The organism is Actinoplanes sp. TFC3, assembly GCF_001553785.1.
GTDB lineage: Bacteria > Actinomycetota > Actinomycetes > Mycobacteriales > Micromonosporaceae > Actinoplanes.
This window is the reverse complement of the sequence record NZ_LOJP01000001.1, coordinates 994,135-1,043,656: the sequence shown is the minus strand read 5'-3', so window position 1 is coordinate 1,043,656 and position 49,522 is coordinate 994,135. Positions and strand designations below refer to the sequence as shown.

At 70.1% G+C, this 49,522-nt stretch carries 47 protein-coding genes (1 of these 47 cut by a window edge); 17 read left to right on the top strand and 30 right to left on the bottom strand.

Translation table 11 applies throughout. The annotated features are described in order from the left end of the window. The first annotated feature begins 66 nt into the window (after positions 1-66). The 3 genes from TFC3_RS04695 to TFC3_RS04685 are packed head-to-tail and all read left to right on the top strand — an operon-like array spanning position 67 to position 3,046. Positions 67-1,404 (top strand): PspC domain-containing protein, encoded by a 1,338-nt coding sequence (locus TFC3_RS04695; protein WP_067496079.1) that lies wholly within the window; start codon positions 67-69, stop codon positions 1,402-1,404. Further along, a complete protein-coding gene (locus tag TFC3_RS04690) occupies positions 1,401-1,772 on the top strand; it encodes a hypothetical protein (protein WP_067496075.1) in 372 nt (123 codons plus the stop codon). The genes TFC3_RS04695 and TFC3_RS04690 overlap by 4 nt, the downstream gene beginning before the upstream one ends. A 29-nt stretch (positions 1,773-1,801) precedes the next feature. Beyond that, a complete protein-coding gene (locus tag TFC3_RS04685; protein ID WP_067496073.1) occupies positions 1,802-3,046 on the top strand; it encodes a phosphatidylserine decarboxylase in 1,245 nt (414 codons plus the stop codon). 63 nt (positions 3,047-3,109) lie between these two features. Here the strand turns inward: TFC3_RS04685 and TFC3_RS04680 are convergent, their stop codons facing one another. From TFC3_RS04680 to TFC3_RS04670, 3 genes are all read right to left on the bottom strand, one after another. Beyond that, positions 3,110-4,024: a phosphatidylcholine/phosphatidylserine synthase gene (locus TFC3_RS04680; protein WP_067505977.1), complete on the bottom strand. Its 915-nt coding sequence runs from the start codon at positions 4,022-4,024 to the stop codon at positions 3,110-3,112. Between the two features lie 325 nt (positions 4,025-4,349). Continuing rightward, a complete protein-coding gene (locus TFC3_RS04675; RefSeq protein WP_067496070.1) occupies positions 4,350-5,246 on the bottom strand; it encodes an NUDIX domain-containing protein in 897 nt (298 codons plus the stop codon). Continuing rightward, on the bottom strand, positions 5,243-6,193 hold the full coding sequence (locus tag TFC3_RS04670) for an NUDIX hydrolase (protein WP_067496067.1): 951 nt from the start codon (positions 6,191-6,193) through the stop codon (positions 5,243-5,245). Before TFC3_RS04670 ends, TFC3_RS04675 begins: the two co-directional genes overlap by 4 nt. Before the next feature lie 237 nt (positions 6,194-6,430). On the opposite strand from TFC3_RS04670, the gene TFC3_RS04665 reads away from it, so the two are divergent. Then, positions 6,431-6,697, top strand: a complete 267-nt coding sequence (locus TFC3_RS04665) for a PspC domain-containing protein (RefSeq protein ID WP_067496064.1) — start codon at positions 6,431-6,433, stop codon at positions 6,695-6,697. 172 nt (positions 6,698-6,869) lie between these two features. Here the strand turns inward: TFC3_RS04665 and guaA are convergent, their stop codons facing one another. The 3 genes from guaA to TFC3_RS04650 form a co-directional block, all read right to left on the bottom strand. After that, positions 6,870-8,423, bottom strand: coding sequence for a glutamine-hydrolyzing GMP synthase (gene guaA / locus TFC3_RS04660; protein WP_067496061.1), 1,554 nt, complete (start codon positions 8,421-8,423; stop codon positions 6,870-6,872). 20 nt (positions 8,424-8,443) lie between these two features. After that, positions 8,444-10,063, bottom strand: coding sequence for a S8 family serine peptidase (locus TFC3_RS04655; RefSeq protein ID WP_082771856.1), 1,620 nt, complete (start codon positions 10,061-10,063; stop codon positions 8,444-8,446). 64 nt (positions 10,064-10,127) lie between these two features. Then, a complete protein-coding gene (locus TFC3_RS04650; RefSeq protein WP_067496056.1) occupies positions 10,128-11,885 on the bottom strand; it encodes a S8 family serine peptidase in 1,758 nt (585 codons plus the stop codon). 142 nt (positions 11,886-12,027) lie between these two features. Between TFC3_RS04650 and TFC3_RS04645 the strand changes: the two genes are divergently transcribed. Then, complete coding sequence (locus tag TFC3_RS04645; protein ID WP_067496053.1) at positions 12,028-13,104, top strand: LCP family protein; 1,077 nt, start codon at positions 12,028-12,030, stop codon at positions 13,102-13,104. On the opposite strand, the gene TFC3_RS04640 is transcribed toward TFC3_RS04645, so the two are convergent. Beyond that, positions 13,094-14,458, bottom strand: coding sequence for a M1 family metallopeptidase (locus TFC3_RS04640; protein WP_236717982.1), 1,365 nt, complete (start codon positions 14,456-14,458; stop codon positions 13,094-13,096). The two genes, TFC3_RS04645 and TFC3_RS04640, sit on opposite strands and share 11 nt — an antisense overlap. Positions 14,459-14,483: 25 nt before the next feature. Next, a complete protein-coding gene (locus tag TFC3_RS04635; protein ID WP_067496050.1) occupies positions 14,484-15,899 on the bottom strand; it encodes a M1 family metallopeptidase in 1,416 nt (471 codons plus the stop codon). Positions 15,900-16,010: 111 nt separating this feature from the next. Here TFC3_RS04635 and TFC3_RS04630 point away from each other — a divergent pair, with 111 nt between their 5' ends. Together TFC3_RS04630 and TFC3_RS04625 are read left to right on the top strand one after the other, a co-directional pair. Further along, the gene (locus TFC3_RS04630; protein ID WP_067496048.1) at positions 16,011-16,844 is read left to right on the top strand and encodes a hypothetical protein; all 834 of its coding nucleotides are present in this window, start codon (positions 16,011-16,013) and stop codon (positions 16,842-16,844) included. Beyond that, positions 16,841-17,236 (top strand): GntR family transcriptional regulator, encoded by a 396-nt coding sequence (locus TFC3_RS04625; protein WP_067496045.1) that lies wholly within the window; start codon positions 16,841-16,843, stop codon positions 17,234-17,236. Before TFC3_RS04630 ends, TFC3_RS04625 begins: the two co-directional genes overlap by 4 nt. Before the next feature lie 71 nt (positions 17,237-17,307). Here the strand turns inward: TFC3_RS04625 and TFC3_RS04620 are convergent, their stop codons facing one another. After that, positions 17,308-18,426: a GuaB3 family IMP dehydrogenase-related protein gene (locus TFC3_RS04620; protein ID WP_067496042.1), complete on the bottom strand. Its 1,119-nt coding sequence runs from the start codon at positions 18,424-18,426 to the stop codon at positions 17,308-17,310. A gap of 27 nt (positions 18,427-18,453) precedes the next feature. After that, positions 18,454-19,941 carry an IMP dehydrogenase gene (guaB, locus tag TFC3_RS04615; protein WP_067496031.1) on the bottom strand — a complete coding sequence of 496 codons (1,488 nt, stop codon included), beginning with the start codon at positions 19,939-19,941 and terminating at the stop codon, positions 18,454-18,456. Between the two features lie 121 nt (positions 19,942-20,062). Here guaB and TFC3_RS04610 point away from each other — a divergent pair, with 121 nt between their 5' ends. Then, the gene (locus TFC3_RS04610) at positions 20,063-20,464 is read left to right on the top strand and encodes a DUF5319 domain-containing protein (RefSeq protein WP_067496029.1); all 402 of its coding nucleotides are present in this window, start codon (positions 20,063-20,065) and stop codon (positions 20,462-20,464) included. Positions 20,465-20,553: 89 nt separating this feature from the next. Here TFC3_RS04610 and TFC3_RS04605 read toward each other — a convergent pair whose 3' ends face one another. Then, positions 20,554-21,399: a helix-turn-helix transcriptional regulator gene (locus TFC3_RS04605; protein ID WP_067496026.1), complete on the bottom strand. Its 846-nt coding sequence runs from the start codon at positions 21,397-21,399 to the stop codon at positions 20,554-20,556. 243 nt (positions 21,400-21,642) lie between these two features. On the opposite strand from TFC3_RS04605, the gene TFC3_RS04600 reads away from it, so the two are divergent. Next, the gene (locus TFC3_RS04600) at positions 21,643-22,029 is read left to right on the top strand and encodes a WhiB family transcriptional regulator (protein WP_067496023.1); all 387 of its coding nucleotides are present in this window, start codon (positions 21,643-21,645) and stop codon (positions 22,027-22,029) included. Positions 22,030-22,250: 221 nt separating this feature from the next. On the opposite strand, the gene TFC3_RS04595 is transcribed toward TFC3_RS04600, so the two are convergent. The 4 genes from TFC3_RS04595 to groES all read right to left on the bottom strand — a co-directional run bounded on the left by TFC3_RS04595 (position 22,251) and on the right by groES (position 26,474). Next, positions 22,251-23,735, bottom strand: a complete 1,485-nt coding sequence (locus TFC3_RS04595) for a molybdopterin-dependent oxidoreductase (protein WP_067496020.1) — start codon at positions 23,733-23,735, stop codon at positions 22,251-22,253. A 3-nt stretch (positions 23,736-23,738) separates the two neighbouring features. Further along, entirely contained in the window at positions 23,739-24,353 is a 615-nt protein-coding gene (locus tag TFC3_RS04590; RefSeq protein WP_082772364.1) for a hypothetical protein, read from the bottom strand. Between the two features lie 89 nt (positions 24,354-24,442). Further along, positions 24,443-26,086: a chaperonin GroEL gene (groL, locus tag TFC3_RS04585; protein WP_067496014.1), complete on the bottom strand. Its 1,644-nt coding sequence runs from the start codon at positions 26,084-26,086 to the stop codon at positions 24,443-24,445. A 73-nt stretch (positions 26,087-26,159) separates the two neighbouring features. Beyond that, complete coding sequence (gene groES, locus TFC3_RS04580) at positions 26,160-26,474, bottom strand: co-chaperone GroES (RefSeq protein ID WP_082771855.1); 315 nt, start codon at positions 26,472-26,474, stop codon at positions 26,160-26,162. Positions 26,475-26,690: 216 nt separating this feature from the next. Between groES and TFC3_RS04575 the strand changes: the two genes are divergently transcribed. The 7 genes from TFC3_RS04575 (at position 26,691) to TFC3_RS04545 (ending at position 33,312) form a co-directional block, all read left to right on the top strand. Then, positions 26,691-27,860 carry a class I SAM-dependent methyltransferase gene (locus TFC3_RS04575; protein ID WP_067496010.1) on the top strand — a complete coding sequence of 390 codons (1,170 nt, stop codon included), beginning with the start codon at positions 26,691-26,693 and terminating at the stop codon, positions 27,858-27,860. After that, positions 27,853-28,335, top strand: a complete 483-nt coding sequence (ybaK, locus tag TFC3_RS04570) for a Cys-tRNA(Pro) deacylase (RefSeq protein WP_067496007.1) — start codon at positions 27,853-27,855, stop codon at positions 28,333-28,335. The genes TFC3_RS04575 and ybaK overlap by 8 nt, the downstream gene beginning before the upstream one ends. Before the next feature lie 266 nt (positions 28,336-28,601). Beyond that, entirely contained in the window at positions 28,602-29,705 is a 1,104-nt protein-coding gene (locus TFC3_RS04565) for a sugar ABC transporter substrate-binding protein (RefSeq protein ID WP_067496004.1), read from the top strand. Positions 29,706-29,784: 79 nt separating this feature from the next. Further along, on the top strand, positions 29,785-30,597 hold the full coding sequence (locus TFC3_RS04560; RefSeq protein ID WP_067496002.1) for an ATP-binding cassette domain-containing protein: 813 nt from the start codon (positions 29,785-29,787) through the stop codon (positions 30,595-30,597). Continuing rightward, positions 30,594-31,850, top strand: coding sequence for a sugar ABC transporter permease (locus TFC3_RS04555; RefSeq protein WP_067495999.1), 1,257 nt, complete (start codon positions 30,594-30,596; stop codon positions 31,848-31,850). Before TFC3_RS04560 ends, TFC3_RS04555 begins: the two co-directional genes overlap by 4 nt. 3 nt (positions 31,851-31,853) lie before the next feature. Then, positions 31,854-33,032 (top strand): ROK family transcriptional regulator, encoded by a 1,179-nt coding sequence (locus tag TFC3_RS04550; RefSeq protein WP_067495996.1) that lies wholly within the window; start codon positions 31,854-31,856, stop codon positions 33,030-33,032. 22 nt (positions 33,033-33,054) lie between these two features. Continuing rightward, entirely contained in the window at positions 33,055-33,312 is a 258-nt protein-coding gene (locus tag TFC3_RS04545) for a DUF1707 domain-containing protein (protein WP_236717981.1), read from the top strand. Here TFC3_RS04545 and TFC3_RS04540 read toward each other — a convergent pair. The 13 genes from TFC3_RS04540 to glmS form a co-directional block, all read right to left on the bottom strand. After that, the gene (locus TFC3_RS04540) at positions 33,272-35,047 is read right to left on the bottom strand and encodes an ABC transporter ATP-binding protein (RefSeq protein ID WP_067495991.1); all 1,776 of its coding nucleotides are present in this window, start codon (positions 35,045-35,047) and stop codon (positions 33,272-33,274) included. The genes TFC3_RS04545 and TFC3_RS04540 overlap by 41 nt on opposite strands. Next, entirely contained in the window at positions 35,044-36,735 is a 1,692-nt protein-coding gene (locus TFC3_RS04535; RefSeq protein WP_067495988.1) for an ABC transporter ATP-binding protein, read from the bottom strand. The genes TFC3_RS04540 and TFC3_RS04535 overlap by 4 nt, the downstream gene beginning before the upstream one ends. 43 nt (positions 36,736-36,778) lie before the next feature. Continuing rightward, positions 36,779-37,033 carry a hypothetical protein gene (locus tag TFC3_RS04530; protein ID WP_067495985.1) on the bottom strand — a complete coding sequence of 85 codons (255 nt, stop codon included), beginning with the start codon at positions 37,031-37,033 and terminating at the stop codon, positions 36,779-36,781. A 10-nt stretch (positions 37,034-37,043) separates the two neighbouring features. After that, positions 37,044-38,096, bottom strand: a complete 1,053-nt coding sequence (gene tsaD, locus TFC3_RS04525; protein ID WP_067495982.1) for a tRNA (adenosine(37)-N6)-threonylcarbamoyltransferase complex transferase subunit TsaD — start codon at positions 38,094-38,096, stop codon at positions 37,044-37,046. Further along, complete coding sequence (gene rimI, locus TFC3_RS04520; RefSeq protein ID WP_067505971.1) at positions 38,089-38,517, bottom strand: ribosomal protein S18-alanine N-acetyltransferase; 429 nt, start codon at positions 38,515-38,517, stop codon at positions 38,089-38,091. Before rimI ends, tsaD begins: the two co-directional genes overlap by 8 nt. Continuing rightward, the gene (gene tsaB / locus TFC3_RS04515) at positions 38,517-39,170 is read right to left on the bottom strand and encodes a tRNA (adenosine(37)-N6)-threonylcarbamoyltransferase complex dimerization subunit type 1 TsaB (protein WP_067495980.1); all 654 of its coding nucleotides are present in this window, start codon (positions 39,168-39,170) and stop codon (positions 38,517-38,519) included. The genes rimI and tsaB overlap by 1 nt, the downstream gene beginning before the upstream one ends. Before the next feature lie 191 nt (positions 39,171-39,361). After that, a complete protein-coding gene (locus TFC3_RS04510) occupies positions 39,362-40,042 on the bottom strand; it encodes a uracil-DNA glycosylase (protein ID WP_067495977.1) in 681 nt (226 codons plus the stop codon). Continuing rightward, on the bottom strand, positions 40,039-40,524 hold the full coding sequence (gene tsaE, locus TFC3_RS04505; protein WP_067505968.1) for a tRNA (adenosine(37)-N6)-threonylcarbamoyltransferase complex ATPase subunit type 1 TsaE: 486 nt from the start codon (positions 40,522-40,524) through the stop codon (positions 40,039-40,041). Before tsaE ends, TFC3_RS04510 begins: the two co-directional genes overlap by 4 nt. Further along, a complete protein-coding gene (locus TFC3_RS04500) occupies positions 40,524-41,588 on the bottom strand; it encodes an alpha/beta fold hydrolase (protein ID WP_067495975.1) in 1,065 nt (354 codons plus the stop codon). Before TFC3_RS04500 ends, tsaE begins: the two co-directional genes overlap by 1 nt. After that, positions 41,585-42,706, bottom strand: coding sequence for an alanine racemase (gene alr, locus TFC3_RS04495; RefSeq protein ID WP_067495972.1), 1,122 nt, complete (start codon positions 42,704-42,706; stop codon positions 41,585-41,587). Before alr ends, TFC3_RS04500 begins: the two co-directional genes overlap by 4 nt. Positions 42,707-42,742: 36 nt before the next feature. Beyond that, positions 42,743-44,173, bottom strand: a complete 1,431-nt coding sequence (locus tag TFC3_RS04490; RefSeq protein ID WP_067495969.1) for a bifunctional ADP-dependent NAD(P)H-hydrate dehydratase/NAD(P)H-hydrate epimerase — start codon at positions 44,171-44,173, stop codon at positions 42,743-42,745. 24 nt (positions 44,174-44,197) lie between these two features. Beyond that, positions 44,198-44,566: a holo-ACP synthase gene (locus tag TFC3_RS04485; protein WP_067495965.1), complete on the bottom strand. Its 369-nt coding sequence runs from the start codon at positions 44,564-44,566 to the stop codon at positions 44,198-44,200. A 29-nt stretch (positions 44,567-44,595) separates the two neighbouring features. Continuing rightward, positions 44,596-46,482, bottom strand: a complete 1,887-nt coding sequence (glmS, locus tag TFC3_RS04480) for a glutamine--fructose-6-phosphate transaminase (isomerizing) (protein WP_067505965.1) — start codon at positions 46,480-46,482, stop codon at positions 44,596-44,598. Between the two features lie 199 nt (positions 46,483-46,681). On the opposite strand from glmS, the gene TFC3_RS04475 reads away from it, so the two are divergent. Continuing rightward, positions 46,682-47,869, top strand: a complete 1,188-nt coding sequence (locus TFC3_RS04475; RefSeq protein ID WP_082771853.1) for a pyridoxal phosphate-dependent aminotransferase — start codon at positions 46,682-46,684, stop codon at positions 47,867-47,869. On the opposite strand, the gene glmM is transcribed toward TFC3_RS04475, so the two are convergent. After that, entirely contained in the window at positions 47,866-49,218 is a 1,353-nt protein-coding gene (glmM, locus tag TFC3_RS04470; protein ID WP_067495963.1) for a phosphoglucosamine mutase, read from the bottom strand. The genes TFC3_RS04475 and glmM overlap by 4 nt on opposite strands. A gap of 145 nt (positions 49,219-49,363) precedes the next feature. Then, a protein-coding gene (gene rpsI, locus TFC3_RS04465) for a 30S ribosomal protein S9 (RefSeq protein ID WP_067495960.1) crosses the window boundary here: on the bottom strand, positions 49,364-49,522 show its 3' end. 339 nt of this gene lie beyond the right edge of the window; 159 of the gene's 498 nt are visible here — the last part of the coding sequence; its start codon lies off the right edge, out of view — the gene reads right to left on this strand; it ends in the stop codon at positions 49,364-49,366.

The window sequence follows — 49,522 nt, the reverse complement described above, 5'->3', positions numbered from 1 at the left end:
TCCCGGGGTGGGCTCAGGGTCACCGCCTGGGGGGGGGGGGGCCCCCGTACCGCCAGTATCGAAGTCATGACCGACCAAGCTGTCCCGCCGCCTCCGCCGCAGGGAGCCCCGCCCCCGGCGCCGGACGGTCCCACGTGGTCCCGTGAGAACCTCATCCGGCCTCGCCAGGGCCGCTACCTGGCCGGGGTCAGCGGCGCGATCGCCCGCGCCACCAACACCGACCCGGTGCTCTGGCGCGTCGTGCTCGCCGTGCTGGCGGTGATCGGCGGCATCGGTGCCCTGGCCTACCTGCTCGGCTGGCTGCTGATCCCGGCCGAGAACGACACCGCCTCCCCGATCGAGTCGCTGCTGGGCCGGGGCCGCTCCGGCATGACGCCGCTGTCCGTGGTGCTGCTGGCCGCCGCGACGATCGTGGTGTTCGCGTTCGTGGTCAACGACGGGTTCCGGGCTGCGCTGCTGGCGATCGCCGTGCTGGTCGGTGGCGTGCTGGTGCTCAAGCGCAGTGGCCGTACCGCTGCTTCTCCGCCGGTCTTCGACTTCCCGCCCGCAACTGCGCCCCCTGCCCCGGCGGAAGAACCGACCGCGGCGTTTGCAGCCGCGACCGAGCCCGCGCCCACCGTGGTGCCGCCGGATGACCCGGTAACCCCGGCCGACCCGGTTGCTCCGCCGCTGCCGCCCCGCTGGTCACCGCCGGCCGGCGGTTATCGGGCGCCGTTCGCCCCGCACGGTCCGTTCGCGCAGACGAGCGACCAGCCCTCGTACGAGCCGCCGGCCGCATCCGAGCCCACGGCGCCGAAGCCACCGAAGGAACGCTCGAAGCTGGGTCGCATCACGTTCTTCGGCGTGGTGGTCGTCCTCGGTGTGCTGGCCGCCATCGACAACGGCGGGGCGAGCATCCCGATCTCCGGGTACTTCGCGGCGGCCCTGGCCACGATCGCGCTGGGGCTGATCGCCGGCGCCTGGTTCGGCCGGGCCCGGGGCCTGATCACGCTCGCGGTGCTGGTTGCGGCCGGCATGGGCATCTCGTCGGCGGTGGAGAATTTCGGCGGCCAGGTGACGAACAACTCGTACCGCCCGGCGACGGTGGCCGCGGTGGCCGACCGCTACGACTTCACGATCGGCAATGCCACCCTGGACCTGCGGGCGCTCGACTTCACCGGGCAGGATCAGAACGTCACCATCGCCATGCGCGTGGGCCAGGTCAAGGTGCTGCTGCCGGACACCGTCGACACCTCGGTGACCGTGGACGTGAGCGACGGCCGGGTCAACCTGTTCGGCCAGGACCATGACGGCCGCGACCTGGGCTCGCAGGAGATCAGCGATCTGGGCGCCGACGGCAAGGGCCGCGGCACGCTGCACCTGAGCATCCAGATGGACGCCGGCAACGTGGAGGTCAACCGATGAAGCCGCACCGCACCGACGGGATCTCGCTCAGCTTCGGCGTGATCTTCCTGCTCCTGGCCCTGTGGTGGGCGTTGCGCGAGGTTGCGAACGTTCGCCTGCCCGCCGCCGGCTGGCTCGTCGCCGGGGCGCTGATCTTCTTCGGCGTGATCGGGCTGATGGGCGCCATCCGATCGGGGCGGCGCGTCGAGCAGCCCGCTCCGGTGCCCGCCACCGCCGGGGCGCCCGCCCCAGCTCCGGTCGAGACCCCGGGTGATCTCCCGCCGGAGATGCATGCCGACATCGTGCGCGAGCTGCTGGAGAATCCGGCCGACCGCACGGACCTCAGGCCCCCTGCCCCGTCCCAGGACCGGCCGGACCGCGCCGAGTGAGCCGGCGCCGGGGGCAATATGCTCTTCGCATGACGCCGTTTCCCTCCGTGTCCACCGCGCCCGTGACCGGCGTCGGCCCCCGCGCCGCCCGCGTCCTCACCGCCGAGTTCGCCCGCCACAACGCGGCCACCTCGGCCCTGGTGATCGGCGCGGACCACGCGTCGGCCGTGGTCGAGGCGGCCGTCGAGGCGCTGCTGCCCGGCGACACCCTGACCCTGGTCGCGGGCGAGCGCAGCACCGCCGACCTGCTGCGCGACCACATCGCCGGGCTGGGTAGCTGGATCGCCGACCGGGTCCGGATCACCGACTCGGTGGCCGGCGCGGAGCCCGCCGACGTGGTCATCCTCGGTGAGCCGGTGACCGGCACCGCCGAGCAGACCCGGGCGCTGCTGGACAGCCTGGCCAAATACCAGAAGGACGGGGCGGTCGTGGCGCTCGCGACCCCGGCGGTGCCGGGGCGCACGGACGGCGCGGCCGCCGAACTGTTCCGGCAGAGCGCCCTGTTCGGCGTGGGCTCCGACCTGGTGGTGCGCAACCAGCCGCCGCTGCGCGTGCACAAGCTGCGCTTTACCCAGGCCGACACCGCCCGCGCCGCCACCCTGGCCCCGGCCTACCGCCCCGCCAGCGTCCCGCTCACCCGCACCATGCACCTGGACTCCAACGGCGTCGCGGCCGCCGGCATCGCGCTGGGGCTGGCCGCGGTGGCCCGGACAGCCCGGCCGAAGTCGAAGTTGTGGCTGATCCCGGCGCTGGCGGCGGCGCCGGTGGCGGCGTTCTTCCGCGATCCCGAGCGCGACGTGCCGACCGACCCGAACGCCGTGGTGGCGGCCAGCGACGGCCGGGTGCTGTCGGTGGAACGGCTCAGCGACCCCCGGCTCGGCGAGGGCGAGTTCCTGCGCATCGCGGTGTTCCTGTCGGTGCTGGATGTGCACGTCAACCGCATGCCGGTGGCCGGACGGGTCACGGACTACTTCATCGTCGACGGCGGCTACGCCAACGCGATGACCGCCGCGGCCGAGCACAACGTGGCGGCGTACACGGTGCTCGACACCGACCGCGGCACGGTGGCGGTGGTGCAGCGCACCGGCCTGATCGCCCGCCGCATCGTGCAGCGCACCCCGGTGGGCAGCCTGGTCGCCCGCGGTGAGCGCTACGGGCTGATCCGCTTCGGCTCGCGCACCGACGTCTACCTGCCGGCCGGCAAGGCCGACGCCACCGTCGCCGTGGGTGACAAGGTCATCGGCGCCGCCTCGGTCATCGCCCGCTGGAAGTAAGCCCCCGCGCATGAGCATGAAAAAGCCCGCCCGGCGAACCGGGCGGGCTTTTCCAGACCTGTGTCAGACGCGCTTGGCGAGCCACATGATCGGGCCGCTGACCAGGTAAGCGGCCACGACCAGCACGAACGTCAGCCGGGCGTCGATCAGCGCCCCGACGACCGGGAGCAGCCACATCCACGGCGGCAGCTTCACGAGGCGAGCCAGCTTCGCATACGGGAAGCTGGAGACCATCGCGAAGGCCAGCACCGCGACGCCGCCGACCACGGCGATGCCCGGCAGCGGGAGACCGATCAGCACGGTCAGCGCGAGCACCGCGGCCACCAGGGTGGTGGGCACGCCGGAGAAGAACTTGCCGTCCTTGGGTGAGACATTGAAGCGTGCCAGCCGGATGGCCGCGCAGCCGGCGACCAGCACGCAGGCCACCCCGGCGGCGGCCGTGGGCACCGAGCCGGCCAGCGAGGCGTAGACCACCACGGGGGCGGCCAGGCCGAACGAGCACATGTCGGCCAGCGAGTCCATCTGGGCACCGAACGGGCTGGACACCCCCAGACGCCGCGCGAGGGCCCCGTCAAGCCCGTCGAACGCCACGCAGGCCACCAGGCAGGCGGCGGCGATTCGCGGCTCGCCGTTCATGGCCAGGAAGATCGCCAGCAGGCCGAGCCCGAGGCTGGCCAGGGTGCACGCGTTGACCAGAGCGAAGCTGGCACGGCGGCGCATGGTGTGCTCGCCGGGCAGCAGCGAGGTCGCTTCGGGCTCGACGACAACCGGCTGGGCCATCGCGACCGGGCCGTGGCTGAGCGGGGTGCCGGACGTGGCGACCTTGCGGCCGCGCCCGGCGGCATACGGAGCGAGGTCCGTGCCGGTGTAGATCACCTCAGCCCGGGTGGCGGTGGCGGCGCGGCCGGTGGAATCACCGGATCGGCGGCCAACGCGCACCAGCAGGGCCTGCCGGGCGAGACTTCCGCCACGGCGCAGCCGGCCTGCCCAACGACGTCCGGCGGGACGGGGACTATCCGTCGTACGACGCCGGCGCCAAGGGGTTCTCGGCACGTGCTCCTCCATCTTGGGGTTGGGAAAACCCGCCGGCAGCGGCCGTCGCGGGCTGGTGCACACCGTCCGTACGTCTACGGACCGTCACTGAGGCGGGTTACACAATCGCACAGCCGGGCGCTCTTGGTAAGAGACCGATCGACCGTTGTGTGTTACGGCGTTCTCTGGAGCTTTCATCCTCCGTGCCGGGCCAGGAGGCACGCACACTGCCTGGCCCTGTGACGAGTTTAACCGAGGCGACGCAACCCGATCACCGATGAGCGCTTTCCTGCGCGAGCTGCCCGAGCGCCCGGGCTGCCACCTCCGTCAGCGGCAACTCACCCGCAGTGACCGGGTCGAACCAGCCCACCTCGCTGGTCGATCCGCCCATCTCCTCGGTCACCACCGGCTCGCTTGGTTGGTCAACTTGTACCCGGAAGAGGACACGAACAACATGCCAGTCGACCGGAATTCCCTCCGGGCCCATCGCGCGTGGGTCGTGCCGGTGTGAGGTGCCCAGCAGAGAGATCACCCGTCCGAGCTGCCCGCTCTCCTCGATCAGCTCCCGGGCGAGTGCGATCTCCGGGGTCTCGCCGTGGTCGGTGCCGCCACCGGGCAGGTGCCACAGCCCGGCCCCGGGATAGCCGGTGGCGATGCGGGTGAGCAGGATGCGGCCGTCCGGGTCGGTGACGAGGCCGTACGCCCCGAAGCGCTGATTTGTGCGTACGGGAGCCTCGTGCGGATCCGGTGGTACGTCGCTGGGCGCGACCGGCAGCCCGAGCACCCCCGCGGTGAACGGCATGAGCTCGAGGCCGCCCGGGTGCACCCACGCGACGCGGTCGGTTGTGCCGACCAGCTCGTCGCGCAGGTCCCCGCCGAGGACGTCGATGTTGTAGATGATCCGGTCGGTGTGCTCCCAGGTGTCGGTGCCCGGGAGCCGGAAGACGTCAGCGGTCACCGAGTGCAACGCTGTGATCCGTACGCGAAGCCCGGTTTCTTCTTGGGCTTCCCGCACTACCGCGTCGCCAGGATCCTCGCCCTGCTCGACGCCGCCTCCGGGCAAAGTCCACATCCCGGGGAACGCGGACAGCGCCGAGTTCCGGGCGAGCAGCACCCGCCCGTCACTGTCGCGGCACAGCCCGTAGGCCCCGATCCGTCTGACCTTCACCCGTCGAGATTAGCCGCCTTCAGCGCCTCAGCCGTCACCTCGGTCACTTCATCATCGGTGAGCGCGGCCACGTCGCTGAGGTGCATCCAGCACGCCAGGTCGGTGGAGCCGCCCACGTCTTTGACGATCACGTCGGTGGGCGCGTCGACGATCACCCGATAGAAGGCCCGCACGCCGTGCCAGTCGATCGGGTAGCCCTCGGGGCCCAGCGAGGCCGCATCGCGATGGCTCGCCACGCCCAGCAGCTCGATCAGCCGGCCTGCCTGGCCGGTCTCCTCGACCAGCTCACGGATCAGCGCGGTGCCGGGCTGCTCGCCGTAGTCGGTCCCGCCGCCGGGCAGGTGCCAGCGGCCCCCGCCGGGATAGCCCGGGGCGATGCGGGTGAGCAGCAGGCGATCGCGGGGGTCGGTGGCTATCGCGTACGCCGCGAAGCGCTGCGATCGGTGCAGCCCATCGGGCCCCGGGTAGGCGTAGAACGACGGGAACTCGGGGACTTCCTCGGGCCGCAGGTCGCCCGAGGCGGCGCTGAGCCCGAGGGCGGCCGCGGTGAACGGGCGCAGCCGCAGCTTCTCGGCTTCCTCGATGGTGTGCCAGCGGGCGAGGTCGGTGGGCTGACCGACCCGGTCGTACAGGTTGCCGCCCCGGATCGACACCTCGTAGATCAGGCGGTCGGTGTGGATCGTGACGCCACGATGCGGCAACGATCTCATGTCGGCCAGCACGTCGCGCAGCCCGGAAACGGCGACGGACAAACCGGTCTCGGCGGCCGTTTCGCGTACGACCGTGTGGTTCGGGTCCTCGCCGTGGTCGACGGCGCCGCCCGGCAAACTCCAGACGCCGGGGGTGCCGGACCGGGTCGAAGCCCGGACCAGAAGAACGCGACCGTCGGGGTCGGTCGCGACTGCATATGCCGCAATCCTGCGAAGCGGCTCCAGAGCGGGGGTCACGGGCGGCATCTTGCCCGGTTTATGTTAAGTACAAGAAACGTCTGTCGGATTCCTGACAGGGCGATAGCCGACAGTAATCGCAGATCAGGGCGGCTCTCCGCACGAAGCGCAGCAAGTGAGTAACGGTGTGCAATGGGAGTATCCGTCACAAGATTCACCCGACCTCGGGCCGGAATCAGGGGTGTTATCGGGGCGGTCACCGAGGGCAATCCGCTTCGCGACGGCGAGTCTGGATTCATGAGCACACCGGCTGTCGCCCCGTACAAACAACTCCGCCGCCCCCTCGACGACCGCATCGTCGCCGGCGTCTGCAGCGGCCTCGGCCGCTACTTCTCGGTCGACCCCGTTCTGATCCGCGTAGCTTTCGCGGTGCTCGTCGTCGGCACGTGGGGTGTGGCCGCGCTGGCCTACCCGATCATCTGGTTCCTCATCCCGGAGGAGTCGCCGCCGGCTCCCGCGTCCTATGTCGCGCCCGAGGATCCCTCGTGGGGAAACCTGTCGTGACATCGGCCTGATCAACGGGCCCCGAGTTGGCCCCGGTGCGGCCACAGTGCTCGCCAACGGCTACGGCAGCCACTATTGGGTAGCTACAGCCCCCACCCACCGCTCCCGCGGAGCTTCATCCCCGCCCGGAGTGAGGCACTCCCGGCCCCAAAAGCCCTCGGACACAGAGGGGCTATTCCCACTCGATAGTCCCCGGCGGCTTGGAGGTCACATCAAGAACAACCCGGTTGATCTCCCGTACCTCGTTGGTGATCCGGTTGGAGATGCGTGCGATCAGGTCGTACGGCAGGCGGGACCAGTCGGCGGTCATGGCGTCCTCGCTGGAGACCGGCCGTAGCACTACCGGGTGGCCGTACGTGCGCCCGTCGCCCTGCACCCCCACGCTGCGCACGTCGGCGAGTAGCACCACCGGGAACTGCCATACGTCGCGGTCGAGCCCCGCCGCCGTCAGTTCCTCACGGGCGATCAGGTCGGCTGCGCGCAGAATTTCGAGGCGTTCGTGGTCGACTGCGCCGATGATGCGGATGGCCAGGCCGGGGCCGGGGAACGGGTGGCGCTGGACCATTTCCTCGGGGAGGCCGAGTTCGGCTCCGAGCGCGCGGACCTCGTCCTTGAACAGGGTGCGCAGCGGCTCGATGAGGGCGAACTGCAGGTCGTCGGGCAGGCCGCCGACGTTGTGGTGGGACTTGATGTTCGCCGTTCCGGTGCCACCGCCGGACTCGACCACGTCGGGATACAGGGTGCCTTGCACGAGGAATTCGATGTGACGTTCGGCGTCGAGTTCGCGGGCGGCTGCTTCGAACGTACGGATGAATTCGCGTCCGATGATCTTGCGTTTCTGCTCGGGGTCCGTGACGCCGGCGAGATGGCCCAGGAAGGTCTCCGAAGCGTCCACGACCTTGAGGCGGATGCCGGTGGCGGCCACGTAGTCCTTCTCGACCTGCTCGGCCTCACCCGCACGCAGCAGCCCGTGGTCGACGAAGATGCAGGTCAGCTGGTCACCGATGGCCTTGTGCACGAGCGCCGCCGCGACCGCCGAGTCGACGCCGCCGGACAGCCCGCAGATCACCTGCTTGTCGCCGACCTGCTCGCGGATCGCCGCCACCTGGTCGTCGATGATGTTGGTCGACGTCCAGGTGGGTTCGAGGCCCGCAAGGTCGTAGAGGAAGCGTTCCAGCATCGTCTGACCCTGCGAGGTGTGCGCGACCTCGGGGTGGAACTGCACGCCGGCGCGACGGGTGGCGACGTCCTCGAAGGCGGCGACGGGAGCGCCCGGCGAGGACGCGGTAACCGTGAAGCCCGCGGGGGGTTCGGCCACCGAGTCGCCGTGCGACATCCAGACCGGCAGTCCTTCGGGAAGCTCGCGCAGCAGGGTGCCGGCCTCGGAGGCAGGCGACAACACGGTACGTCCGTACTCCCGCGAACCGGTGTGCGCGACGGTCCCGCCGAGGGCTTGGGCCATCGCCTGGAAGCCGTAGCAGATGCCGAAGACGGGCACGTCGTTGTCGAACAGCTTGGGGTCGAGCACCGGGGCGCCGGGTTCGTACACACTGGACGGACCGCCGGACAGGATGATCGCGGCCGGGTTCTTGGCGAGCATCTCGGCGACCGGCATGGAGTGCGGCACGATCTCGGAGTAGACCCGCGCCTCCCGGACCCGGCGGGCGATCAGCTGGGCGTACTGGGCGCCGAAATCGACGACCAAGACAGGGCGCGGTGTGCTCATGGGCTGGCAGTCTACCGACCTCAGCGGTACCACTTGCGAGCCGGAGTCAGCGATGCATTGCCGGCCCGGTCGTACGCCCGAACCCGGATTGTCAGGGTCTTTCCGAACTTCCACGTCGGCACCGCAAAACGCTTGGCGGCACCCGCGGAACGCTGCACGACCTTGCCGTTGACCAGCAGTTCCACGCTGCGGATGCCGTTGCGGTCGGTGGCGGTGGCGCTCACATACCTCGTCTTGCGCACCCGGTGGGTCCCGCTTTTCAGACCTTGCGTGATCCGTACGCCCGGAGCCCCGTTGTCGACGATCACGCGACGGGTGGCAGTCGCCACGTTGCCTCCACGGTCGGTCGCGCGCAGCACCAGCGTGGCTCCCGTGCCGGTCGACCGCCAGCTGAACCCGTACGGCGCGGTGCGGTCAACACCGGCAACCTTGCCGTTGACCAGCAGCTCCACCTTCGTGACGCCGGTGTTGTCGATGGCGCGAGCCGTTACCGGTACCGTGCCGCGGACCAGGGCCGACCCGGACGGCGAGAGGAACGACGTGACCGGCTTCACCATGTCGCTGGCCACCGGCATGGACAGCTGCAGCGTGAGCGCGCGGGCGGCGTTGATCCGGCCGGGCACCCAGCTCCCGGCGATGTCGTCGGCGGTCGAGGTGAGCGCGCTGCGAATGTCGGTGGCCTTGGGCGCGGGCGAGGTGGAGGCGAGCAGCGCGGCCACTCCGGACACGAACGGGGTCGCCGACGAGGTGCCGCAGAACTGGCCGATAAGGCCGGCCCTTGACTGCGCCGGGTTGCAGCCGGGCGCGGCGATGTCCACCCAGTCGGAGCCGTAGTTGGACCAGGGATAGCGCAGGTCACCCTCGGTCGAGCCGCCGACCGCGAGTACCGACGCGATGGCGGCCGGGTAGTGCGGTGTGGCGCTGCCGTCGTTGCCGGCGGCCGCGATGACCAGCGAGCCCCTGTCCGCCGCGTAGGTCACGGCGTCGCGCAGCACCTGGCTGTCGGCGCCGCCGCCGAGCGACAGGTTGATGATGTCGGAACCCTGGTCGGCGGCCCAGCGGATGCCCTTGGCGATCTCGCTGTAGCTGCCCGAGCCGTCCGCGCCGAGCACCTTGACCGGCAGGATCCGGCAAGTCCAGCAGATGCCGGCGATGCCTGTGCCGTTGTTGCCGGTGGCGGCGATCACGCCGGCGGTCATCGTGCCGTGGCCCTGATCGTCGGTGGCGTTGTCGTCGTTGTTGACGAAGTCGTGGCCGGGCAGCAGCCGCGGGGCGAGGTCGGGGATCGCGGTGACGCCGGTGTCCACCACGGCGACGATGACGGTGCTGCGGCCCCTCGTGGTTTCCCACGCGGTGTTCACGCCGGTCTTGGCGATGCCCCACTGATCCTTGTACGCCGGGTCATTGGGGGTGATCGCGGAGATGCGGGCGATGTGATCCGGCTCGACGTACGCGATATCCGGGTCTTTTTCCAGGGTGGTCGTGGTCTTGCTGACCTGATCGGCGGGGACGTCGATGGTGTACGCGCCCGACGTGTCCCCCACGACGAGGGAAACCATGGCCGGTGCGGCAACGGCCGGACTTGCGATGAGGGCGAGGCCACTGATCAGGAGTCCGGCCGTAGCTGCACGAAGGATCATGCCGCCACACTCGGCTCGGCCCGGTGGAATAGCCGGACCGAGCCGGGTGCAGGTTGGTAGCTGCCTACCGCTTGTAGTTGCGCACCGGCGTGGTCTTGACGTTGCCGGCCTTGTCGATCGCGCGGATCTGCACCTTCATCTTCTTCGGCTGGCTGGCCGCCTTGAAGCTGAGTGAGTACGCCGCCTTGGTGTCGGTCGCCTTGACCTTGCCGTTGATCAGCAGCTCGACGCGGCGGATGCCGTTGCGGTCCGCGGCGCTGGCCTTGATGGTCACTTTGCCCTTCACCTTGGCGTTGTTCTTCGGGCCGCTGGTGATCTTGACGCTCGGGGCGATGTTGTCGGCGGTCACCCACCGGGTCGACGAGCCGACGTTGCCGGCCTTGTCGGTCGCCTTGAGCAGGAACGTGACCTTGGCGTTGTTGACCCCGCTGTCATAGGTGAACTGGTATGGCGCCGAGCTGTCCCGCGCCTTCCACTTGCCGTTGACGTACAGGTCGACGAACTTCACGCCGGACCACTCGTCGCTGGCCTTGGGCTTGATCGTGACCTTGCCGTGCACCAATGCGGCATAGCCGGGCGTGGGCACGCTGATCTTGGGCGCAATCCGGTCGGTGCCGATCGTCACCGCCTTACCCGCGTCGAGCATGCCGTACTTGGTCCAGCCGTTCGAGGCGATCTTGCGGCCGGAGGCGATCAGGGCCCGCTGCAGCGACCAGTTGTTGTAGTCCGGGTGAGCCGACTTGATCAGGCCCGCCGCGCCCGCCACGATCGGCGAGGCGAACGAGGTGCCCAGCCAGCCCGACTCGTACGCGCCGCTGCGGGTCATCACCGTCACGTCGCCCGGCGCGGCCAGGTCGACCCAGCTGTCGCCGGACTTGTTGTAGTTGGAGAAGTAGGCCCGCGCGTCGGAGTTGCGAGCCGTAGCGCCCACACCGACCACGTCCGGGTACGCCGCCGGGTAGAACTTCTTGGTGCTGTTGTCGTTGCCGGCCGCCGCGACCACGAGCACACCCTTGGAGTTGGCGTAGGCCACCGCGTCGGACAGCACCTTGGCGGACGACTCGCCACCCAGCGACATGTTGATGATCTTCGCGCCGACGTTCGTCGCGTAGACGATGCCCTTGGCGATGTCGCTGTAGAGGCCGATCCCGTCGCCGTCGAGCACCTTGACCGGGATGATCGTGCACTTCCAGCAACCGCCGGCGATGCCCTTGCCGTCGTTGCCGCGCCCGGCGATGAGCGAAGCCACCGCGGTGCCGTGGCCGTCCTCGCTGTCGTCGGAGGTGTCGCCGTTCATGCCCCAGTAGTTGTAGCCACCGGCCACCGCACCGGTGAGGTCACCCACCCGGTCCACGCCGGTGTCGAGCACCGCGATCTTGACGCCGGCCGAGCCGGTCGTCTTCTGCCACGCGGCGGGCAGCCTGACCTTGTTCACCTCGGGCTGGTCACCGCTGGTGTAGGCCGGGTCGTTGGGCTTCAGGTCCTGCGCCTTGGCCGTCTGGTCCACCTCGACGTAGGCGATGTCCGGGTCGCGCCGCAGGGCCGAGATGATCAGCGACTGCCGGGACGCGGGGACCGAGAGGGTCCGGGCCCCGAGCGGCGCGAGCGCCTCCTGGGCTGCCGCGACCAGGTTGGTGGGCTTGGCGCCCAGCGCGGACGCCGCCTGCACCGAGGCGGTCGCGTCGGCCCCGGACTTGAGGCCGATGACCAGGCGCACCGGCGTCTCGTCAGCGTTGGCCCAGGTGGTGGTCCCGGCCGCCGCGGCGACGACGCCTACGGACAGCGCGCCGGCGATGAGCCGGCGTGCGACATGCTTCTTCAAGCCGTGCCTCCCCGTGAGATTCGCTCACCTGGCGAATCGCGGCGCACAGCTTAAGACAAATTTCATGTTTTGCCGTACCCCGTTCCACACACCGAGACAGTGATCGATTGAGCTGCTTGATCGGGTCGCCTAGGGTTCCGTCATGCGGACCAAGACGGTGCTCTGGGTGGCGGCGGCGGTAGTCGTGGTCCTGCTGGCCGGGCTGGGCGTGGCTTTCGCGGTGCGTTCCTCCGACCGCGCGGCTGGCGAAAAGCCTGCGCCGTCAGCGCTACCCAGCACGCCGGCGGCGAGCCCCAGCGCGGGTCCCAGCCCGAGCCCGGGTGCGGACCTCACCGGCCCGCTCGACCTGCTGATCATCGGCGTGGACACCCGGGTCAGCGTCCCGGACTGGCAGCCGCACGCCGACGCGATCATGCTGCTGCACGTCGACGCGGGGCTGACGAACGGCTATCTGACCTCGCTGCCCCGGGACCTGCGGGTGGACATCCCCGGGCATGGGCGGCACAAGCTCACCGAGGCGATGAGCTATGGCGCCGAGGTGCCCGGCACCGGCAAAGCCGACCCGCTGAAGGGGTACGCGCTGCTGGCGAAGACCATTTCGGCGTACACGGGGATCAAGAAGTTTCAGGCCGGGGCGATCCTGACCTTTGGCGGGTTGAGCAAGCTGACCGACGCCCTGGGCGGGGTGACGCTGACGATCGACCAGAAAGTGCTGTCCCATCACCGCAAACCCGATGGCTCCTTGCGGCCCCTCGCGCCCGGTGGCGGCGACTATCTGGGCCCGCAGGCGGTCTACCTGCCCGGCACCCGCAAGCTCACGGGCTGGCAGGCCATCGATTACGCGCGGCAGCGCTACGGCCTGCCGAACGGCGACTACGACCGCCAGCGACACCAGCGTCAGCTCGTCAAGGCGCTGCTCACCCAGGCCGGGAACGCCGGGCTGGCCACCGACGCGGCCAAGCTGACCGGCGTGATCAAGGCACTCGGGAATGCGCTTCTGGTGACCGGGGATCGCCCTGCCGCGGAATACGCGTACGCCCTGCGCGACCTGACCCCCGCCGGAGTGACCATGGTGAGCCTGCCCGGGGACTCGGTGATCAGCGGCGGCGGGTACCTCGGTGAGCAGCTCCTGGCCGACGGGCGCGCCTACCTGAAAGCGGTCGCCGCCAATAAGCCCGGACCGTTCCTGCGGGCCCACCCGAAGCTGATCAATAAGTAGGGCGGTAGGCGCCGGAGAGCCACACGTCGAAGAAATCGTTGAGCCGCTGACCGGAGGCCTTCTCGGCGGCGCGCACGAACTGGGCGGTAGTGGCGGTGCCGTGGGCATGCTCGGCCGCCCACGAGCGCAGTAGCTGGAAGAACACCTCGTCCCCGATGAGCCGGCGCAGCGCGTGCAGGGTCATCGCGCCCCGGTCGTAGGGGCCGGAGGAGAGCAGGTGACCGGCGCCCGGGTCGGTGGCCCGCAGGACCTGCCAGGGGTAGGTGGAGTAGCGCTGCTGCACGACGGATTCGACGCTGTCACCGCCGTCGTGCTCGGTCCACAGCCACTGCGCGTACGTGGCGAAGCCCTCGCTGAGCCAGATGTCCGGCCAGCGCTGCGGTGTCACGCTGGCCCCGAACCACTGGCTGGCCACGGCGCGGGCGACCACCGCTGTGGTGTTCGAGGGCTCGCCGGTCAGGGTCTGGGCGCCGTACAGGGGGCGGGTCTGGGTCGCCGCGGTGGTGGAGAACTGCGGGTCGTCCACCACGACGCCGCCGTAGGAGTCGAACGGGTAGGCGCCGAACAGCCCCTCGAACCAGTCGGCGATCTCGCCGGTGCGGGCGAGCACTTTGGCCGGCATCGACGGGGGAACCGCCGTGATCACCGGCTTTCCGCGGTGTGTGGTGGTGGCGAGGCGGTACTTCCCAATCGCCACGTAGGCCAGGTGCGGGGCCATCGGCGTGGGCTCGTGCCAGCGCCAGGTCGTCCGGCCGTGCTGGTCGGCGCGCCCGCGCAGCGAGCCGTTGCTGATCACCGTCAGCCCCTTGGGGACGGTCACTTCGACGGCGAACGACGCCTTGTCCGAGGGCTTGTCGTTGGCCGGGAACCAGGAAGCGGCGGAGGTGGGGGCGCTGAGGACGTACGAAAAATCCTTGCTCGTGCGCCACCCGCCCTCGTGCGTCGCGGCAGGCCGGCCGCTGTATCGCAGGCTCGCGGTGAACGAACGGCCGTGCCGGATGCCGGTCGGCAGCGTCATCGTCACCTTGCCCCCGGAGGTGGTGCTCGGGGCCGGCTGACCGTCGATGGTGATGCTGCTCACGGTGAGGCCGGTGAGGTCGAGGCTGAGGCGTGACAGGTCCTGCGTGGCGGTCGCGGTGATGGTGGCCGTGCCGTCGAGCCGGCCGGTTGCCGGGTTGAAAGCAAGCTTGAGCCGGTAATCGCGGACGTCGTAGCCGCCGTTGCCATGAGCCGGGAAGTAGGGGTCGTCTCCCCTGGTGGAGCCGGGTTTGAAGGCCGTAGCGGGGACAGCCGACGATACGCTGTCCCCGGCCGAACAACCGGCCAGCATCAGGACAACGGCACCTGCCAACACGCCTCGCACACTTAGTAGACGCCTGCTAGGGCCGTGTGGGTGCAGTCTTGTTTTCGAGCCACTGGCGAAAAAAGCCCTTCAGGTCGCGGCCGGCTGCCCGTTCGGCCGCCGCGATGAAGTCGGCGGTGGTCGCGTTGCCGTCGCGGTGCTCGGCCGGCCAGGACTTGAGCAGCGCGAAAAACGCCTGGTCACCGATGGTCTTGCGGAGGGCGTGCACGAGCATCGCGCCGCGCTGGTAGACGGCGTCGCCGAAGATCTGGTCCCGCCCCGGATCACCGGTCGGCGTCTTCCAGTCGAAACCGTCGAAGGCTGCGTCGAACGACTGCTGGGTGGTCCGCTCACCCTTGTGTTCGAGCCAGAGCCATTCCGCGTACGTGGCAAAGCCCTCGTTCAACCAGATGTCCTGCCAGCGTTCGAGGGCAACGCTGTCGCCGTACCACTGATGCGCCAACTCGTGCGCTACCACCGTGGGATTGGTGCTGCTGCGGAAGAAGACGTTGCCGTACACGGGCCGCGACTGGGTTTCCAGCGCATAGCCGACCCGGTCGTCATCGATGACCACCCCGCCGTACGAGTCGAACGGGTAGGGCCCGAACCGGGTGACCAGGAAGTCGGCGATCTCCCCGGTCAGCGTCATCGACCGGGCGGCCGGCCCGTTCGCCGGCAACGACTCCGGAACGGCGGTGATCAACGGCTTCCCGTCATGCGTCGACGTGGTCACCCGGTACTGTCCAATGACGACGGTAGCGAGGTAGCTGGCCATTGGCTTGGCCTCGCTCCACCGCCACGTCGTCCAGCCGCCAGCGGTGCTGCGCTCCCCCGGCACCCCGTTGCTGATCGCCTCGACCCCGTCCGGCACGGTCATCGCCAGGGCAAAGGTCGCCTTGTCGGACGGATGATCGTTCACCGGGAACCAGGTGCTCGCCGATTCGGGCTGCCCCAGGGCGAAGGCGCCATCGTTGGTACGAAGCCAGCCCCCATCCCCCAGCGCATCATTGCTCAACGGCTCAGGCCGCCCGCCGTAGTCGATCGTGACAGTGAAGCTGGTGCCCTTGACGATCCCGGCCGCCGGCGTGATCGTCAGCTCGTCCTGCACGGCCTTGCTGGTGGCCGGCTGACCGCCGATGCTGACCTTGCTGACCGCGAGCCCGGCCAGGTCGAGGTTGAAGCTCGACAGGTCCTGGGTGGCGGTGGCCGTAACGTTCGCGGTGCCGTTCAACAGCCCGGTCTTCGGGTCGTAGCGCAGGTCGAGGTCGTATCCGGCGACGTCATACCCACCGTTGCCGTACGTCGGGAAGTACGGATCACCGGCGCCGTCTGCTCCCGGCGCGAAGCTCGGCGGCGGCTGACTGCTCGGCGCGGTCCCGGGCGACCCGTCGTCCCCGGTGCACCCGCCCACGGCGAGCACAGCCACCATCACCGCCGCCATCCCAGCCCGCATGCCCCCAACGTACGTCTCCTCCGCCGGGAACACCGACTTGTATCGACCAGTTGACACAAGCTCCCGTCGCGGCCACTATTTGTGTCACCCGTCTGACACAAAGGAGCGACGATGACACTGCTCCCGGTAATACTGCTGGCCCTCGCCGGGGCCGGTGTCCTGCTGAGCCTTCTGGCTGTCTGGCTCTGGCGCCGACCAGCCGGGATGCCGACCGCGCTGCCCCGGTGGGCCGGAGTGGGGATCGGCCTGGTCATCGCCGTCATAACCGCACGATCCGGCGGCCTCGGCAGCGGCCTGCTGCTCGCCGCACCCCTGTTCGCCTGGTGCGCGCTCACCGGGGTTCTCGTCGGTGAGCTTCTGATGCGGCGTCCGGACGGGCCCACCCGTACCGCCACCCTTGAAGTCCGCCGCATCCGGAACTACCTGCCTCGCGCGCTGAGCACGGCCGTCGCAGCCAGTGGCGGGCTCCTTCTGCTGGTGCTGTGCGCCACGACGGCCGCCGGGCAGCCGGACGACAGGGGACGCGCCGGGCGTTCGCTCGGCCGCCAATGCACGCCCGACCTGGTCGAGGCTCACGGACCGTGGCCGGGCTCGTACTACACCGTTGCGGTAGCGGTTGTCGTGCTGATCGGGCTCGGCATGGCGTACGCCGCCCTGCACACCGTCGTGCGACGCCCACGGTTCGGCGAGGTTTCCGCCGATGACGCGCTGCGCCGGCGCTCGGCCGGTGCGGTCGTCGGCGCGGTGGGCCTGCTGATCGCGATCCCGTTGGCCGGAGTGAGCCTCACCGCGGCGGGCCGCCTGTTCGCCTTCTCGTGCGCACCGCAGTGGTGGACCGTGGTGGCGTGGGCCCTGCTGGCAGTGGTTCTCGCCGCGCTTGTCATGGTTGTCTGGTGCGCGACCACGGTGTTCACGACCAAGGACCGGGTGGGGCAGCTGCAGTGACGGACAGCCCGGCTTTGACGGTGGTCACGACCGATCCCACGCCACCGTACGAACAACTGCGCCGCCAACTGACCGAGCTCATCCGGTACGGCGTGCTGGCCCCCGGTGACCGCCTGCCACCGCTGCGCCAGCTCGCGGCCGACTTGGGCCTGGCGGTCGGCACGGTGGCCCGCACCTATCGCGAGCTGGAGCTGGCCGGGCTGGTGGTGTCCCGGCGCGGTGGTGGCACCCGGGTCGCGCCGGCTCCTCCCGCTGCGCAGGATCCGGCCGGGGTGCTACGCGACCGGGCCGGCGCGCTGCGGGAACGGGCCGCCGCCTTCGTCCGCGAGGCGCGCCTGCTGGGCGCCGACGACGACCAGATCAGATCAGCCGTCGCAGACGCGCTGACCTGATCCGCACTACCGACCTTGCCCAATGCCGACTTGTCCAGGACTCACTTGCCCAAGACTCACCTGTCGAGGTCTCATTTGTCCAGGACGAGGGCGACCTTCTGGAACTCCTTGACGTCGCTGTAGCCGCACTTGGCCATCGCGCGCTTGAGGCCGCCGAACAGGTTGAGCTGGCCGTCCGGGCGGTCGGCCGGGCCGTAGAGCAGCTCGTCCATGGTGCCGTCCGGCTCGCCGGCGATGCAGAAGCCACCGCGGGGCAGGCTCGGGTGGCTGGCTGCGGAGTGCCACCAGGCGCCGCCGGCCGGGGCGCCCTCGGCCAGCGAGAGCGGCTCGCCCAGCATGACGGCGTCGGCGCCGCAGCCGATGGCCTTGGCGATGTCGCCGGAGGTGGAGATGCCACCGTCGGCGATCAGGTGGACGTAGCGGCCACCGGTTTCGTCGAGGTAGTCGCGTCGGGCGGCCGCAGCGTCGGCGATGGCGGTGGCCATGGGGACGCGGATGCCGAGCACCGTGTCGGTGGTGGACCACTCGTCGGCGCCGATGCCCACGATGACGCCCGCGGCGCCGGTGCGCATGAGGTGCAGGGCGGTCTTGTAGTCGGTGCAGCCGCCGACGATGACCGGGAGGTCGAGGTCGGCGATGAATTCCTTGAGGTTGAGCGGCTCGTCGGTGGTCGAGACATGCTCGGCGCTGACCAGGGTGCCCTGGATGACCAGCAGGTCCACGCCGGCGTCGAGGATCACCGGGGCGAGCTGCAGGGTGTGCTGCGGGGAGACCCGGACCGCCACGGTGACGCCGCCCTCGCGGATGGCGCGCACCCGCTCGGCGATCAGCTCGGGGCGGATCGGCTCGGCGTACACCTCCTGCAGGCGCTTGGTGGCGTCCGCCTCCTCGTCGAGCGAGGCCAGCTCCTCGAGGATCTTGGTGGGGTCCTCGTAGCGGGTCCACAGGCCCTCGGCGTTGAGCACGCCCAGGCCGCCGAGACGGCCCAAGGCGACGGCGGAGGCCGGGCTCATGGTGGCGTCCGACGGGTGCGCGACGCAGGGGATCTTGAACGGGTAGGCGTCCAGCTTCCACTCGGTGGACACGTCGTCCACGTCGCGGGTGCGGCGGCTCGGAACGATCGCGATGTCGTCCAGGTGGTAGCCGCGCTGGGCGGTCTTGCCGAGACCGATTTCCACCACGTCGCGCATGTCAGATACCTCTTAAGGGGGTGGTGATCAACGGGAGTGGTAGTTGGGGGCCTCGACGGTCATCTGGATGTCGTGCGGGTGGCTTTCCTTCAGCCCCGCAGCGGTAATCCTGATGAGCTGGCCGCGCTGCTGCAAATCGGGGATCGTCTCGGCCCCGACGTAGCCCATCGCCGCGCGCAAGCCGCCGACGAGCTGGTGCGCCACCCGCGACAGCGGCCCGCGGTAGGGCACCTGGCCCTCGACGCCCTCGGGAACCAGCTTGTCCTCGGTGACATCCTGCTGGAAGTAACGGTCCTTGGAGTAGGACTTGGCCTGGCCCCGCGACTGCATCGCACCGAGCGAGCCCATGCCGCGGTAGGCCTTGAACTGCTTGCCGTTGACGAAGATCAGGTCACCGGGACTCTCCTCGGAGCCGGCCAGCAGCCCGCCCAGCATGACCGTGTCGGCGCCGGCCACGATCGCCTTGGCGATGTCGCCGGAGTGCTGGATGCCCCCGTCCGCGATGACCGGGACCCCGGCCGCGTGGCAGGCGCGGGCGGCTTCCATCACGGCGGTGATCTGCGGGACACCGACACCGGCGACGATGCGGGTCGTGCAGATGGCACCGGGTCCCACGCCCACCTTCACCGCGTCGGCACCGGCCTCGACCAGCGCCTTGGCCCCGGCGTAGGTGGCGATGTTGCCGCCCACGATGTCGGTGGTGGTGTCCTTCTTCAGCCGCGCGACCATCTCGAGCACGGCGCGCTGGTGACCGTGGGCGGTGTCGACGATGACCACGTCGACACCCGCGTCGATCAGGGCCCGGGCCCGCTTGTACGACTCGTCGCCCACCCCGACCGCCGCGGCGACCCGCAGCCGGCCCTGGGCGTCCTTGGTGGCGTTGGGGAACTGCTCGCTCTTGGTGAAGTCCTTGACAGTGATCAGCCCGCGCAGCCGGCCGGTGCCGTCGACCAGCGGCAGCTTCTCGACCTTGTGCCGCTGCAGCAGGACGAGCGCCTCCTCCTTGCTGACCCCCACCTCGGCGGTGATCAGCGGCGCCTTGGTCATCACCTCGCGCACCTTCACCGAGGCGTCGGTGACGAAGCGCATGTCGCGGTTGGTGACGATGCCGACCAGCACGCCCTCGGCGTCAACCACCGGGACGCCGGAGATGCGGTAGCGCCCGCAGAGCTGGTCGACCTCCTGCAAGGTGTCGTCAGGGCTGCAGGTGACCGGGTTGGTGATCATGCCGGACTCGGAGCGCTTGACCAGGTCGACCTGGGACGCCTGGTCCTCCAGCGACAGGTTACGGTGCAGCACGCCGATGCCGCCCTGGCGGGCCATCGCGATGGCCATCCGCGCCTCGGTGACGGTGTCCATCGCGCTGGACAGCAGCGGGATGGAGAGCTCGACGTTGCGGGTCATCCGGGTGATCGTGTTGACCCGGCTCGGCACCACGTCGGATTCGCCGGGCTGCAGCAGGACGTCGTCGAACGTCAGACCGAGAGGAACCGTGCGCGCGGACTCAGTTTCCACAGATCATCCCTAGAGAAGAGGCGGAGTGTCTCATCCTACTCATCGCTCAGGCGGGACCCGTGGGGGCGGACAGCGGGTGCGGGCCACCACACAATGCCATCCGGTGGGTACGGTAGACCCTGTGCAGGAAGAGCCGATCGACCCGTTCAGCGGCGACCCCGCAGACCCGGCCGCGGGCCTCGACGACCTCTCGGAGGACGCCGAGCAGGACCCGCTGACCGAGGCTGAGCGTCAGGACGTCCTCGAGGACCTCTCCGACCTGGAGATCTATCAGGCGCTGCTGAGCCCCACGGGGATCCGCGGGCTGGTCATAGAGTGCGAGGACTGTCACGAGCCGCACTACTTCGACTGGGATCTGCTGCGAGGAAATCTGCGGCATCTGCTGTCGTCCGGGCGCCCGCGCGTGCACGAGCCGGCCTATGACCCGGATCCGGACCGCTATGTCACGTGGGAATATGCGCGCGGCTACGCCGACGGCGTGCACGACACGTTGACCGAAGGCACGGACGACGAGCCCAAATAAGCTCGCCGCCCGCGCCTTTCGCGCCGTCGGCAGAGAAACGTCGCGCCTTCGGTAGTGAAAGGCTGCGCCTCACGCCGGCCGTGCAGACCTCAGGCGACCAGACCGGCGCGGAAGCCGGCGGCCACCGCGTGCGCCCGGTCGCGAGCGCCCAGCTTGCGGAAGAGCCGCCGCGCGTGGGTCTTCACCGTGTCCTCGGACACGAACAACTCGCGCCCGATCTCTGCGTTGCTCTTGCCGTCGGCCATGCCGCGCAGCACCTGCAGTTCGCGTTCGGTAAGGGTGAGGCGCCGCCCGGTCGGGGCGACCTCGCCGGGACGGGCCTCATTGCCCGGCCAGACCATCGGGCGCCCGGTGGCCGGGTCGATGTCGGATCCGTCGCCACGCTGCGCGGGGACCATGGGTGAGTTGGGCAGGATCGCGGGGATGCCCGCCGCGTTCGGGGTGCCGGCCATTGCCAGGCCGTCACGGTGCAGACCACGGGCGGTGGCCGAGTTGTTGTTGCGGCCCGCCTGACCGACCGCCGCCGGCTGGGCGTTTGCGCCGTTGATCGGCATGCCCTGGGGGCGCACCGGCAACAGCAACAGCAGCAGCGCCTTGGCGACGACGCTGACCAGGTCGTGCTCGACGCCGCGGATGACGCCGCGGGCGCCGGCGGCGACCGTGGCGGCGGCGACCCGGGGGTCTTCCGCGCCGAACAGAACGACCTGCGCCTGCGGGGCGCGGGCGAGGACGCGGCGGGTGAAGCCGACGCTGTCGGGACGGGTCACGGCGGTGTCGGCCAGAACTACCTCGGCCGGTCTCTCAGCCAGACGGATCATGGCCTCGGTCTCGCTCACCGCGGTCCGCACGACACCGGTCATGCCGAGCCGGGCCGCGGTGGACGCGACGGTCTGGGCCGCCAGTGGGGTACGGACGCACACGAGGACGGTACGCACAGTGATCCTCCTTCTCTCTCAGAGGAGATCACGCGAGGGCCGCAGCATTACGCGCTTTAGATGGAAAAAATGGGAAACATCGGTAGAGTTCGCGGCACCGATGGGATACGGCTGTGCAACAGCCGACGAAGACATCGACATGTCGTGTGTGATCCGGCATGCGCCTGGGTACACCGGCGGCAGGCCTGAGCCATGGCCCTCATCACAAACACTCCGCGGTGCCGCGCGGGAGGAGGGTGTTTGATGTCCAACGTTCGCAGACTGCCCGGGCCCATCGCCGACCTGTGGGACTGGCAGCGACTCGGCCTCTGCCGGGGCCGGGACAGTGCCCAGTTCTTCCACCCCGACGGCGAGCGCGGGTCGTCCCGCAACCGCCGCGAGTCCAAAGCCAAGTCGATGTGCGGTGCTTGCCCGGTGCGGGCCGAGTGCGCCGCCCACGCACTGGCCGTCCGGGAGCCCTACGGCGTCTGGGGAGGCCTCAGCGAAGCGGAGCGGCTGCGGCTGCTCGCGGTTGGCTGGGAGGACCTCGCCGATCATCACGGACGGGTGGACCTGGCGCGGCTGGAGGCACGCCTCGGGCGGCCCCACAAGTCGACCGTTCCGGCACAGCGGCAGGCACCGGCAGCCTGACGACGCACCAAGCGCGGCACTACGACACAACTGACGACGCGGTTCCCGGCGGAGAGCCGCGTCGAAGTATTCCGCGGCATGTCAGCCGCATCCGTGGACATGCAAGCCACCGTATGAGCGAACTTGGCAACACCGTCGGACGAAAAGTGCGGCTTTCGCGTGACACCTTGACACGCACGAGTCAAGAGAAGCTATCCACCAAGCGCGACGCGTTGGCAGGTTCAGCCGATCGAGACCCGCACCGAATGCCACCCGGTGGCCCCGTCCGGCGCGGGCGGTGCCGGGGTGCTTGTCTGCGTCTCGCCCGCGGCGTCAGTGGCCCGTACCCGGATCGTGTGGTCCCCCTTGGTGGCCGCCCACCGGTACGACCATTGCACCCACGTGTCCACCGAGACCGGCGCCGCCACCGAAGCCACCGTCCACGGCCCGTTGTCCACCTGCACCTCGACCTTGTTGATCCCCCGGTGCTGAGCCCAGGCCACCCCGGCCACCATCACGTCCCCAGCCGCCTTCTTGCTGCCGTCGCGCGGGCTGTCGATGCGTGACTCGGTCTTGATGGGACCGAGCGCCGACCAGCCGCGGGGCACCCAGTACGCGTCGAAGTCGACAAACCGGGTCAGCTCGAGTTCGGTGACCCACTTGCACGCCGACACGTAGCCGTACAGGCCGGGTACGACCAGGCGCGCCGGGAACCCGTGCGGCACCGGCAACGGCTCGCCGTTCATGCCGATCGCGAGCAGGGCATCCCGGCCGTCGCGCAGCACCGCGGTGGGGCTGCCGCAGGTCCAGCCGTCCACCGAGCGCGCTACCACCTGATCGGCTCCCGGCAACGGGTCTGCCTCGTCGAGCAGGTCCTTCAGCGAGGTGCCGAGCCACCGTGCGTTGCCGATCAGGTCGCCGCCGACCTCGTTGGACACGCACGCCAGCGTCACGTAGCGCTCGATCATCGGCCGCTGCAGCAGTTGCGCCCAGGTGATGGTGATCGGGTTGCGCACCATGCCGTGGATGCGCAGCTCCCAGGTCGACGGGTCGACCTGCGGCGGGTACAGCGAGGTGTCGATGCGGTAGAAATCCTCGTTCGAGGTCACCGCGGAAGCCGGAACGGTCGGTGCCTGGGTCGTGGGCTCGGGCAGCACCACCGCCTTGCGGGCCTCGGTGACTGCGCGACGGGAGGTGAGCAGCCGGCCACCGAACCCGCCGGCAATCGCCACCCCGGCCGCCGCACCTGCCCCGAGCAGGAAGCGCCGGCGGGAGCCCCCGAGATCCGGTTGCGGCTCGACATCGCGGGCCAGCGGGAGCAGCAGCCGCAGCGCGAGCACGGCAGTCCCGCCCGCCACCAGCGAGGGCAGGGCAGCGCCAGCTCCGGCGTCGTGCCGGGTCACTGCGGCGCCCACGCCGATCGCCACGAAAAGGGCGATCCCCAGGTACGACCAAAGCCATGATCGCAGCGCAACGATCCCGATCAACGCGGCGTAAGCAGCCAGCAGCACGGCGGTGCCGGTGAGCAGCGCGGTCTTGTCGTGCGTGCCGAACACCGCGATGCCGAAGTCCTTCACCGGCGCGGGCACCGTGTCGACCACCACGCCCCCGACCGCGAGCAGCGGTGAGGACAACGCCCCGGTGAACACAGCCACGACCTCGGCCGCACCGAGCCCCACCGCGGCGGAAGCTATCCCGGCCAGACCTGCCCGCAACGCAAGTTTCACCCGCTAATGGTGCACCGCTCGCAGGGGTGGCAGCGCGCCGGCCAAGGCATCGAGTAGGTCAAGGTCACATCGCTCGGCACGGGGCTCGGGCAGCTTGGGCACCCCGATGGCGGGCAGATCCCAGATGACCCGCCCCGGCGCCAGGCTTTCCAGCGCCGAGTACCACTGCTGCAGCGGCTCCCGCAACTGCACGTGGGCGGCGAAGTTGCGCCGGCGCCGGGTGTCGTCACCGTCGCGGCGGCGTTGCAGAGTTTCGGTGTCGGGCAACCCGACCAGTACGGCGTCAGCGAACCCGAGCCGCCCGGAGCGCACCGCCTCCCGGGTCACCGCGAGTTCCCGGTCGAAGCGGGCCCGCGGGGCCAGCCCGAGCGCGGCCATGCCCCACGCGTAGTGCAGCTTGACCGGGTCGGTGTCGCAGAACGCCACCCCGTCCTCGCGTTCCAGCTCGCCCGCCATCGCCCAGCGGGCCATCCCGGTACGCACCCAGTGCCGCGCCTGCGCCGCCTCGTCGGCCTGCACCGGGCCGGAGCCGCGCGACTCGGGTACGTACCGCCCGACGTACCGGCGGCACCAGGCGGTCTTCCCGGCCGCGCTGGGACCCTCCACGACGACAATCACCTGGCGCACCTTTCCCCGTGAGCGGGCCATGCATCAAAACACGACAAAGGCGCGCCGCGGAAAGCGACGCGCCCCTGACGTGAGCTGGATCAGAAACCGGGGCCGTGCTGGTGGCCGTGGCCACCGTGGCTGTGCCCACCGGCCGCGGCCGGCTCGGGCTCGGCCGGCTTCTCCACCACGAGGCTCTCCGTGGTGAGCAGCAGCGCGGCGATCGAGACGGCGTTGGAGACCGCGTTGCGGGTCACCTTGACCGGGTCGATGATGCCGGAGGCGGCCAGGTCGACGTACTCGTCGGTGGCCGCGTTGAGCCCGTGTCCCCAGTCGAGGCCGGAAACCTTGCCCACCACGACGTAGCCGTCGTGGCCGGCGTTCTGCGCGATCCAGCGCAGCGGCTCGACGAGGGCCTTGCGCACGATCGACACGCCGATCGCTTCTTCGCCGGTCAGGCCGAGGTCGCCTTCGAGCGCGGAGATGCTCTGCGCCAGGGCGGCGCCGCCGCCGGGCACGGTGCCCTCCTCGACCGCAGCCTTGGTCGCCGCGATGGCGTCCTCGATGCGGTGCTTGCGCTCCTTCATCTCGACCTCGGTCGCGGCGCCGGCCTGGATCACGGCGATGCCGCCGGAGAGCTTGGCCAGCCGCTCGGACAGCTTCTCGCGGTCCCAGTCGGAGTCCGAGGCCTCGATCTCCTTGCGGATCTGCGAGACCCGGTCCTCGATCTCGGCCTTCTTACCGCCACCGTCGACGATGGTGGTGTTCTCCTTGTCGACCACGACGCGCCGGGCGCTGCCCAGCATGTCGACGGTGACCTGGTCGAGCTTGTAGCCGAGCTCGGGGGCGATCAGCTCGCCGCCGGTGGCGATCGCGAGGTCCTGCAGCATCGCCTTGCGGCGGTCCCCGAAGCCCGGAGCCTTCACCGCGGCGACCTTGAAGGTCTTGCGCAGCGCGTTGACCACGAGCGTGGACAGCGCCTGACCCTCGACGTCCTCGGCGATGATGAGCAGCGGCTTGCCGGTCTGCAGGACCTTCTCCAGCAGCGGCAGCAGCTCCTCGACGCTGGAGATTTTCTGCGTGGTGATGAGCAGGTAGGCGTCCTCGAGGACGGCTTCCTGCGACTCGGCGTCGGTCACGAAGTTCGGGGAGATGAAGCCCTTGTCGAACTGCAGGCCCTCGGTGACGACGAGCTCGGTGCTGAGCGCGGAGCCCTCCTCGACGGTGATGACCCCGTCGCGGCCGACCTTGTCCATCGCCTCGGCGATCAGCTCGCCGATGGTGGCGTCCTGCGCCGAGATGGTGGCGACGTTGGCGATCGCCTTGTGATCGGCAACCTCGACGGCCTTGGCCAGCAGCGCCTTGGAGACGGCCTCGGCGGCCTGGTCCATGCCGCGCTTGAGCGCGATCGGGTTGGCGCCCGCGGTGACGTTGCGCAGGCCCTCACGCACCAGCGCCTGGGCGAGCACGGTCGCCGTGGTGGTCCCGTCGCCGGCGACGTCGTTGGTCTTGGTCGCCACCTCCTTGACCAGTTGCGCACCGAGGTTCTGGTACGGGTCGGAGAGCTCGATCTCCTTGGCGATGGTGACACCGTCATTGGTGATCGTCGGCGCGCCGAACTTCTTGTCGAGGACGACATTGCGCCCGCGCGGGCCGAGGGTGACCTTGACCGTGTCGGCGAGCGTGTTGACGCCGTGCTCCAGCAGGTGCCGGGCGTCGTCGGAGAAGCTGAGAATCTTCGCCATCTATGGTCCCTTCACGCACCGGCGCCCTGCCCCAGAGAACTCCGGAACAGGGCGCTGGCGCAGTCGGTAGGTCTTACTTCTCGATGACCGCGAGGACGTCGCGGGCGGAGAGCACCAGGTACTCCTCGCCGGCGTACTTGACCTCGGTGCCGCCGTACTTGGAGTAGAGCACCGTCTCGCCGACCTTGACGTCGACCGGGATGCGGTTGCCCTTGTCGTCGATGCGGCCAGGGCCCACAGCGAGGACGGTGCCCTCCTGCGGCTTCTCCTTGGCGGTGTCGGGGATCACGATGCCCGACGCGGTGGTCGTCTCGGCCTCGTTCGCCTGGACCACGATCCGGTCCTCGAGCGGCTTGATCGCAACCTTGGTCGCGGTAGTCACGGGCATACCCTCCTGGGTACAACTTGCCGGCCAGCGCTGGCCGATCTCATGCCTCATGCCACCGGGCGGGGCCGTCGTCGCGGGTGCCGGTCCGCCTGGCGCAAGCGCACATCCCCGGTTGGGGTGCGCGCTGGCACCCTCAGGTTGAGAGTGCTAAGTCGGAGATTATGCCGGAACTAGCACTCCGTCAAGGAGAGTGCCAACACGGCAGAATGACTCGGCGTGGACCTCGAACTGCTTGCCGCCCTGCGCACCACCGAGGGCGGGCATGCCCTCTCGGCCGCTGCCGAGGTGTCCGGCGGCGATCCGCTGGCCGCCGCGGCCAAGCTGCGGGCCCGGGGCATCGCGGCGCCCTTGGCCGCGGCCGCGCTGACCCAGGCTGAGCTGCGCAGACGCGCCGAGAACAAATTCGGGCCGGCGGCCGCGGAGATGTTCTTCACCCGGCCCGGCTTCGAGCAGGCCACCCGGGCGGTGGTGGCCGATCGCCGGGCCGCCCGGCTGCGCGCGGCCGGGGTGACCAGCCTGGCCGACCTCGGCTGCGGGCTCGGCTCCGACGCGCTGGCCGCGGCCCGGCAGGGCATCCGGGTGCACGCGGTGGACGCCGACCCGCTGACCGCCGCCATGGCCGCCGCGAACGCCGCCGCCGCCGGGCTCGCCGACCTGGTGAGCGTGGAGTGCGCGGATGCCACCACGGTGACGGTGGAGAAGTACGACGCAGTGTTCGCCGATCCGGCCCGGCGCCGGGCCGGCCGGGGGCGGCTGATGGACCCGAGATCCTGGTCACCGCCGTGGGACTTCATTGCCGGCTTACCCGAGCGCGTACCGATGACAGTTTTGAAATTGGCTCCTGGAATCGACCATGCCCTCTTGCCTGCGGGCGCTGAGGGGGAATGGGTCAGCGTCGACGGTGATCTGGTCGAGGCGGCGTTCTGGTGCGGGCCGCTGGCCGAATTTGCACGGCGGGCGAGTTTGTTGCCTGGCGGCGCGGAACTGCACGGGTCGGGAGTCGAGCGGGCTCCGGTGGGTGCGGTGGGACGCTACCTGTACGACCCGGACCCGGCGGTGGTGCGCTCGCATCTGGTGGCCGAGTTCGCGCAGACCATCGGCGGGCGGCTGGCCGATCCGGACATCGCTTACGTCTATAGCGACGAGCCGGTGGACACTCCGTTCGGACGGCGGCTGGAGATCACCGACGTGCTGCCGTTCTCGCTCAAGCGGCTGCGCGCGTTGCTGCGCGAACGCGGGGTGGGACGGGCCGAGATCCGCAAGCGTGGCTCCGCCCTGGAACCCGAGCAGTTGCGCAAGGATCTGCGGCTGAACGGCAAGGCGGGCGTTGCGCTGGTGCTGACCCGGGTCGCGGGCGCCCCCGTCGTTATGATCTGCCGTGGCTAATAAGGCGGCCGGGACCCCGGCGACCGTGGTGCTGACGTCGGCGAAGGTGGCGCACGGGCTGCATCCGTACGATGTCCCGCCGGATTCTCCGCATTATGGCGCCCTGGTCGCCGAAGCTCTGCAGGTCAGCCCGGCCGCGGTGTTCAAGACCTTGATCGCCGAGGTGGACGGCGCGCTGACCGTGGCCGTCGTGCCGGTCACCGGCGAACTGGATCTCAAGGCCCTGGCCGGCGTGGTCGGCGGCAAGCGGGCCACCCTGGCCGATCGGGCCGCGGCCGAACGCAGCAGCGGGTACGTCCGCGGCGGCATCAGCCCGCTCGGACAGCGCAAAAGCCTGCCCACCGTGGTCGACGACTCGGCCCAGGCCCTCGCCACCATGTACGTGTCGGCGGGCCGCCGCGGTCTGCAAGTGTCGCTGCCCCCGGCCGAGCTGATCCGGCTGACCGGCGCGACCGTCGCCCGAATTCGGACATAGAAGCAGTTAGTCCTCTTTCTCCGGAGAACCACCGGTTCCGCAGCGCAATGTGACCTAGCGTCACGTTGTGGAGCAACATCCGCTACCCGGCCCGGGCACTCGAACGACCACCGGGCCGTGCCGGTTGTGCTGCAGCGCGTGACGGGAATACGTTCCCCCACACAGTGAACGACCGAGATCCTCTACGGTCCGGGGGCGGCAGTCCCGGCTACGCGCGCCAAGGGAATCCAAGGCAAGATCCGGATTGATCCGAGAGGACGCGAGGAATGCGTAAGGGAATGTTCGCTCTTGCCGCGGTGGGTCTGCTGGCTGCCGGCAGCACGGCCGCGTGCGGCGGAGACAGTGGAAGCGACTCCGGAAGCGGCGGCACCAGCGGCTCGTCCGTTGGCAAGGTCGGCGTGATTCTGCCCGACACGGCAAGCTCCCAGCGATGGGGCTCCGACGACCCGAAGTTCCTGAAGGCGGCGTTCGACGCGGCCGGGGTTTCGGCCGACATCCAGAACGCCCAGGGCGACAAGAGCCAGTTCCAGACGATCGCGGACGGCATGATCTCCAGCGGCGTCAAGGTGCTCATGATCGTCAACCTGGACTCCGGTACCGGTAAGGCGGTCCTCGACAAGGCCAAGCAGGCCGGCATCGCGACCATCGACTACGACCGGCTCACGCTCAACGGTGGCGCCCAGTACTACGTCAGCTTCGACAACACCGCCGTCGGCAAGCTGCAGGGCGAGGGTCTGGCCAAGTGCCTGACCGACATGAAGGCCAGCAAGCCGGTGGTGGCCGAGCTCAACGGCTCCCCCACCGACAACAACGCCACCCTGTTCAAGCAGGGCTACGACAGCGTGCTCAAGCCCAAGTACGAGTCCGGCGAGTACGTCAAGGGCCCGGACCAGTCGGTGCCGGACTGGGACAACGCGCAGGCAGCCACGATCTTCGAGCAGATGCTCACCCAGAACAAGAACATCAAGGGTGTGCTGGCGGCCAACGACGGTCTCGGCAACGCGGCCATCTCGGTGCTCAAGAAGCAGAGCCTCAACGGCAAGGTCCCGGTCACCGGCCAGGACGCTACCGTGCAGGGCCTGCAGAACATCCTCGCCGGCGACCAGTGCATGACCGTCTACAAGGCGATCAAGCAGGAAGCCGACGCGGCTGCCGACCTCGCCATCTCGCTGGCCAAGGGCGAGCAGAAGCAGGTCAGCCAGAAGGTGACGGACCCCGAGTCGAACGCCGAGGTTCCCTCGGTCCTGCTCGACCCGAAGCCCATCTACAAGGACAGTGTCAAGGACGTCATCGCCGATGGCTTCGTGACCAAGGACCAGGTCTGCACCGGCGACTTCGCCAAGCTCTGCACGGAAAACGGCATCAGCTGACCAGTGTTTCGCAGCTGACAACGCCGCCCACGCCTGGCCGGGGCGTGGGCGGCGGCGCATCGACAAGGGAGAACCATCCGTGGCCGCGACACCTCTTCTGGAGCTGCGCGGGATCGACAAGAGCTTCGGTCCCGTCCAGGTGCTCCACGACGTCGGACTCAGCGTCTATCCCGGCGAAGTCACCGCACTCGTCGGCGACAACGGCGCCGGCAAGTCCACTTTGGTCAAGTGCATCAGCGGGATCTACACCATCGACGCGGGCACGGTGACCTTCGACGGCAACCAGGTCGCCATCAGCAGCCCCCGCGACGCCGCGGAACTGGGCATCGAGGTCGTCTATCAGGACCTCGCACTCTGCGACAACCTCGACATCGTGCAGAACATGTTCCTGGGCCGCGAGAAGGTGCGCGGCCTGGTGCTGGACGAGCCGACGATGGAGCAGATGGCCGGCGAGACACTTGCCAGCCTGTCGGTGCGTACCGTCAAATCGTTGCGTCAGCTCGTCGCCAGCCTCTCCGGCGGCCAGCGTCAGACCGTGGCGATCGCCAAGGCCGTGCTGTGGAACAGCAAGGTGGTCATCCTCGACGAGCCGACCGCCGCGCTGGGTGTTGCGCAGACCGCGCAGGTGCTGGAGCTGGTCCGCCGGCTCGCCGACAACGGTCTCGGCGTGGTCCTGATCTCGCACAACATGAACGACGTGTTCGCCGTCTCCGACCGGATCGCCGCGCTCTACCTGGGCCGCACCGCCGCCCAGGTGAAGACCACTGACGTGACGCACTCCCAGGTGGTCGAGCTGATCACCGCCGGTCGCAGCGGAAACGTCGGCCTGCCGCCCGAGAAGCCGGTTGCCAACGCGACCTTCTCCGACATCACCCCGGGAGCCGACGCATGACCACCACGACCACCTCCAGCAGCACCGCGGTCCAGGTCGTCAAGCCGACGGTGGCCAGCCACATGCACGACTACTGGGGTCGCGTGCGCGGCGGCGACATCGGCAGCCTGCCGGCCATCCTCGGGCTCATCGTGCTCTGCCTGGTGTTCGGTATCGCCCGCCCGACGTTCTTCAGCGCCACCAACCTGGCCAACCTGTTCCCGCAGGGCGCCGCGGTCATCTTCATCGCGATGGGCCTGGTCTTCGTCCTGCTGCTCGGCGAGATCGACCTGTCCGCCGGTTTCGCCAGCGGCGTCTGCGGTGCGGTGATGGCGATCCTGCTCACCGATCACGGCTGGGACTGGTACACCGCCGTGCCGGTCGCGCTGATCACCGGCCTGGCTATCGGCTTCGTGCTGGGCTTCCTGGTGGCCAAGCTGGGCATCCCGTCCTTTGTCGTCACGCTGGCCGGCATGCTGGCGTTCCAGGGCATCCTGCTGGTGCTGCTCAGCGGCGGCAAGAACGTCTCGATCCGCGACACCTTCGTGCTGTCGCTGGCCAACAAGAACGTCCCGGTCGCCTGGAGCTGGATCCTGGCGATCATCGCGGTCGCCGGGTTCGCCGCCGTGCAGCTGATGCGGGTGCGTGGCCGGGCCGCCCGCGGGCTGGCCACCGACCCCATCGGCATCGTGGGCGCCCGCATCGGCGGGCTCGCGTTGCTGGTGCTCGTCGCGGTCGCGGTGCTGACCAAGGAGCGCAGCATCAACCCGGCGGTCATCTCGGTGAAGGGCGTGCCGATCGTGGCCCCTATCATCGCGGTCATCATGGTCATCTGGACGTTCGTGCTCGCCCGCACCACGTACGGCCGGCACGTCTACGCCGTCGGCGGCAACACCGAGGCGGCGCGCCGCGCCGGCATCCCGGTCGACCGCATCCGCATCTCGGTGTTCGTGATCGGCTCGTTCATGGCGGCGATCGGCGGCATCATCGCGGCCAGCCGGGCCAACTCGGTCGACCCGAACTCCGGCGGCAGCAACGTCCTGCTGTACGCGGTCGGCGCGGCCGTCATCGGCGGCACGAGCCTTTTCGGCGGCAAGGGCCGGGTGTTCGACGCGGTCATCGGAGGCGCGGTGATCGCGGTCATCGACAACGGCATGGGCCTGATGGGCTTCAGCTCGGGCACCAAGTTCATCTTCACCGGTCTGATCCTTCTGCTGGCGGCCAGCGTCGACGCGCTGTCGCGACGGCGGGCAGCCTCCACGGGTAACAGGTAGCCGATGCGGACGACTCCCACCCAGGAGGACGTCCGCCGCAACAACCTGGGCACGCTGCTGCGATACGTCCACATTCATGGGGCTACGTCCCGCGCGGAACTCACCACCCGCCTGGGCCTGAACCGCAGCACCATCGGGGCGCTGACCGCGGACCTCGCCGCCGCGGGACTGGTCACCGAGAAAAAAGGACCACGCGAAACCGGCCGGGCCGGACGACCATCACTGGTTGTCCGGCCCGAATCCGTCAAGGTCTACGCGTACGCCCTCAACATCGAAGTCGACCGGCTGCGCGCGGCCCGCATCGGCCTCGGCGGGCACATCCTGGACCGCCGCGAAGCCCCCCGCCCCCGCGGCATGCAGGTGGTCGACGCGGTCCAGCCCCTCGCCGGCTTCATCCACGAGATGCGCGCGGCGGTGCCCGAGGGCTCCCGGTACGTCGGTGCCGGGCTGGCCATCGCCGGCATGGTGCGCCGCGCGGACGGCATGGTCCGGCTCGCCCCGACGATCGGCTGGGTGGACGAGCCGGTGGGCGACGCGCTGGTCGAGCGGATCGGCGACGAGGGCCCGATGATCGTGGGCAACATCGCCGACGTCTCGGCCATGGTCGAGCACACCCGCGGCGCAGCGGCCGGCCGGGACAACGTCATCTATTTATACGGCGACGTCGGCGTGGGTGCGGGCATCATCGCCGGTGGGCGGCGCATCAGCGGGCGCGGCGGGTACGGCGGCGAAGTGGGCCACATGGTGGTCAACCCGCAGGGCGAGCTGTGCAGCTGCGGCTCCCGCGGCTGCTGGGAAACCGAAATCGGCGAGTATCCGCTGCTGCGCCTGGCCGGCCGGCCGGACCGCAGCGGGCGCGAGGCGGTGCTGGCGGTGGTGGACGCGGCGATGCGGGGCGACTGGGTGGCGCAGCAGGCCGTCCGGCAGGTGGGCGACTGGCTCGGACTCGGCGTCGGCAACCTGGTGAACATCTTCAACCCGGAGGCGGTGATCTTCGGCGGCACGCTGCGCGACATCTACCTGGTGGCCGCGGCGCAGATCCGCAGCCGGCTCAATGAGGTGGCGCTGCCGGCCTGCCGCGACGAGATCCGCCTGCGCACCCCGGAGCTGGGCCGCGACGCCGCCCTGATCGGCGCGGCCGAGCTGGCCTTCGAACGCCTGCTGGCCGATCCGCTGGTGTGACCGGGCGGGCTACAGTGCTCGCGTGAGCATCCGAGCTTCGGACGAGGATCGGCAGCGGGTGATGGCCGCGCTTGAGCGGCACACCGGCGCGGGCCGGCTCACGCTCGACGAGTTCACCCAGCGGGTCGGGCTGGCCGCCGACGCGACGACCCTGGACGAGCTGTCCGCCGTGGTCAGCGATCTACCGGCCGACGACCAGCACCGCCGCGACTTCCTGATCCTGCTGCTGGTCGCCGTCGTCACGCTGGCTCTGCTGGCCGGGTTCCTGGTTTTGCGCTGACCGGGGTGCCGTGCCACGAGTTCCACAGCGCCGCATAGGAGCCACCCGCGGCGACCAGCTCGTCGTGCGAGCCGAGCTCGGTGATCCGGCCGCCCTCAACCACGGCGACCCGGTCCGCGTCATGGGCGGAGAACAGGCGGTGGGCGATTGCTACGACCGTACGGCCACGCAACACCGCAGCCAGTGACTGCTCCAGATCCCGTGCCGCCCGCGGGTCCAGCAGCGCCGTCGCCTCGTCCAGCACCAGGGTGTGCGGGTCGGCCAGCACCAGCCGGGCCAGCGCCACCTGCTGGGCCTGCGCCGCCGACAGCGTGAACCCGCCGGACCCGACCATCGTGTCCAGCCCGTCCGGCAACCGGTCGACCCATTTGAGGGCGTTCACGGCGGCCAGCGCCTCGCGGACATCCGACGGCGACGATCCCGGGCACACCATGGCAACGTTGTCGCGCAACGTACCCATGAAGACGTGATGCTCCTGGCTGACGAGCGCTACCTCCGTACGCAGGCGGTTGAGAGGCAGATCCGCCAGCGCGACCCCGCCGACGGTCAGTGACCCGCTCCCCGGCGCGTGCACGCCCGCGAGCAGGCGGCCCAGCGTGGATTTGCCCGCCCCGGAGGGTCCGACGATGGCCAGCCGCTCGCCCGGCGCGATGGTCAAGGTGATGCCGTGCAGGACTTCGCGGCCCTCTACGTAGGAGAAACGCACGTCCCGCGCGACGATCTCGGTGCCGCGCGGGAGCTCGGTTGTGCCCGGCGGCGCGGTGAACGAGACCCCCAGCAGCCGGGCCAGCGAAGCCGCACCGACCTGCAGCTCGTCCAGCCAGCCGAGGAAACGGTCAAGCGGGTCGATCAGCAACTGGGTGTAGAGCACCGCCGAGGTCACCTGGCCCAGCGTGACCCAGCCCTCGAAGTAGTACCAGCCGCCGATGAGCAGGGTGCCGACCACCGGCAGGATGTAGCCGAACTCGACGGTGGGGCTCCACACCGTACGCAGGTAGAGGGTGTATCGCTCCGCCGCCCAGGACCGTTTCAGATCGGCGTCGGTCCGCCGTATCCGCTGCTGCTGCCGGCGCAACGCATCCACCGTGCGCGCGCCCTCGACGGTCTCCGCAAGACCATCCGTGACCTGCGAATATGCGGCGTTCTGCCGCAGATATCCGGCGCCCGCGCGACGCAGGTACCAGCGCGCCGAGAACACGATGACCGGAACCGCGATCAACAACGGCAGGGCCAGCAACGGACTGACCAGGATCAGAGCGGCAACCGCCAGCGAGACAGTGATCAGGGCAATGATCGTTTCCGGTACGGCAAAGCGCACGCACCGCGACAGCGCATCAACATCGCGCGACGTTCGGGTCAGCAGATCCCCCGTGCCCGCGCGTTCCACAGTCGACAGCGGGATGGTCAGCACCCGATCCACGAACTCCTCGCGCAGCTCGCCGAGCACCCGCTCCCCCAGCCGCGCCGAGGCGATGTAGGCAAACCGCACCATGATCGCCTGCACGCCGATGGAGAGCGCGATCAGCAGCGCGATCCGGTCCACCGCGGCCATCGCCCCGCCGTGCTGGATCGAGTTGACCAGGCTGCCCAGCAGGCGCGGCCCGGCCAGCCCGGCGATCGCCGCGACGGCATGCAGGCACAGGGCCGTGACCAGGGCGCGCGGGTGCCGGCGGAACAGCTCGCGGGCGTACCGGCGCACCTGGCGGGAATCTGCCACCGGGAGCGCGTTGCTCACTCGCGCAGCACCGCCCTCGCGTAGGCGAGGCTGCCGTCCAGCAGCTCGCGATGGGTACCTTCGGCGACCACCAGGCCGTCCTCGACGTAGACGACGTGGTCGGCACGATCCAGCACCAGCGGGCTGGTCGAGCAGACCACAGTGGTCCGCCCCTGCCGGGCCCGGCCGAGCCGGTCGGCGATGCGCGCCTCGGTGTGCGCGTCGACCGCACTGGTCGGCTCGACCAGCACAAGGATCTCGGGATCGGCGACCAGGGCGCGGGCCAGGCGCAGCCGTTGCTGCTGGCCGCCGGAGAAGCTGCGGCCGCGCTCGGCTACCTCGCTGTCCAAGCCGTCGGGCAGCTCGCCGATCACATCGTCAGCCGACGCGGCGTCCAGGGCGGCGGCCGCCCGGCCGGTGCCGTGCGGGTCAAGGTCGTCACGCAACGGCCCGGAGAACAGGCGCGCGTCGTTGTCGGCCACCAGGATCCGCTCACGCAGGGCGTCCGCATCAAAGCTTTTCAGCGGTACGCCGCCCAGCAGCGTCTCGTCGCCCTCACGGGTGTAGCGGCCGAGCCGGTCAGCGATCGCCACCGCGTCGGCGGGCAGGGCGGCGGCGATCGCGGTGACCCGCCCGGACCGTACGACCACGCCCGACACCGGATCGGCCAGGTCACCACCCGCGGGCACCGCCCGCGGCTGCTCGGGCCCGGGCAGATCGGATTGCACCTGCAGCATGTCGACCACGCGCCGCCCGGAGACGTGCCCACGGGTCAGCTTGTCGATCGTCTCGGTGAGCTGGCGCAGCGGTGAGACCAGGAAGGCTGCGTAGCCGTAGAACGACACCAGTTGACCGACCGTGATCCGCCCGGACAACGCGAAGCGCGCCCCGAGCCAGGTGACCAGCACCAGGAACATGCCGGGCACCAGCACCTGGGCGCCGTCGAGCAGGGCCTCGACCCGGGCCACCCGCACCCCGGCGTGCCGCAGTTCCTGCGAACCGGCCCGGTATTTCTGCGACATCACCGGCTCACCGCCCACACCACGCAGCACGCGCAGCCCGCCGACCAGGTCGGTGGCCCGCCCGGTGAGCCGGCCCTGTTTCTCGCGGTACTCCTGCTGACGGTGGTGCAGCGGGCGGATCAGCAAACTGACCACAGCGGTGAGCAGCGGGATGCCCAGCACCACGACCAGCCCCAGCGGCACCGAGGTGAACAGCAGGATCGTGGTGACGGTCAGCACCGCGACGACCGAGCCGGTGCCGCGGGCGGTGATGTCGATGGCGTTGCCGATGTGGCTGATGTCGGCCGTACCGATGGCCACGATTTCCCCGGCGTCGAGGCGTCGCGGCAGGGCCACGCCGAGCTTGCCGGATTTGCGCACGGACAACTGGATGGTGCGGAACGCCGCCGACAGCCAGTTGTAGACCGCGCGGCGGTGGCGCAGCACCCCGGCCAGCGCCTGCACCGCACCGACGCCCAGCAGCACCATGCTCCACAGCACGAGATCGCCGGTGTCGCGCTGGGTCAGCCCGGCATCGATGGCCTTGCCGACGACGGCGGGCACCACGGCCTGGCACACCATCCACAGGACGGCGAACAGCACCGCGGCGCTGACGGATGGCCAGGTACGCCGGGCCAGCCAGCCCAGGTAGCGGGTGGCGGACCGGTCATCGGGGGTGCCGGGGTTCGGGGGCGGCAGATCACGCATCGCCCTTCGACGTTACGTAACTACGCCATCACGATCCATAGGGTTATCTATCGACCGGCGTGAAATCCCACACGTGCGGGGCTCGGGCAACCAACTCGGATGGGGGAGCCGGAAGCTCCGCCGGGGTGTTGCGCCACTTGGAAATGACCACAATACGAAGATCGGTGGAGGAGAAGACCTCGCTCGACACGTACGAGGGCAGCACCTCCAGTTTTGGCACCGCCACCTCGCAGACCCAGGTCAGCAGCTCGTCAAAGCCGCTGCGCGAGGCCCGCACCTCCCACATCCGCGCGATCATGCCTGGCTTCCTACCCCGCCACCGCGACGGAGGTCAATCCCATAGCCGAATCAACCGGCAGATCGAGCCGGCTGGGCACGACCCCGGCCGCTACCAGATGTGATCCCAGCGCCGCGACCATCGCCCCGTTGTCGGTACACAACTGCGGACGAGGTACGCGTACCCGGACACCAAGCTTGGCCGCGCGCTCCTCGGCCTTGAGCCGCAGCCGCGAGTTCGCCGCGACCCCGCCCCCGATGATCAGCGTCTCGACCCCGTGCTCCCGGCACGCGTCCAGCGCCTTGGCGGTCAGCACGTCACAGACAGCCTCCTGGAAGCTCGCCGCCACATCGGCCACCGGCACCGGCTCCCCGTCGCGTTCCCTGGCCTCCACCCAGCGGGCGACCGCGGTCTTGAGCCCGGAGAAGGAGAAGTCGAACCGGTGTTTGGCCAGGTCCTTCGGCGCCGTCAGCCCGCGCGGGAAGGCGATCGCCGCCGGGTCACCCTCGCGCGCGGCCCGGTCGATCACCGGCCCACCCGGGAACCCCATCCCCAGCAGCCGGGCCACCTTGTCGAACGCCTCCCCCGCCGCATCGTCAATGGTCGCGCCCAACGGCGTCACCCCGGCGGTCAGATCATCGACCAGCAGCAGTGACGAATGCCCCCCGGACACCAGCATGGCGATCGCCGGCTCGGGCAGCGGACCATGCTCCAAGGTGTCCACAGCCACGTGCGCAGCCAGGTGATTCACGCCGTAGATCGGCTTGTCCGCGGCCAGCGCATACCCCTTGGCCGCCGCAACGCCGACGAGCAGCGCGCCGGCCAGCCCCGGCCCGGCGGTCACCGCGATGGCGTCGATGTCGGCCAGGCTCACCCTGGCCTCGTCGAGCGCCCGCTGCATGGTCGGCACGATCGCTTCGAGGTGGGCGCGGCTGGCCACCTCGGGCACCACCCCGCCGAAGCGGGCATGCTGGTCAACGCTGGACGCGATCGCGTCGGCCAGCAAGGTGTGCCCGCGCACGATGCCGATCCCGGTCTCGTCGCAGGAGGTTTCGATCCCGAGGACCAGGGGCTCGTCAGACATCACGCATCATCACCAGGGCGTCGGTGTTACTGGGCTGGTAGTAACCGCGCCGGATGCCGACGGGCTCGAAGTCGTACGTGGCGTACAGGTGCTGGGCGGGCTGATTGTCGACTGCCACTTCCAGCAGAACCTTGCGGTCCCCGGCTCGTTCCAGCAGCGTCTCGAGGAGCTGGCGGCCGATGCCCCGCTTCTGGGCGGTGCGCTTGACCGCGATGTTCTGCACCCAGCTCTCCTCGTTGTCCACCAGCGCCAGCCCGGCGTAGCCGACAAGCTCGGTGCCGTCCATCGCGGTGACGTAGAACTGCCGCTGGGCCAGCTCGTTCCAGAACATGGCCGAGGACCACTTCTCCAACCCGAACAGGTCTTCCTCGATCGGTAGCACGTCCACGATGTGCCACCACCGGAACGGCTTGATGCTGATCACTGCAGCACGTGCTTCCGCTCGGTACTGGCCACCGCATCCGGGCGCCGCAGGTACAACGGGGTCAGGGCATCGGCCGGCGCGCCCGCACGGATCTTGTCCACCGCGAGCGCGATCAACGCCTCGCCCGAGGGGTACAGCACCCGGTCGTCGATCGGCACACCGAAGTCATACTTCAGCGCCCCCTCCCCCACCGCCCTCTGCACGCTGATGTCCGACATCTCCGCAGGTTTCGCCACGGCCGGGTCGGTGATCCGCACCCCATCCTGGTAGACCGCGTAGTAGACCTCCCGGCGCCGGGCATCGGTGGCAACGAGCACGCGACCCGGCCCGGCAGCACGCCCAAGCCCGTCCAAGGAGCAGATGCCGTACGCCGGAATGCCCAGCACCTGCGCCATAGCGGCCGCTGTCGCGAGTCCCACCCGCAGTCCCGTGAACGGCCCGGGACCCAGCCCGGCCACGATCGCGCCGAGATCCGCTGGACTTCTGCCGGCGTCTTGAAGCACGGCGCGGATCTGGGGGGCCAGGAGTTCGCCGTGGGCGCGGGGGTCGATGGTGCGGCGCTCGGCTACTCCGCGCAGGCCATCATCGCCGACCTCGGCCAGGGCGGCGGTCACTGCGGGGGTGGCGGTATCCACAGCTAGAACAAGCACCCGCAAACATTACCTTCGCTGGGTGGGGGCTTGGTGATGGGCGGGCGGCGGCAGCCAGGCGGCCGCGATACCAGCCGCTGATGGACGGGCGCGACTGGGCGGAACCACCGACGATCCAACGGCCGCCGCGCGATCCGCGGGTTACGGGCCGACTGGCTGAAACCACGGCGGCCCCTGCTACCGGCCCTCACTCATCCCCGAGGATCCCAATCGATCGGCGGCCGGCCCCCGTCAGCCAGCGCCTTGTTAGCGGCGCTGAACATCCGGGCCCCGAAAAAGTCCTTCCCCCCATTGAGCGGGCTGGGGTGCCCCGACTCAACAACCGTGTGCACCGGATTGGTAACCAGGGACGCCTTCTTGCGGGCGTAGGAGCCCCACAGCAGGAAGACGATCCGCTCGTTTCTGGCGTTGAGGGCTCGGATCGTGGCGTCGGTGAAGACTTCCCAGCCTTTGTTCTTGTGCGAGCCGGCCGACTTTTCTCGTACCGTCAGAACCGCGTTCAGCAGCAGGATGCCTTGCCGCGCCCATCCGGTCAGGTCGCCGCTCGTGGAGGGCGCCACCCCGACGTCTTCGGCTAGTTCCTTGTAGACGTTGCGCAGGGAGGGCGGCACTCGCACACCCGCACGCACGCTGAAGCTGAGGCCGTGCGCCTGCCCGGGGCCGTGGTAGGGATCCTGGCCCAGCAGCAGAACGCGCGTCTGCGACGGGGAGCACAGCCGGTACGCCGCGAACAGGTCCTCGATCGGCGGGTAAATCGTGTACGTCGCGTACTGCTCGGCCACGAAAGCGCCCAGCGCCGCGGTGGCAGCCGGTTCGAGGAATGGCGTCAGCTCGGCGCGCCAGGCTTCGGGGAGCAGCTCGGTCAGGTTCACATGGTCTCCGTCAGGTGCTTGAGGCGGCCGGCCCAGTCCCCGCCGTACGGGATGAGCTCTATCGTGCGGGTGTCGTCGTCCAGGCGGTCGATGCGCACCGCCAAGTACTCGTCGTTCAGGTGTTCCACCAGCCCGGCGCCCCATTCGACAACCGTGACAGCGTCCTCGGCGGAGGCGTCGAGGTCCAGGTCGTCGATCTCGGCGCGGGGATCAACAGCATCGCCCAACCGGTACGCATCCGCGTGCACCAGCGCGACCATGCCACCTCGCGCCGGGTCGGGGCGGTGCACCCGGGCGATGACAAACGTGGGCGAGGTGATCGCGCCGGACACGCCCAGGCCAGCGCCGATGCCTTGCACCAGCGCTGTCTTGCCGGCGCCGAGCGGGCCGGTCAGCAGCAGCAGATCACCGGCTCGCAGCACGGTGGCCAGGTGCCGCCCGAATGCCTGGGTGTCCTCCACGGTGGACAACTCGGCGACCATCACGAGATCTTGTCCAGGAACGGCAGCAGTGCCGCGTTCACCTCGTCGGCCTTTTCCAGCATGACCACGTGGCCACTGTTGTCGATTTTGAGCAGCTCGGCGTCGGGGAGGTGGCGCAGGATCTCCTCCGAGTGGGTCACCGGGGTCAAATAGTCCTTCGTTCCCACCAGCACCAGCACGGGGACGCCCTGGAGCGCCGACAGGGCCGGGAACCGGTTGTGCGTGTACAGCGTGTGCAGATACTTGGTCAGCGTCTCGACGGAGGTCTTGGAGTTCATCTGCTCCACGAAGGAGACCAACGACGGGCTGGGCCGGGGGTCGCCGAAGCCATACCTGCGGGTCAGCAGCCACGCCAGGTCGGAGGACACGATCCGGGCGCGGTCGATGGCGGTGCCGCCGACCCGGGCCGAGGCGCCCCACAGCGGGAAGAACGGTGCGCTGGCCCGGGCCACCAGGGTCTGGATCCCGATCTTCGACTTGTCGATCAGGCCGGCCGAGGTGGACATCAGCACGACCCCGGTCACCCGCTTGCCGAACCACTCGGGATATTGCTCGGCGAACGCCATGATGGTCATGCCGCCCATGGAGTGACCGACCAGGATGATGTGGCCGTCGGGCACCGCGGCGTTGAGGACCGCGGCCAGCGACTTGCCCAGCGCGGCGATGTCGTAGTCGCCGGACTTGAGCCGGCTCGACCGTCCGTGCCCGGGTTGGTCGTAGAAGACGAGCCGGTGATCGCCGCGTTCGGCGAGGGCCTTGCGCTGGAAGTAGAACGTGCCCATGTCCAGGGCGAAGCCGTGCACGAACACGATCGTCGGCTTCGGCTCGCCCAAAGACTCCGCGGGCTCGACGATCTCGACGTGCAGGTTCGTGCCGTCCGCGGCGGTGACGGTCAGCTCCTCGTCAAAAGGCTGATCACCAAAAACCTCTTCCGCGTACGGATCCCCGAGCGCCTTCACCGAACGGCGCACCAGCACCCGCTCGACGGCGAACGCGGCAGCCAGCCCGGCAGCGGCCACCCCGACCACCGCACCGGCGACACCCACCCGTTTCGCCCGCCTCATGCGACCTCCCCGTCGTAGACCCGCGGCACCCGGGAACCGCCGAACCGCGTGACGATCTCGTAGTTGATCGTGCCGATCGCGTCAGCCCAGTCGGTGGCGGTGGGCTCCCCGCCGGTGCCCGGACCGAACAGCGTGGCCACGTCACCGGCCCGCACCGGGTCGTCGTCGCAGTCGAGCACGATCTGGTCCATGCAGACCCGGCCGGCGATGGTGCGCACCTTGCCACCCAGCAGCACCGGGCCCACATTGGACGCGTGCCGGGGCACGCCGTCGCCATAGCCCAGCGGCACCAACGCCAGCGTCGTCTCGCCGGTGGTGTGGTACGCATGGCCGTACGAGACGCCCTGGCCCGCGGGCACCCGCTTGGTCAGGATCACCCGGGCCCGGGCGGTCATCGCGGGACGCAGTCCGGGCGGTTGCGGGCCGGCCAGCGGGGAGAGCCCGTAGATCGCGACGCCGGGGCGGACCAGGTCGTAGTGCGCGTCGGGCCGGGTCAGGGTGGCCGCCGAGTTCGCGATGTGGCGGTAGCGCGGCTCGATGCCGATGCGCTCGGCCACGGCGAGGGCCTCGGCGAACGCGGCCAGTTGGTGATCGTTCGTCTCGTGATCGGGCTCGTCGGAGCGTACGAAATGACTCCAGACCCCGACGATCTCCAGGTCTCCATCCGCCTGCGCCTTGGCCGCCGCCTCCACCAGGGCGGGCCACTCGGCAGCGGTCGCACCGGCGCGGGCCAGACCCGTGTCGATCTTCAGGTGCACGCGGGCGGGCCGCTCGACCCGGCGCGCCGCCGTGACCAGCTCGCCCAGCTGGCCCAGCGTGCTCGCGTTGAGGTCGACGCCGGCCGTGAGGCCCTCGTGCAGCGCCAACCCGGGCGAGTGCAGCCAGGCGAAAACCGGAGCGGTGATCCCCGCACCCCGCAGCGTCAGCGCCTCGTCGAGCGTGGCCACCCCGAGCCAGCTCGCCCCACCGGCCAGCGCGGCGCGGGCCGAGGCCAGCATGCCGTGACCGTATCCATCGGCCTTGACCACGGCCATGACCTCGGCGGTCGTGCCCGCGCGCAGGGTCGCGACGTTGTCCCGGATGGCGTCAAGGTCGACGCGGATTTCGGCCTGCCACATGCTCCCCAGCCTACTGAGGCGGTCTGACGAAACTTGTCAGAGCAGGTCAGCGAGGACCGGCCGGAGTGCGGCAGCCACATCGGCCGAGGTCACCGGGCCGTCCTGACCCGCGCGGAGCCCAGCCAGCCCGTGCACGTACGCGGCAGCCACCGCGGCCTTCCCGGCGGGCAGCCCGGCAGCGAGCAGCGAGCCGAGCAGCCCGGCCAGCACGTCCCCGGAGCCGGCCGTGGCCAGGTCGGCGCTGCCGGTCGGGTTGGCCCACACCTCGCCGGACGGGGTCGCCACGATCGTCCGGTCACCCTTCAGCAGCACCACCGCGTTCAGCCAGGCGGCCAGCCGCAGCGCCGAGCCCATCCGATCCGCGCCGGGCGCCTCCCCGGCGAGGCGCTTGAACTCCCCGTCGTGCGGGGTGACCACCAGGGGTGCGTCACGGCGCAGGTCACGGGCGTGCTGACCGTCGACCAGCAGGGTCAGCGCGTCGGCATCCAGCAGCACCGGCAACGGGGTGGCCAGCACGCTGCGCAGCTCCGTACGAGCATCGTCGGAGGTCCCCAGCCCCGACCCGCACACCCAGGCCTGCACCCGGCCGGCCTCGGACACCCGCTTGGTTGCCACGACCGACGGGTGCTGGCGGAGCACCTCGCGATCGGCCGTACCCGCATACCGGACCATGCCGGTGGGACCCGCGAGCGCCCCGGTGACCGACAGCACCGCCGCGCCCGGATAGATCGCCGAGCCCGTGGCCACCCCGGCCACGCCGCGCGTGTACTTGTCCGAGGACGCCGTGGGACGCGGCCACCAGGAAGCGATGTCGGACGCGTCGGGGATTCGTACCGCTGGAGCGGCGTGCAGCGTGGCACCCAGGCCGATGTCCACCAGCTCGACGTGGCCCGCCAGGGCTGCGGCAGCCCCCACCACGTGCGCGGGCTTGAGGCAGCCGAAGGTCACCGTCACGTCCGCGTGCACCGCGTCGCCCGGCACATCGCCGGTGTCCACCGCCACCCCGCTGGGCACGTCCACCGCAACGACCAGCGATCCGAGGCCGGCAACGCGCTTGACCAGGGCAGCCGCTCCGGGCCGAAGACCACCGCTCGCGCCGATCCCGACGATGCCATCCAGCACCAGGTCGGCCCGCGAAGGCAGTTGCGCAACGGTACGGCCACCCGAGCGTCGAAGCTCGGACAGCCCCGCCGCGTGCACCCGGTCCGGCTGCACCAGGATCGCCTGCACCTGCGCGCCCCGGGCGGCCAGCCGGGCACCGGCGTACAGCGCGTCACCGCCGTTGTCGCCGCTGCCCACCAGCAGCACGACGGTGGAGCCATAGACGCCCCCGCGTTCCTGCAGCAGCAACGCGCACCGGCGCGCCAGCCCAGCCGCGGCACGCTGCATCAACGTGCCATCGGGCAGCGTCGCCATCAGGGCATTCTCCGCCGACCGTACGTCTGCTACCCGCCATGCCGCCCGCATCAGTGCCTCCCTGGTCCGCCACCCTCAGGCCTCGGCTACCACCATGGCCGAGGCGATCCCGCCGTCGTGCGACAGCGACAGGTGCCAGCGGTTGACGCCTCGCTCGGCGGCCACCGCGGCGACCGTGCCGGCCACCGTCAGCCAGGGACGGCCATCCGGATCCGACACGATCTCGCAGTCGTGCCAGCGCAGCCCCGCCGGAGCGCCGAGCGCCTTGGCCACGGCTTCCTTCGCCGCGAACCGGGCCGCCAGCGACTCCGCCGAGCGCACGTGCCCGGATGTCGTCGCCCGCTCCGATTCGGTGAAGAGCCGGTCGGCCAGCTGCGGCGTGCGTTCCAGCGCCTGAGCGAAGCGGGACACCAGCACCACATCGATCCCGACAGACACGATCACACGCCGACCCTACCCAAGCCGGGGCCGGGTCACTCCACGGTGACCGACTTCGCCAGGTTGCGGGGCTGGTCCACGTCGTGTCCCCGGGCCGCCGCGATCTCGCACGCGAGGATCTGCAGGGGCACGGTGGTCATCAGCGGCGCCAGCAGCGTGGGGGTGCGCGGCACGGAAATCAGGTGATCCGCGTACGAGGCCACAGCGTTATCGCCCTCCTCGGCGATCACGATCGTGCGGGCGCCCCGGGCTCGTACCTCCTGGATGTTGGACACGACCTTGTCCCTGAGCACCCCGCGCCCGGCCGGAGAGGGCACCACGCACACCACCGGCGTGCCCTCGTCGATCAGCGCGATCGGCCCGTGCTTGAGCTCACCCGCCGCGAAGCCCTCGGCGTGCATGTAGGCAAGCTCCTTGAGCTTGAGCGCACCTTCCAGGGCCACCGGGAAGCCGACGTGGCGGCCGATGAACAGCACCGTCGAGGCGGTCCGCAGGTCACGGGCCAGGGCGCGCACGTCCTCCATCTGACCGAGCAGGTCGCGCAGGTCGTCGGGGGTGCGGCGGAGGCGGTCCACCACCGCGGCGACCTCGTCGGCGTACATCACGCCGCGGATCTGGGCCAGGTGCAGGCCGATCAGGTAGCAGGCGACGAGCTGGGTGAGGAACGCCTTGGTGGAGGCAACAGCGATCTCCGGACCGCCGTGGGTGTAGAGCACGGCGTCGGACTCGCGCGGAATCGTGGAGCCGTTGGTGTTGCAGATGGCCAGCACCCGGGCTTTCTGCTCCTTGGCGTGGCGCAGCGCCATCAGGGTGTCCATCGTCTCGCCGGACTGGCTGATCGCGATGACCAGCGTCGAGCGGTCCAGCACCGGGTCGCGGTAGCGGAACTCGCTGGCCAGCTCGACCTCGCAGGGGATGCGGTTCCAGTGCTCGATGGCGTACTTGGCGACCATCCCGGCGTGATAAGCGGTGCCGCAGGCGATGATGAACACCTTGTCGACGTCGCGCAGGTCCTGGTCGGTCAGGCGGACCTCGTCGAGCACGATCTCCCCGCGCTCGGAGAGCCGGCCCAGCAGCGTGTCGGCGATGGCCTGCGGCTGCTCGGCGATCTCCTTGAGCATGAAGTAGTCGTAGCCGCCCTTCTCGGCGGCCGAGGCGTCCCAGTCGATGTGGAACTCCTTGCCGGTGGCGTCCGCACCGGCGAAATCGGTGATCTCGATGGCGCCGGGCGTGATCAACACGATCTGGTCCTGGCCCAGCTCGATGGCCTCGCGGGTGTGCTCGATGAACGCGGACACGTCGCTGGCCAGGAAGTTCTCCCCCTCGCCGCGACCGACCACCAGCGGCGAGTTGCGACGCGCGGCCACCACAGCGCCGGGAACCGCGACGTCGGTGGCGAGCAGGGTGAAGGCGCCTTCGAGCCGATTCACGGTACGGCGCATGCCCTCGGCGAGCAGTTGCGGACCGGCCAGCTCGGAGCCGGCCTCCCGCAGGGCCCGCACCTCGGCGGCGAGCAGGTGGGCGGCGCACTCGGTGTCGGTGTCGCTGATGAACTCGACTCCGGTGGCTTCGAGCTCGGCGCGCAGGCGCCCGAAGTTCTCGATGATGCCGTTGTGGATGACCGCGACCCGGCCGTCGGCGGACAGATGCGGGTGGGCGTTGCGGTCGGTGGGGCCGCCGTGCGTGGCCCAGCGGGTGTGCCCGATCGCGGTCGAGCCGCTGGCGATGCCGTCGCCAGCGCGCTCCCCCAGCGCCTTTTCCAGGTTCGCCAGCTTGCCGGCGCGCTTCTCGGTCAGGATGACGTTGTCGTCGACCACCGCGACACCCGCGGAGTCATAGCCGCGGTACTCCAGCCGGCGGAGACCGTCGAGGACGATTTGCAGCGCCGGCCGACTGCCGACGTAACCCACGATGCCACACATGAAGGGCAGCGTAGCCGACTTTCGCTCATGACAGGTGCGCGAGAGGCGTACTTTCGCGCAGCACAGTTGATTGAAAGGCGGTTCGGTGGCCATTGCCCGGCTGCCATCACAGGTCACAGCCGCGCCCGACACGTCCGGGTGATCCTGCCTGGCGCTGTGGGCGTACCGTCGGATCTGCGCCCGCCGTAGGCTGGCGGGCGTGACGACGTCGATCCCGGCCGACCCGCTGGTCGCACGCATGCGCCCGTTCGGGACCACCATCTTCACGGAGATGTCAGCGCTTGCCGCGCGGACCGGCTCGGTGAACCTCGGGCAGGGCTTCCCCGACACCGACGGGCCGCCGGAGATGGTGGACGCGGCCGCCGAGGCGCTGCGCTCGGGCGCCAACCAGTATCCGCCGCTGCCGGGCATCCCGGTGCTGCGCCAGGCGATCGCCGCCCACGAGAAGCGCTTCTGGCAGCTCAGCCGGGATCCGGACACCGAGGTCGTGGTCACCGCCGGCGCCACCGAAGCCATCGCCGCCGCCATTCTCGCGCTGTGCGAGGCCGGCGACGAGGTGGTGTGCTTCGAGCCTTACTACGATTCGTACGCGGCCTCCGTGGCGCTGGCCGGCGCGGTCCGGCGGCCGGTGACCCTGCGACCCGGCCCGGATGGGCGGTACGGCTTCGACGAGGCCGAGCTGCGGGCGGCTTTTAGGGCTCGTACGCGCCTGGTGTTGCTCAACACGCCGCACAACCCGACCGGCAAGGTGTTCACCCCGGCCGAGCTGGCCCTGATCGCCGAGCTGTGCCGCGAGCACGACGTGTACGCGGTGACCGACGAGGTCTACGAGCACCTGGTCTTCACCGACGCCGCCGCCGGGCACCTCCCGCTGGCCACGCTGCCCGGCATGCGCGAACGTACCCTGCGCATCTCATCGGCGGGCAAGAGCTTCTCGTGCACCGGCTGGAAGGTGGGGTGGGTGACCGGCCCGGCCGCACTGGTGTCGGCGGTGCAGCGGGTCAAGCAGTTCCTGACGTTCGTCAACGCCGGGCCGCTGCAGCCCGCGGTCGCCGTGGCGCTGAGCCTGCCGGACAGCTACTTCACCGGCTTGCGCGACAGCATGCAGGCCCGCCGCGACCGGCTGGTGGCCGGCTTGACCGACGCCGGGTTCGGCGTGCTGCCCGGCGAGGGAACCTACTTCGTGACCGCCGACATCCGGCCGCTGGGCGGCGCCGACGGCACCGACTTCTGCCGGGCGCTGCCCGAGCGCTGCGGTGTGGTGGCCGTCCCGACCCAGGTGTTCTACGACCACCCGGAGCGGGGACGCCACCTCATCCGCTTCGCGTTCTGCAAGCGCGAGGACGTCATCGACGAAGCCGCCCGGCGCTTGCGAACCCTGAGCTAGGCGGGGCTGGCCGCGCGCACCTCGGCGGCGACCCGCTCGGCGATCGAGCGGGCCTGCTCCTCGGTCTCGGCCTCGACCATGACCCGCACCAGCGGCTCGGTGCCCGAGGGGCGCAGCAGCACGCGGCCCGTCTCGCCGAGCTCGTTCTCGGCCAGGGTGACAGCGGCCTGCACGGTCGGGGCGTTCGCACCGGCCTCGCGATCCTTGACCGGGACGTTCACCAGCACCTGCGGGAGCTTGTGGACGACCGCTGCCAGGTCGGCCAGGGACTTGCCGGTGGACGCGATCGTCGCCATCAGGTGCAGGCCGGTCAGCACGCCGTCGCCGGTGGTGGCGAACGCCGGCATGACGATGTGCCCGCTCTGCTCGCCGCCGAGGGCATAGTTGTTGGCGTTGAGCTCCTCCAGGACGTACCGGTCGCCGACCTTGGTCTCCAGCAGCTTGATGCCTGCCTGCTTCATCGCGATCCGCAGCCCCAGGTTGCTCATCACCGTGGCAACCAGCGTGTCGTCGGTCAGGGTGCCAGCGTCGCGCATCGCCAGGGCCAGGATCGCCATGAGCTGGTCGCCGTCGACGACCTCGCCGCTGGCCGTCACCGCGAGGCAGCGGTCCGCGTCACCGTCGTGGGCCAGCCCCAGGTCGGCACCCTCGCGCACGACCGCCTCGATCAGCGACTCCAGGTGGGTGGAACCGCAGTTGTCGTTGATGTTCAGCCCGTCGGGCTCGGCGTGCATCGAGATGACCTCCGCGCCCGCCTCCCGGTAGGCGGTCGGGCCGGCGTCGCTGGCCGCACCGTTCGCGCAGTCCACCACGACCTTGATGCCTTCGAGGCTGTGCGGCGTCGAGTCGACGAGGTGCTTGATGTAGTGCTCCTCGCCGTCCATCAGGTCGTGCACCCGTCCGACCCCGGCGCCGGTGGGCCGTCCGACCAGGCCGTGCCCGTCGGCGACCGCCGCCTCGATGCGCTGCTCCAGCTCATCGGGCAGCTTGAGGCCGCCGGGGGCGAACAGCTTGATCCCGTTGTCGGGCATCGGATTGTGCGACGCGCTCAGCATCACGCCGAGGTCGGCCTGGGCCTGGCCCACCAGGAAGGCGACCGCCGGAGTGGGCAGCACGCCGACCCGTACGACGTTGGCTCCGGCGCTGGTCAGCCCGGCCACGACGGCGGCTTCGAGCATCTCGCCGCTGGCCCGCGGGTCGCGGCCCACGATGGCGAGGGGCTGGTGGCTGCGGTCGGTCTCGATGAGCACGCGGGCCGCGGCGACCGCGACCGAGAGCGCAAGCTCGGGAGTCAGGAGCTCACCGTTGGCGAGCCCGCGGATGCCGTCCGTGCCGAAGAGTCGCCCCATGGCGGCCGTTCCTTTCGCCGGTCGGAGCTCACCCTGGACCGGTGTGATCGATGTGGGAGGGAAAGCGAAACGGCCGGGCGCGCCCCTCGCGTGAGAGGCGCACCCGGCCGTTTCGTTCAGACGTGGTGCAAGACGAGCGCTGCGATCAGCGCTTCGAGTACTGCGGAGCCTTACGGGCCTTCTTGAGACCGTACTTCTTGCTTTCCTTGACCCGCGCGTCCCGGGTGAGGAAGCCGGCCTTCTTGAGCGCCGGACGGTCGTCGGGCTCGTTGGTGATCAGCGCGCGAGCGATGCCGAGGCGCAG

Excerpts from the sequence above, each read along its gene's own strand:
- TFC3_RS04635 (WP_067496050.1), bottom strand. The coding sequence starts at position 15,899 with ATGCGGGCTGGGATGGCGGCGGTGATGGTGGCTGTGCTCGCCGTGGGC.
- TFC3_RS04630 (WP_067496048.1), top strand. The coding sequence starts at position 16,011 with ATGACACTGCTCCCGGTAATACTGCTGGCCCTCGCCGGGGCCGGTGTC.
- tsaE (WP_067505968.1), bottom strand. The coding sequence starts at position 40,524 with ATGGTCGCCGAGTTGTCCACCGTGGAGGACACCCAGGCATTCGGGCGG.
- TFC3_RS04665 (WP_067496064.1), top strand. The coding sequence starts at position 6,431 with ATGAGCACACCGGCTGTCGCCCCGTACAAACAACTCCGCCGCCCCCTC.
- TFC3_RS04655 (WP_082771856.1), bottom strand. The coding sequence starts at position 10,063 with ATGATCCTTCGTGCAGCTACGGCCGGACTCCTGATCAGTGGCCTCGCC.
- TFC3_RS04645 (WP_067496053.1), top strand. The coding sequence starts at position 12,028 with ATGCGGACCAAGACGGTGCTCTGGGTGGCGGCGGCGGTAGTCGTGGTC.
- TFC3_RS04490 (WP_067495969.1), bottom strand. The coding sequence starts at position 44,173 with ATGCGGGCGGCATGGCGGGTAGCAGACGTACGGTCGGCGGAGAATGCC.
- TFC3_RS04500 (WP_067495975.1), bottom strand. The coding sequence starts at position 41,588 with ATGAGGCGGGCGAAACGGGTGGGTGTCGCCGGTGCGGTGGTCGGGGTG.
- TFC3_RS04620 (WP_067496042.1), bottom strand. The coding sequence starts at position 18,426 with ATGCGCGACGTGGTGGAAATCGGTCTCGGCAAGACCGCCCAGCGCGGC.
- TFC3_RS04565 (WP_067496004.1), top strand. The coding sequence starts at position 28,602 with ATGCGTAAGGGAATGTTCGCTCTTGCCGCGGTGGGTCTGCTGGCTGCC.
- groES (WP_082771855.1), bottom strand. The coding sequence starts at position 26,474 with ATGCCCGTGACTACCGCGACCAAGGTTGCGATCAAGCCGCTCGAGGAC.
- TFC3_RS04550 (WP_067495996.1), top strand. The coding sequence starts at position 31,854 with ATGCGGACGACTCCCACCCAGGAGGACGTCCGCCGCAACAACCTGGGC.
- TFC3_RS04555 (WP_067495999.1), top strand. The coding sequence starts at position 30,594 with ATGACCACCACGACCACCTCCAGCAGCACCGCGGTCCAGGTCGTCAAG.
- TFC3_RS04695 (WP_067496079.1), top strand. The coding sequence starts at position 67 with ATGACCGACCAAGCTGTCCCGCCGCCTCCGCCGCAGGGAGCCCCGCCC.
- glmM (WP_067495963.1), bottom strand. The coding sequence starts at position 49,218 with ATGGGGCGACTCTTCGGCACGGACGGCATCCGCGGGCTCGCCAACGGT.
- TFC3_RS04600 (WP_067496023.1), top strand. The coding sequence starts at position 21,643 with ATGTCCAACGTTCGCAGACTGCCCGGGCCCATCGCCGACCTGTGGGAC.
- TFC3_RS04535 (WP_067495988.1), bottom strand. The coding sequence starts at position 36,735 with ATGCGTGATCTGCCGCCCCCGAACCCCGGCACCCCCGATGACCGGTCC.
- tsaD (WP_067495982.1), bottom strand. The coding sequence starts at position 38,096 with ATGTCTGACGAGCCCCTGGTCCTCGGGATCGAAACCTCCTGCGACGAG.
- TFC3_RS04690 (WP_067496075.1), top strand. The coding sequence starts at position 1,401 with ATGAAGCCGCACCGCACCGACGGGATCTCGCTCAGCTTCGGCGTGATC.
- guaA (WP_067496061.1), bottom strand. The coding sequence starts at position 8,423 with ATGAGCACACCGCGCCCTGTCTTGGTCGTCGATTTCGGCGCCCAGTAC.
- TFC3_RS04685 (WP_067496073.1), top strand. The coding sequence starts at position 1,802 with ATGACGCCGTTTCCCTCCGTGTCCACCGCGCCCGTGACCGGCGTCGGC.
- TFC3_RS04530 (WP_067495985.1), bottom strand. The coding sequence starts at position 37,033 with ATGATCGCGCGGATGTGGGAGGTGCGGGCCTCGCGCAGCGGCTTTGAC.
- alr (WP_067495972.1), bottom strand. The coding sequence starts at position 42,706 with ATGTGGCAGGCCGAAATCCGCGTCGACCTTGACGCCATCCGGGACAAC.
- groL (WP_067496014.1), bottom strand. The coding sequence starts at position 26,086 with ATGGCGAAGATTCTCAGCTTCTCCGACGACGCCCGGCACCTGCTGGAG.
- glmS (WP_067505965.1), bottom strand. The coding sequence starts at position 46,482 with ATGTGTGGCATCGTGGGTTACGTCGGCAGTCGGCCGGCGCTGCAAATC.